The 56,783-nt window shown below is 70.0% G+C and carries 50 protein-coding genes and 2 pseudogenes (2 of these 52 only partly in view); 30 read left to right on the top strand and 22 right to left on the bottom strand.

Annotated elements, in window-relative coordinates:
- Positions 1-476, bottom strand: the 5' portion of a protein-coding gene (locus KOD61_RS12600) for an ECF-type sigma factor (protein WP_215218991.1). It extends 85 nt beyond the left edge of the window; 476 of the gene's 561 nt are visible here — the first part of the coding sequence; the start codon lies at positions 474-476; the stop codon falls past the left edge of the window.
- Between the two features lie 81 nt (positions 477-557).
- Positions 558-1,370 (bottom strand): bifunctional DNA-formamidopyrimidine glycosylase/DNA-(apurinic or apyrimidinic site) lyase, encoded by an 813-nt coding sequence (mutM, locus tag KOD61_RS12595; RefSeq protein WP_215218990.1) that lies wholly within the window; start codon positions 1,368-1,370, stop codon positions 558-560.
- Positions 1,371-1,593: 223 nt separating this feature from the next.
- On the opposite strand from mutM, the gene KOD61_RS12590 reads away from it, so the two are divergent.
- Positions 1,594-2,778: a DesA family fatty acid desaturase gene (locus tag KOD61_RS12590; protein WP_215218989.1), complete on the top strand. Its 1,185-nt coding sequence runs from the start codon at positions 1,594-1,596 to the stop codon at positions 2,776-2,778.
- Positions 2,779-2,864: 86 nt separating this feature from the next.
- On the top strand, positions 2,865-3,167 hold the full coding sequence (locus tag KOD61_RS12585) for an EF-hand domain-containing protein (protein ID WP_215218988.1): 303 nt from the start codon (positions 2,865-2,867) through the stop codon (positions 3,165-3,167).
- A 26-nt stretch (positions 3,168-3,193) separates the two neighbouring features.
- Here the strand turns inward: KOD61_RS12585 and KOD61_RS12580 are convergent, their stop codons facing one another.
- Positions 3,194-3,790: a DUF421 domain-containing protein gene (locus KOD61_RS12580; RefSeq protein ID WP_215218987.1), complete on the bottom strand. Its 597-nt coding sequence runs from the start codon at positions 3,788-3,790 to the stop codon at positions 3,194-3,196.
- Between the two features lie 172 nt (positions 3,791-3,962).
- On the opposite strand from KOD61_RS12580, the gene acs reads away from it, so the two are divergent.
- Entirely contained in the window at positions 3,963-5,915 is a 1,953-nt protein-coding gene (gene acs / locus KOD61_RS12575) for an acetate--CoA ligase (protein WP_215218986.1), read from the top strand.
- A 15-nt stretch (positions 5,916-5,930) separates the two neighbouring features.
- Here acs and KOD61_RS12570 read toward each other — a convergent pair whose 3' ends face one another.
- Entirely contained in the window at positions 5,931-8,849 is a 2,919-nt protein-coding gene (locus KOD61_RS12570) for a winged helix-turn-helix domain-containing protein (protein ID WP_215218985.1), read from the bottom strand.
- Positions 8,850-9,277: 428 nt separating this feature from the next.
- Here KOD61_RS12570 and KOD61_RS12565 point away from each other — a divergent pair.
- A pseudogene (locus tag KOD61_RS12565) lies at positions 9,278-11,038 on the top strand (S8 family peptidase); the annotation flags it as partial.
- Between the two features lie 36 nt (positions 11,039-11,074).
- Positions 11,075-11,419: a proprotein convertase P-domain-containing protein gene (locus KOD61_RS13055; protein ID WP_251370725.1), complete on the top strand. Its 345-nt coding sequence runs from the start codon at positions 11,075-11,077 to the stop codon at positions 11,417-11,419.
- Between the two features lie 150 nt (positions 11,420-11,569).
- Here KOD61_RS13055 and rpmG read toward each other — a convergent pair whose 3' ends face one another.
- The 6 genes from rpmG to KOD61_RS12535 form a co-directional block, all read right to left on the bottom strand.
- Entirely contained in the window at positions 11,570-11,737 is a 168-nt protein-coding gene (gene rpmG, locus KOD61_RS12560; protein WP_203225050.1) for a 50S ribosomal protein L33, read from the bottom strand.
- A gap of 10 nt (positions 11,738-11,747) precedes the next feature.
- A complete protein-coding gene (gene rpmB, locus KOD61_RS12555) occupies positions 11,748-11,984 on the bottom strand; it encodes a 50S ribosomal protein L28 (protein WP_215218983.1) in 237 nt (78 codons plus the stop codon).
- 266 nt (positions 11,985-12,250) lie between these two features.
- A complete protein-coding gene (locus tag KOD61_RS12550; RefSeq protein ID WP_215218982.1) occupies positions 12,251-13,207 on the bottom strand; it encodes a ParB/RepB/Spo0J family partition protein in 957 nt (318 codons plus the stop codon).
- Positions 13,204-14,013: a ParA family protein gene (locus tag KOD61_RS12545; RefSeq protein ID WP_215218981.1), complete on the bottom strand. Its 810-nt coding sequence runs from the start codon at positions 14,011-14,013 to the stop codon at positions 13,204-13,206. The genes KOD61_RS12550 and KOD61_RS12545 overlap by 4 nt, the downstream gene beginning before the upstream one ends.
- 178 nt (positions 14,014-14,191) lie before the next feature.
- Positions 14,192-14,860 carry a 16S rRNA (guanine(527)-N(7))-methyltransferase RsmG gene (gene rsmG / locus KOD61_RS12540; protein WP_215218980.1) on the bottom strand — a complete coding sequence of 223 codons (669 nt, stop codon included), beginning with the start codon at positions 14,858-14,860 and terminating at the stop codon, positions 14,192-14,194.
- Positions 14,861-14,868: 8 nt separating this feature from the next.
- Positions 14,869-15,465: a 4'-phosphopantetheinyl transferase family protein gene (locus tag KOD61_RS12535; RefSeq protein ID WP_215218979.1), complete on the bottom strand. Its 597-nt coding sequence runs from the start codon at positions 15,463-15,465 to the stop codon at positions 14,869-14,871.
- Positions 15,466-15,549: 84 nt separating this feature from the next.
- Between KOD61_RS12535 and KOD61_RS12530 the strand changes: the two genes are divergently transcribed.
- The 9 genes from KOD61_RS12530 to KOD61_RS13100 all read left to right on the top strand — a co-directional run bounded on the left by KOD61_RS12530 (position 15,550) and on the right by KOD61_RS13100 (position 25,442).
- Complete coding sequence (locus KOD61_RS12530) at positions 15,550-16,911, top strand: AMP-binding protein (RefSeq protein WP_215218978.1); 1,362 nt, start codon at positions 15,550-15,552, stop codon at positions 16,909-16,911.
- Between the two features lie 162 nt (positions 16,912-17,073).
- Positions 17,074-17,343, top strand: a complete 270-nt coding sequence (locus tag KOD61_RS12525; RefSeq protein WP_215218977.1) for a GlsB/YeaQ/YmgE family stress response membrane protein — start codon at positions 17,074-17,076, stop codon at positions 17,341-17,343.
- Positions 17,344-17,508: 165 nt separating this feature from the next.
- A complete protein-coding gene (locus KOD61_RS12520; protein ID WP_407074548.1) occupies positions 17,509-19,338 on the top strand; it encodes a DUF885 domain-containing protein in 1,830 nt (609 codons plus the stop codon).
- Positions 19,339-19,414: 76 nt separating this feature from the next.
- On the top strand, positions 19,415-20,071 hold the full coding sequence (locus tag KOD61_RS12515) for a ubiquinone biosynthesis accessory factor UbiJ (RefSeq protein ID WP_215218976.1): 657 nt from the start codon (positions 19,415-19,417) through the stop codon (positions 20,069-20,071).
- Positions 20,068-21,741 carry a ubiquinone biosynthesis regulatory protein kinase UbiB gene (gene ubiB, locus KOD61_RS12510; RefSeq protein WP_215218975.1) on the top strand — a complete coding sequence of 558 codons (1,674 nt, stop codon included), beginning with the start codon at positions 20,068-20,070 and terminating at the stop codon, positions 21,739-21,741. Before KOD61_RS12515 ends, ubiB begins: the two co-directional genes overlap by 4 nt.
- 221 nt (positions 21,742-21,962) lie before the next feature.
- The gene (locus KOD61_RS12505; RefSeq protein WP_251370599.1) at positions 21,963-22,700 is read left to right on the top strand and encodes a pseudouridine synthase; all 738 of its coding nucleotides are present in this window, start codon (positions 21,963-21,965) and stop codon (positions 22,698-22,700) included.
- A gap of 109 nt (positions 22,701-22,809) precedes the next feature.
- A complete protein-coding gene (arfB, locus tag KOD61_RS12500) occupies positions 22,810-23,226 on the top strand; it encodes an alternative ribosome rescue aminoacyl-tRNA hydrolase ArfB (protein WP_215218973.1) in 417 nt (138 codons plus the stop codon).
- Between the two features lie 9 nt (positions 23,227-23,235).
- A complete protein-coding gene (locus KOD61_RS12495) occupies positions 23,236-23,841 on the top strand; it encodes a lysophospholipid acyltransferase family protein (protein ID WP_215218972.1) in 606 nt (201 codons plus the stop codon).
- 170 nt (positions 23,842-24,011) lie between these two features.
- A complete protein-coding gene (locus tag KOD61_RS13100) occupies positions 24,012-25,442 on the top strand; it encodes a glycosyltransferase (protein WP_215218971.1) in 1,431 nt (476 codons plus the stop codon).
- Between the two features lie 4 nt (positions 25,443-25,446).
- On the opposite strand, the gene KOD61_RS12485 is transcribed toward KOD61_RS13100, so the two are convergent.
- Positions 25,447-26,403 carry a LysR family transcriptional regulator gene (locus KOD61_RS12485; RefSeq protein ID WP_215218970.1) on the bottom strand — a complete coding sequence of 319 codons (957 nt, stop codon included), beginning with the start codon at positions 26,401-26,403 and terminating at the stop codon, positions 25,447-25,449.
- 130 nt (positions 26,404-26,533) lie between these two features.
- Here KOD61_RS12485 and aceB point away from each other — a divergent pair, with 130 nt between their 5' ends.
- From aceB to KOD61_RS12465, 4 genes are all read left to right on the top strand, one after another.
- Positions 26,534-28,186 (top strand): malate synthase A, encoded by a 1,653-nt coding sequence (aceB, locus tag KOD61_RS12480; protein WP_215218969.1) that lies wholly within the window; start codon positions 26,534-26,536, stop codon positions 28,184-28,186.
- A gap of 125 nt (positions 28,187-28,311) precedes the next feature.
- A complete protein-coding gene (gene aceA / locus KOD61_RS12475) occupies positions 28,312-29,607 on the top strand; it encodes an isocitrate lyase (protein WP_215218968.1) in 1,296 nt (431 codons plus the stop codon).
- Positions 29,608-29,719: 112 nt separating this feature from the next.
- Positions 29,720-30,769: a GGDEF domain-containing protein gene (locus tag KOD61_RS12470; protein ID WP_215218967.1), complete on the top strand. Its 1,050-nt coding sequence runs from the start codon at positions 29,720-29,722 to the stop codon at positions 30,767-30,769.
- A 16-nt stretch (positions 30,770-30,785) separates the two neighbouring features.
- Entirely contained in the window at positions 30,786-33,413 is a 2,628-nt protein-coding gene (locus KOD61_RS12465; RefSeq protein ID WP_215218966.1) for a putative peptide modification system cyclase, read from the top strand.
- Here KOD61_RS12465 and KOD61_RS12460 read toward each other — a convergent pair.
- A complete protein-coding gene (locus KOD61_RS12460) occupies positions 33,365-33,697 on the bottom strand; it encodes an NHLP-related RiPP peptide (RefSeq protein WP_215218965.1) in 333 nt (110 codons plus the stop codon). The two genes, KOD61_RS12465 and KOD61_RS12460, sit on opposite strands and share 49 nt — an antisense overlap.
- 158 nt (positions 33,698-33,855) lie before the next feature.
- Between KOD61_RS12460 and KOD61_RS12455 the strand changes: the two genes are divergently transcribed.
- Together KOD61_RS12455 and KOD61_RS12450 are read left to right on the top strand one after the other, a co-directional pair.
- Complete coding sequence (locus KOD61_RS12455) at positions 33,856-35,031, top strand: putative peptide maturation dehydrogenase (RefSeq protein WP_215218964.1); 1,176 nt, start codon at positions 33,856-33,858, stop codon at positions 35,029-35,031.
- A gap of 90 nt (positions 35,032-35,121) precedes the next feature.
- Positions 35,122-35,583, top strand: a complete 462-nt coding sequence (locus KOD61_RS12450; protein ID WP_215218963.1) for a hypothetical protein — start codon at positions 35,122-35,124, stop codon at positions 35,581-35,583.
- A gap of 5 nt (positions 35,584-35,588) precedes the next feature.
- On the opposite strand, the gene KOD61_RS12445 is transcribed toward KOD61_RS12450, so the two are convergent.
- Positions 35,589-37,103, bottom strand: a complete 1,515-nt coding sequence (locus tag KOD61_RS12445) for a YifB family Mg chelatase-like AAA ATPase (RefSeq protein WP_215218962.1) — start codon at positions 37,101-37,103, stop codon at positions 35,589-35,591.
- 9 nt (positions 37,104-37,112) lie between these two features.
- Entirely contained in the window at positions 37,113-37,406 is a 294-nt protein-coding gene (gene ubiK, locus KOD61_RS12440; protein WP_215218961.1) for a ubiquinone biosynthesis accessory factor UbiK, read from the bottom strand.
- Positions 37,407-37,605: 199 nt separating this feature from the next.
- Between ubiK and KOD61_RS12435 the strand changes: the two genes are divergently transcribed.
- Positions 37,606-37,944, top strand: coding sequence for a P-II family nitrogen regulator (locus KOD61_RS12435; protein WP_215218960.1), 339 nt, complete (start codon positions 37,606-37,608; stop codon positions 37,942-37,944).
- Between the two features lie 20 nt (positions 37,945-37,964).
- Here the strand turns inward: KOD61_RS12435 and speE are convergent, their stop codons facing one another.
- Complete coding sequence (speE, locus tag KOD61_RS12430) at positions 37,965-38,816, bottom strand: polyamine aminopropyltransferase (RefSeq protein WP_215218959.1); 852 nt, start codon at positions 38,814-38,816, stop codon at positions 37,965-37,967.
- Between the two features lie 175 nt (positions 38,817-38,991).
- Here speE and speA point away from each other — a divergent pair, with 175 nt between their 5' ends.
- Together speA and KOD61_RS12420 are read left to right on the top strand one after the other, a co-directional pair.
- Positions 38,992-40,881: an arginine decarboxylase gene (gene speA / locus KOD61_RS12425; RefSeq protein ID WP_215218958.1), complete on the top strand. Its 1,890-nt coding sequence runs from the start codon at positions 38,992-38,994 to the stop codon at positions 40,879-40,881.
- Positions 40,882-40,997: 116 nt separating this feature from the next.
- Positions 40,998-41,867: an NAD(P)-dependent oxidoreductase gene (locus KOD61_RS12420; RefSeq protein WP_251370597.1), complete on the top strand. Its 870-nt coding sequence runs from the start codon at positions 40,998-41,000 to the stop codon at positions 41,865-41,867.
- A gap of 27 nt (positions 41,868-41,894) precedes the next feature.
- Here KOD61_RS12420 and KOD61_RS12415 read toward each other — a convergent pair whose 3' ends face one another.
- The 3 genes from KOD61_RS12415 to radC all read right to left on the bottom strand — a co-directional run bounded on the left by KOD61_RS12415 (position 41,895) and on the right by radC (position 45,077).
- Positions 41,895-42,647 (bottom strand): SPOR domain-containing protein, encoded by a 753-nt coding sequence (locus KOD61_RS12415; protein ID WP_215218957.1) that lies wholly within the window; start codon positions 42,645-42,647, stop codon positions 41,895-41,897.
- Positions 42,648-44,336, bottom strand: coding sequence for an arginine--tRNA ligase (gene argS / locus KOD61_RS12410; RefSeq protein ID WP_215218956.1), 1,689 nt, complete (start codon positions 44,334-44,336; stop codon positions 42,648-42,650).
- 66 nt (positions 44,337-44,402) lie between these two features.
- Complete coding sequence (gene radC, locus KOD61_RS12405; protein WP_215220409.1) at positions 44,403-45,077, bottom strand: RadC family protein; 675 nt, start codon at positions 45,075-45,077, stop codon at positions 44,403-44,405.
- Between the two features lie 97 nt (positions 45,078-45,174).
- Here radC and coaBC point away from each other — a divergent pair.
- From coaBC to KOD61_RS12390, 3 genes and pseudogenes are all read left to right on the top strand, one after another.
- Positions 45,175-46,385 (top strand): annotated as a pseudogene (gene coaBC, locus KOD61_RS12400) (bifunctional phosphopantothenoylcysteine decarboxylase/phosphopantothenate--cysteine ligase CoaBC).
- Between the two features lie 38 nt (positions 46,386-46,423).
- Entirely contained in the window at positions 46,424-46,882 is a 459-nt protein-coding gene (dut, locus tag KOD61_RS12395) for a dUTP diphosphatase (protein WP_215218955.1), read from the top strand.
- Between the two features lie 56 nt (positions 46,883-46,938).
- On the top strand, positions 46,939-49,299 hold the full coding sequence (locus tag KOD61_RS12390; RefSeq protein WP_407074547.1) for a phosphomannomutase/phosphoglucomutase: 2,361 nt from the start codon (positions 46,939-46,941) through the stop codon (positions 49,297-49,299).
- A 36-nt stretch (positions 49,300-49,335) separates the two neighbouring features.
- Here the strand turns inward: KOD61_RS12390 and KOD61_RS12385 are convergent, their stop codons facing one another.
- Positions 49,336-49,983 (bottom strand): hypothetical protein, encoded by a 648-nt coding sequence (locus KOD61_RS12385; protein WP_215218954.1) that lies wholly within the window; start codon positions 49,981-49,983, stop codon positions 49,336-49,338.
- Positions 49,984-50,062: 79 nt separating this feature from the next.
- On the bottom strand, positions 50,063-50,725 hold the full coding sequence (pyrE, locus tag KOD61_RS12380; protein WP_215218953.1) for an orotate phosphoribosyltransferase: 663 nt from the start codon (positions 50,723-50,725) through the stop codon (positions 50,063-50,065).
- A 129-nt stretch (positions 50,726-50,854) separates the two neighbouring features.
- Between pyrE and KOD61_RS12375 the strand changes: the two genes are divergently transcribed.
- The 3 genes from KOD61_RS12375 to KOD61_RS12365 are packed head-to-tail and all read left to right on the top strand — an operon-like array spanning position 50,855 to position 53,310.
- Positions 50,855-51,655: an exodeoxyribonuclease III gene (locus tag KOD61_RS12375; protein WP_215218952.1), complete on the top strand. Its 801-nt coding sequence runs from the start codon at positions 50,855-50,857 to the stop codon at positions 51,653-51,655.
- Positions 51,652-52,971, top strand: coding sequence for an AmpG family muropeptide MFS transporter (locus tag KOD61_RS12370; RefSeq protein ID WP_215218951.1), 1,320 nt, complete (start codon positions 51,652-51,654; stop codon positions 52,969-52,971). The genes KOD61_RS12375 and KOD61_RS12370 overlap by 4 nt, the downstream gene beginning before the upstream one ends.
- Positions 52,972-52,989: 18 nt before the next feature.
- Positions 52,990-53,310: a hypothetical protein gene (locus tag KOD61_RS12365; protein WP_407074546.1), complete on the top strand. Its 321-nt coding sequence runs from the start codon at positions 52,990-52,992 to the stop codon at positions 53,308-53,310.
- On the opposite strand, the gene KOD61_RS12360 is transcribed toward KOD61_RS12365, so the two are convergent.
- Positions 53,280-54,401: an anhydro-N-acetylmuramic acid kinase gene (locus KOD61_RS12360; RefSeq protein WP_251370723.1), complete on the bottom strand. Its 1,122-nt coding sequence runs from the start codon at positions 54,399-54,401 to the stop codon at positions 53,280-53,282. The two genes, KOD61_RS12365 and KOD61_RS12360, sit on opposite strands and share 31 nt — an antisense overlap.
- Before the next feature lie 113 nt (positions 54,402-54,514).
- A complete protein-coding gene (locus KOD61_RS12355; RefSeq protein WP_215218949.1) occupies positions 54,515-55,939 on the bottom strand; it encodes a peptidoglycan DD-metalloendopeptidase family protein in 1,425 nt (474 codons plus the stop codon).
- Positions 55,940-56,186: 247 nt separating this feature from the next.
- On the opposite strand from KOD61_RS12355, the gene tyrS reads away from it, so the two are divergent.
- Positions 56,187-56,783 carry the beginning of a tyrosine--tRNA ligase gene (tyrS, locus tag KOD61_RS12350; RefSeq protein WP_215218948.1) on the top strand. 618 nt of this gene lie beyond the right edge of the window, so 597 of the gene's 1,215 nt are visible here — the first part of the coding sequence; it begins with the start codon at positions 56,187-56,189; its stop codon lies beyond the right edge, outside the window.

Here is a 56,783-nt window from a genome sequence, read left to right as displayed (position 1 = left end):
GCGATTTCCAGTTCCGACAGGCCGGCGAAATAGCGCAGCTCGACCACCTGCGCCAGCCGCTTGTCGACGTCGGCCAGCCGCGTCAGCGCCGTGTCCAGGCCGAGCATGTCCTCGTCCAGCCGCAGCCCGCCCTCCAGGTCCTCGGGCAGGTCGGTGACGCGGTGCAGGTTGCCGCCGCGCTTCTGCGCAAGGCGCTGGCGCGCGTAGTCGACCACCACCGATCGCATCGCCGAGGCGGCGTAGGCGAAGAAGTGCGCACGGTCGTCGAAGCGCGCCTCGCGCCGGCCGGCGAGCTTGAGGTAGGCCTCGTGCACGAGTGCTGTCGCGTCCAGCGTCTGGCCGCGTTGGCCGGCGAGCTGTCGCCGGGCCATGGTGTGGAGTTCCTGGTACAGCGTGGCCAGCACGCTGTCGAGCGCGCCGCGGTCCCCGTCCCGGGCTGCATCCAGCAGTTGGGTGATCTCGGCCGTGCCGGACATCCTGTGACCCCCGTCGCAATTGTCCGGACTATAGCGCTCCATCCGAGCGCGTGCAGCCACCCGTCGCCCGGAAAGTGGCGGTCATCGCTGGCAGTGGCCGCACCAGACGGTCGCGCGCTGGCCCACCGCCGCCTGCCGAAGGGGGCGGCCGCAGGCCGGGCAGGGCAGACCGCCCCGTCCGTAGACCGAGAGCTCCTGCTCGAAGTAGCCGGGTGCGCCGTCCGGGCTGATGAAGTCGCGCAGGGTGGTCCCGCCACGGGTGATCGAGTGGTCGAGCACGCGCTTCACTTCGTCGGCAAGCCGCGCGTAGCGCTCGCGCGAGATGCGTCCGGCGGGCCGGACCGGCGAGATGCCGGCGGCGAACAACGCTTCGGCCGCGTAGATGTTGCCGACGCCGACCACGGTCGACTGGTCCATCAGGAAGTTCTTCACCGGCGCGCTGCGGCCCCGGCTCAGGCGGAACAGGTGGTCGCCGTCGAACACATCCGACAACGGCTCGGGCCCCAGCGCCGCCAGCAGCGGGTGGACCGTGCCCGGCGGTTGCCAGAGCAGGCAACCGAAGCGGCGCGGGTCGTTGAAGCGCAGCACGCGTCCGCCCTCCAGCCGCAGGTCGACGTGGTCGTGCGCGCGCACCGCGGTGTCGGCCGGGAGCACCCGCAGGCTGCCCGACATGCCCAGGTGCAACAGCGCGCTGCCGGCGGCCGTGTCCAGCAGCAGGTATTTCGCCCGCCTCCGCACGGCATCGATCCGCTGTCCGGGCAAAACGGTGGTGACTTCCGTCGCGATGGGCCAGCGCAGCGTCTCGCGGCGCAGGGTGGCGCCGAGCACGCGGCGCCCTTCCAGGTGCGGCGCCAGGCCGCGGCGGGTGGTCTCGACCTCAGGCAACTCGGGCATGGCGAAAGCTTAGTCGGCGGCGACAGCGTGGTGCATCACGCGCAGCGGGCAGGCGCCGCCCATTCCTGAACCGGCTGGCGGCCACGGCTTGCCCACATCGATGAACACCCCCATCACGGAACGACCACCCCGGACCCGCGCCACCATGGTCCGGTGGCATCATGGCCGGGTACGGGGTCATCCCGCCCCGGCCGTCCACGCCGTATCCGGAGTTCCATCCGCAATGCCCGCTTCCCTGCTCGATTTCCTCGCCGGCGGCCTGTTCCAGGCCGGTTTCGTCACGTTGCTGGTCTACCTGCTCGTCGCCACGCAGCTGACGATCTTCTCGGTGACGCTCTACCTGCACCGCAGCCAGGCGCACCGCGCGGTGGACTTCCACCCGGTGATCGCCCACTTCTTCCGGTTCTGGACGTGGCTGACCACCTCGATGATCACGCGCGAGTGGGCGGCGATCCACCGCAAGCACCACGCCAAGTGCGAGACCGAGGAAGACCCGCACAGTCCGCAGGTCAAGGGCATCAAGACGGTGTTCTGGCGCGGTGTCGAGCTGTACCGCGAAGCCCGCAATGACCGCGAGTCGATCGAGAAGTACGGCAAGGGCTGCCCGGACGACTGGATCGAGCGCCACCTGTACACCCCGCACGCGACCCTGGGCCCGACGCTGCTGCTGTTCATCAGCTTCGCGCTGTTCGGCTTTGCCGGCGTGGCCGTGTGGGCGATCCAGATGCTGTGGATCCCGTTCTGGGCGGCCGGCGTCGTCAACGGCCTGGGCCACTGGTGGGGCTATCGCAATTTCGAGACCACCGACACCGCGACCAACCTGACCCCGTGGGGCGTCTGGATTGGCGGAGAGGAGCTGCACAACAACCACCACGCGTTCCCGAGCTCGGCCAAGTTCGCGCTGCGCAAGTTCGAGTTCGACATCGGCTGGAGCACGATCAAGCTGCTGCAGGCGGTGGGGCTGGCCAAGGTGCTGCGCGTCGCCCCGTCGCTGGACGTGCGCCCCAACATCGCCATGCCCGACAGCGAGACCCTGAAGGCCCTGCTGGCGATCCGCTTCCAGGCGATGACCGACTACTACCGCAAGGTGACCCTGCCGACCCTGCGCGAGGGCGGTTCGAAGCTGCCGCGCCCCCTGCGCAAGGGCCTGGCCGACGGCGGGCGCTGGCTCGACGACGACAAGCGCGCGCGCCTGCAGGCATGGCTGGCCGAGCGGCCGAAGATGGCGACGCTGGCCGAGTACCGCCAGCGCCTGCAGCAGGTGCTCGACGACCGCTCGCACGACGCCCAGACCACGCTCGCCCGGCTGCAGGCCTGGTGCGCCGAGGCCGAGGCCACCGGCATCCAGTCGCTGCAGCAGTTCTCGGCGCGGCTCAAGGGCTACACCCTGGTGCCGGCGCGCGCCTGAGCCGGTACGTGGACCGCATCCGCGAACGCACACGGCCCGCGCCCTCCGGCGCGGGCTTTTTGTTGCCGGCGTGCACGGTGCTGCTGATGGCGCCCCTGTCCTTTGCGTTGGCCCAGGTCGCGGCGCCTTCGGCCTACCTGCAGAAGCTTGATACCGACCGCAGCGGTAACGTCTCGCTCGCCGAGTACCAGCATTGGATGGGCTACGCGTTCGAACGCATGGACCGCGACGGCGACGGTGTGCTCGCACCCCACGAACTGCCCGGCGGGCGTGGCCGTCCAATCACGCGGGCCGATCACCAGGCCACGCTGGCCGCCGCGTTCGCGCGGCAGGATGCGGACCGCAACGGCACCCTCGACGCCGCCGAACTGGCCGCCCCGCCGCGCTGACCCGCCCGGCGGTCGGCGCGCAACGCCTACCGCGTCCCGCCTTCGCGCTGCGGGACAGTGTGGTTGTCCGGGTCCAGCACGTACGCCAGCAGGTCTTCGTCGTCGGGCTCGCAGCTGTCATCCAGGAACACGCTGATGTCGCCGGTGACCTCCAGCACCGCGCAATGCACCTGCGACAGCGAGCGGGCGCCCTTCATGCGCAGCTCGGCATACAGCTCGCGGCGGGTGGTGCGCTCCTTCTTCAGTGCGTCGAAGTCGACCTGCCCGTCGCGCACGAGCACCCGCGGCCGCGACTCCATGTAGTCCCGGACGTGCCGCGAATGCTCGGCGAGCGTTTCCAGCGCAATGGTCACCAGGGTGACGCCGACCAGGATCAGCGCGGCGTAGGCCAGCGGGACCGAGGGATACAGCAACGCGTCGCCGGCGGCCGAGCCCAGCGCGATCAGCAGCATCTGCTGCATCGGGCTGAGGTCGCGCTGGCCACGCTTGCCCATCAAGCGCATGACCAGCATCAGGATCGCGAAGATCACCACGATCTTGAACGCGATCTCGAGCATGTAGAGCTTCGGCGGCAGCCCGAGCAGCAGGCGGTCCCAGTCGAATACGCGGATATCGGTTTCCATGTCCTGCCCCTTGTTGCGATTGCCGTAGTTGAGGCAACCGCCGGGCAAGGGCGGGTGACGGTGGTGCCCGCGCACTGGCTAGGTCGCGTCACGCCCGCGGTCGCGGGATGTAGCAAACTGGCCTTCCGGCCGCCGCCGCGCGGCCGGTGCCTGCCAGCCACCGGAGCGCGCCATGAACCCACCCGCCACCGTCTACCCGGTCAAGCCGGCGTTCGCCGCCGAGACCCGGATCACTCGCGACGAATACCAGCGCCTCTACGCGCAGTCGCTGCAGCAGCCGGATGTGTTCTGGGGCAAGGTGGCCGAGCGGCTGGACTGGATGAAGGCGCCGACCCGGATCAAGGACACCAGCTTCGAACTGAAGGACTTCCGCATCCGCTGGTTCGACGACGGCGAGCTCAACGCCAGCGTCAACTGCCTGGACCGGCACCTGGAAACGCGGGGCGACAAGACCGCGTTGATCTTCGAACCCGATTCCCCCGACGCGCCGGCGCAGCGCATCAGCTACCGCGAACTGCACGAACGCGTCTGCAAGCTCGCCAACGCGTTGCGGGCACTCGGCGTGGGCAAGGGCGACCGGGTCACCATCTACCTGCCGATGATCCCCGAGGCCGCGATCGCGATGCTGGCCTGCGCGCGCATCGGCGCGGTGCACATGGTGGTGTTCGGCGGCTTTGCGGCCAACTCGATTGCCGACCGCGTGTCCGACAGTGGCAGCAAGCTGATCATCACCGCCGACGAGGGCCTGCGCGCCGGCCGGAAGGTCGCGCTCAAGGCCAACGTCGACGCCGCGCTCAAGTTGCCGGGCACCAACAGCGTCGAGACCGTGCTGGTGGTGCGCCACACCCGTGCCGCGGTCGACATGCAGATGCCGCGCGACCGCTGGTACGACGCCGTGGTCGATGACCAGCCGGCGCAATGCGAGCCCGAGCGCATGAACGCCGAGGACCCGCTCTTCATCCTCTACACCTCCGGCAGTACCGGCAAGCCGAAGGGCGTGCTGCACACCACCGGTGGCTACCTGGTCTACGTCAGCTACACCCACGAGGCGGTGTTCGACCTCAGGGAGGACGACGTCTACTGGTGCACCGCCGACGTCGGCTGGGTCACCGGGCACAGCTATATCGTCTACGGGCCACTGGCCAACGGTGCCACCGCGCTGGTGTTCGAGGGCGTGCCGACCTGGCCCGACGCGTCGCGTTTCTGGCAGGTCATCGACAAGCACCGGGTCACGATCTTCTACACCGCCCCGACCGCGATCCGCGCGCTGATGCGCGAAGGCGAAGGCCCGGTGGCGGCAACCTCGCGAAAGTCGCTGCGCCTGCTCGGCACGGTCGGCGAACCGATCAACCCGGAGGCGTGGCGCTGGTATTACGAGGTGGTCGGCAACAGCCGCTGCCCGATCGTCGACACGTGGTGGCAGACCGAGAACGGCGGCATCCTGATCTCGGCCCTGCCGGGCGCGACCGACCTGAAGCCCGGCTCGGCGACGTTGCCGTTTTTCGGCGTGCAGCCGGCCATCGTCGATACCCACGGCAAGCGCATCGAGGCCGAAGGCGAGGGCAACCTCGTGATCCTCGATTCCTGGCCCGGCCAGATGCGCACGGTCTACGGCGACCACCAGCGCTTCATCGACACCTACTTCCGCACCTACCCGGGTACCTACTTCACCGGTGACGGTTGCCGCCGGGATGCCGACGGCTACTACTGGATCACCGGCCGGGTCGACGACGTGATCAATGTCAGCGGCCACCGCATCGGCACCGCCGAGGTCGAAAGCGCGCTGGTGTCGCACGACAAGGTCGCCGAAGCCGCGGTGGTGGGATTCCCGCACGACATCAAGGGCCAGGGCATCTACGCCTACGTGACCCTGATCGCCGGCGAGCAACCCAGTGAGGCGCTGCGCGCCGAGCTGGTCAAGCACGTGCGCGCTGAGATCGGCCCCATCGCGGCCCCCGACCATCTGCAATGGGCGCCGGGCCTGCCGAAGACGCGGTCGGGCAAGATCATGCGTCGGATCCTGCGCAAGATCGCCGAGAACGCGCCCGACCAGCTGGGCGACACCAGCACCCTGGCCGACCCGTCGGTGGTCGACTCGCTGGTGCAGGAGCGCCGCGTGCCCTGAGCCGCCCGGCGGCGGTCACTCCAACGCGAGGGGCTGTCCGTCTGGCAGGGCAGCGGTAAGCCAGTCGACGGCGCCGCCGCGCATGCCTGTCGCGGCCAGCTGTTCGCCACGGGCGGAGCCATCGCACGGGCCGAGCCGGGCGTCGGCCGCGACCAGGCCATGCAGGGCGATCTGGGCAGGCACGTCGCCGAGCCGGTGCGCCTGTTCGTGCAGCGCCACCAGTCGCGCGATGGCCGGCTTCCGCTCGTCGCGCGCCAGCGACAACACCAGCTCCACCAGGCCCAGGCGCAGGTCGGTCATCCACCGGTCGGTCCCCAGCAGGGGGCGCGCCTGCCGGAGGTACGTGGCCGCGCTAAGCCAGTCACCCACCGCCGTGCGACTCTCCGCCAGGCCAAGCAGTGCATGCCCCTGCAGCCACCGGTAGCCGGTGCCCTCCAACGCGAGGGCAGCCTCGCGGTACAGCGCGTTGGCTTGCTCGTGCAAGCCATTGCGATCCAACAGGTAGCCCAGTTCGATGGTGTTGCCCCATCGGTCCGGGGAGGGCGGCAGGGCTTCCACTTCCGTGGCGAGCCGGTCCAGCCGCCGCGCGGCGGCCGGGCGGTCGCCGGACAGCTGGTCGATCGCCGCTCCTAGCCAGTGGGCGCGCAGTTGCACCACGCGGTCGGCGCTGCGACTGCACAGGTCCAGCTCCAACCGCGCCTGGTCCATCGCCCCCTGCTGCATCAGGTAGTCGCCACGGGCACAGGCAAGCCGCGCCCGGGACGCGTCGGGCAGCGCGGGCAACCCCTGCTGCTGCAGCCGCCGCGGTGTCTGCTCGAGTACCTCCAGCGCGCCGGCGAAGTCACCGTGCACCGCCAGCGTGAACGCCTCGAACTGGTCCAGCCACACCGACTGGTCACTGCCCAAACCCTCGTGGCGGACACTGCGGATACGCTTGCGGGCCTGGTCGAAAGCGCCGATCAACAGGTCCTCTCCCAGCAGGTCCATATCCAACGCGCGTAGTTCGACCGGATTGCCGGCGGCGGTCGCCGCGGCGCGCGCCTGCTCCAGTCGCGACCGGTAAGTGGACAGGTTGCCCGCCGCATAATGCTGGAACGCCGACCGGCGCAGCAGCTGGATCTCGACGCTGCGGTACCCGCCGGCGTGGGCGCGCGCAAGCAGGGTTTCGAAGGCACTCTCATCGCCGGGCGCGGCGGCCAGGTCGGCCGAGACCCGGATGTACAAGGCGTCCAGTTCCGCGCCGATCCCCTCGTACAGGCGCACGGCCTCGTCGAAGCGGCTGCGGTCGGCCTGGTCGCCGCGCTGGTGCACGTCCAGCAGTGCCAGGAGGTGCAGCGCCCCGGCCAGTTCGCGCTCCCAGCCGGCGCCGCCGGCACGGGCCAGCGCTTCGGTGCGGCCGGCATGCAGCAATACACCCTCGGCATCGCCCTGGGCGAATGCGATGTCGGCCCGGGTCAGGTGCCAGCGGATCCGCACGCTGGCCGGTTCGGACTGCCAGTCGATCGCATCGAGGGTGGCAAGCGCGGCATCGGGTTGGCCGGCCCGGAACTGGTACCAGGCCTGGTCCAGACGTAACCCGGTGCGTTCCGGGAAGTCCCTGGCCAGTGCATTGAAGGCGTCGGCGGCTTCCATGTAGCGCTGCGGGTCGACCGACAGCATGGCCGCGTCCAGTACCCGCCGCGCGTCGTCGCCGAGCGGTGCGAGCAGGGTGCCCGCTGACTGGATGTGGGTAATGGCCGGGCGGGCCTGGCCGAGCCGCGCAAGGCTGATCGCGAGTTGCAGGTGGGCCAGTCCGAAGCCGGGGGCGCGCTCCAGCACATTGCGCATACCGGCAACGCTGGCGGCAAGGTCGCGGCGGGCGTAGCGGTCGTATGCGTCGGCATAGGCGCGCGCGGCGTCGGCATCGATGGCGAGCGTCGGCCAGGGTTCGTTCGTGCGCGAAGGCAGCAGCTCGGCCATCACCTGCGCCGACAGTGCATCGACCAGGGCCGGCATCTCCGCGGCGGCGCCGCGTCGCTCCAGCTGCCGCGGCCCGTCCGGTCCGTCGATGCGGGCGCGCACGAAATGCTGGTCGGGTTGTCCCGCCGCGGTTCCCGAAGCCAGCAGCACCACGATCGGAGTCAGCGCGCCCGCATCGGCGGCGAGGTGGGATTCGTCCAGCAGCGTCACCTCGGGCGTCGACTCGAGTTTGAACTCCAGCCAGGCGTGCAGCAGCGCACCCGGCCAACGCGTGTCGCGGTCGTGGGTGTCACCGACTTCGACCAGTGCGATCCCGACCGGCGCGCGCCCCGCCGGGCCGTGTCGCCACGGTGTCAGCAGCACGACCGCGACCAGGACGACCAGGATGCCCACTGCACCGGCGACGGCAACGCGCGCCCGGGTCCAGCGTCGGGTCGTCGGCGGCGGCGGCACCCTTGCCCCCACTGCAGGCACCTCGCCGCCGGGCGATGTGAGCGCCCGGGTGGGGCCGTTTCCCGCCGGGGGGCCGGCGTCGGATTCGAGCGGGGCACCGTCCGGCACGCGCGGGACGGACGGTGCATCGCCGCCGGGCCGGGCGTGATCGTCCGGGTCGAGGGCGGGCGCAGCGGCCTCGGCGACCGGCCCCGGCGGCTCGAACACGTACCCGCTGCCGGGCACCGTGCGGATCCAGTCCCGGCGCTCGGGGCCGAGCGCCTTTCGCAACATCCAGATGCTCTGGGACAGGTTGGAGTCTTCCACCACCACCCCCGGCCAGACCCGCCCGAAGAGCGACGCGCGGGTGTGCAACACCCCGGGTTCCGCCAGGAATGCCAGCAGCAGATCGAACACCCGCTGGGGGAGTTCAACCTCCTGTTCAGGTCCATTGATACGTCGATAGCGGAGGTCGACCAGCAGGTCCCCAACCTGCAGGCGGGTCGCATCGACCGGCCATGGCGTGCCGTTCGGTTGTGTCAAAGCGCTCTCCCCCGGCGCCGCGCCTGCGTCCGCCGGACGGCCGGCCTGGATGCCGACGGTCAAAGAAATCAATTAGTTGGCCTGCGTTCCTTGGCCTGCGAGAACTCCGGTCTGGGTCTTGAGAACTAATTGAGACCGAATTTAGCACTCCGTAGAAGCGCTGACGCACGCCGGTCACATACATCTGTATCCGTGCTCCGACGCCGGTCAGGACGACAGGTGGCGTGAGCGCGCGGGATCGCATTCAAAGCGGCATGGAACGCCGGATAGCGAACCCCCGGTCGTGGATGACAGGACGGACTCCGCATCCCCGACCTCCTTTTCCGGACTCTCCGACGGCGACAGGACGATGACGTCGGTGCCACAGGGGGCGAGTCCGGGCCTTGAGACTGATACCCACATACGGCACACGCCAGGGGAGATTCACCATGTCCACAGGTTCCAATCCACACCGCATGCGCATGCATGCCCTCGCCGCGGCGACCGCGGCCGCGTTGTCCACCATGGTCGCCGTTCCGGCCTTCGCCGCCGGCGATGGCCTGGTCAACACCGCTGGACTGCAGTCCGAGGCCAGCAATGATCGCTTCATCATCAAGTACAAGGACGGCAGCGCGCCGACCACCAATGCGGCCGCGCTGAACCGCTCGCTCAATGCCGCAGCCAACGCCACCTTGCACGGCAAGGCCCTGGGCCTGAACCGACTGCGCCGCACCGCGCTGGGTTCGGAGGTGCTGGTCACCGACAAGAAGCTGGGCCGCAGCGATGCCGAGGCGCTGATGCGCCAATTGGCCGCCGACCCCAACGTCGAGTATGTCGAGGTGGACCGCCTGCTCAAGCCGACCGCTTCCGCCAACGACACCTACTACAGCAGCCACCAGTGGCATTACTGGGAGGCTGCCGGCGGCATCAGGGCCGACCAGGCCTGGGACACCAGCAAGGGCAGCGGCGTGGTCGTCGCGGTGCTCGACACCGGTATCACCAACCACAGCGACCTCAACGCCAACGTCCTGCCCGGCTATGACTTCATCAGCGACGCCGGCATGGCGCGCGACGGCAGCGGCCGCGACAGCAGTCCGCTCGACCAGGGCGACTGGTTCGCCGCCGGCGAGTGCGGTGCTTCCTATGCGTCCGACTCCAGCTGGCACGGCAGCCACGTGGCCGGCACCATCGCCGCGGTCACCAACAACAACTCCGGCGTCGCCGGCGTCGCCCCGTCCGCAAAGATCCTGCCGGTCCGCGTGCTCGGCAAGTGCGGCGGCTACACCTCCGACATCGTCGACGGCATCGTCTGGGCGTCCGGTGGCACCGTCAGTGGCGTCCCGGCCAATGCCAACCCGGCCGAGGTCATCAACATGAGCCTGGGCGGTGGCGGCACCTGTTCGGCCAGTTACCAGAACGCGATCAACACCGCGGTCAGCCGTGGCAGCACCGTGGTCGTGGCGGCTGGCAACTCCAACGCCGACACCGCCGGCTTTGTCCCCGCGTCGTGCAACAACGTCATCGCGGTGGCGTCGACCACCCGCACCGGCGCGCGCTCGAGCTTCTCCAACTACGGCTCGAAGATCGACGTGGCGGCCCCGGGCAGCGACATCGCCTCAACCGTCAACAGCGGCGCCACAACGCCCACCAGCGAGGGCTACACGCTGATGTCGGGCACCTCGATGGCGGCGCCGCACGTGGCCGGCGTGGTCGCGCTGATGCAGGCCGCCGCGGGCGGGTCGCTGACCCCGGCCCAGGTCGAGTCGACCCTCAAGAGCACGCTGCGTCCCTTCCCGGTGTCGATCGACCGCAGCATCGGCAACGGCATCGTCAATGCCAAGGCCGCGGTCGACGCGGTGTCCAACGGCGACAACCCGGGTGACGGGGATGACGGTGGCAATGGTGGCGGCACCCTGACCAAGGGCGTGCCGGCGACCGGCCTGTCGGCCAGCACCGGGTCGGACGTGGTCTACACGATGGTGGTGCCGTCCGGCGCGACCAACCTGTCGTTCACGACATCCGGCGGCACCGGCGATGCCGACCTGTTCGTCAAGCGTGGCAGCGCCCCGACCGACAGCAGCTACGACTGCCGTCCGTACCGCAGCGGCAACGCCGAAACCTGCAGCTTCGCCGCACCGGTGGCCGGCACCTACTACGTCCGGGTCAAGGCCTACTCCTCCTTCAGCGGTGTCAGCCTGGTCGGCAACTACACCGCCGGGGGTGGCGACGGTGGTGGTGGTGGCGGTGTGCAGACCTACACCAACAGCACCGACTACCCGATCTACGACACCAGCTACTCCACCAGCTGGGTGACGGTATCGGGCCGCAGCGGCTATGCCCCGGCGACCGCCCGCGTCGACGTGGACATCCGACACACCTATCGTGGTGACCTGAAGGTCGAACTGATCGCGCCGGATGGGAGCGCGTACCTGATCAAGGATGTCAGCGGAAGCGACAGCGCCGACAACGTGATCGGCTACGCCACCCTCGACCTGTCCAGGGAGCTGCTCAACGGCCGCTGGACGCTGAAGGTGACCGACAACTGGCGCGGCGACACCGGCTACATCAACAGCTGGAGCATCAGGTTCTGACGCAGCGCACCAGGTAACACGGGAAACCCGCCGGAAGGCGGGTTTTCTCTTGCGGGCGGATACGGGTCGTGGGGACCGCAATACCTCCGGAGGACACAAAAAAACCCGCCGTGCGGCGGGTTTCCTTGTGACTCGAACAAGCCGGAAGGCTTACTTGATCTTGCCTTCCTTGTACATCACGTGCTTGCGAACGACGGGATCGTACTTCTTCATCTCCATCTTGTTCGGCGTGTTCTTCTTGTTCTTGTCGGTGGTGTAGAAGTGGCCCGTACCGGCCGAAGAAATCATGCGGATCTTGTCGCGCTTGCCTGCCATGATTCAGTCCTCCTCAGATCTTTTCGCCGCGTGCGCGGAGATCGGCGAGGACGGCGTCGATGCCGTTCTTGTCGATGGTGCGCATGGCGTTGGCGGAAACACGCAGCTTGACCCAGCGGTTCTCGCTGGCGACCCAGAAGCGGCGCTCGTGGAGATTGGGCATGAAGCGGCGGCGGGTCTTGTTCATGGCGTGCGAGACGTTGTTGCCGGTCGTCGTTCGCTTGCCGGTTACTTGGCATACACGGGACATGTGCACCTCGAAAGGTAGTTGGGTGCTTCCCTTGGCCAGGGAGGCGGCGGCCCCGCCGGTGCACGGACATCCGTGACGGCGCGCGATGCGGGTGGTGGATCCGCCACGGGGGCGGCTGCTGGAACCGGGTGGCCCGGAATCGCGCTTCCGGGTGCCGCCCTGCCGGCCCGCAAGGGCGGCTGGACACAGCGAGCCGGGCATTATCTTAGGTTTTTGCCGCTGGGGCAACCGTGGCGCGCGTACCTCGCGCGGCGGCCCGGCAGCGCTCAGCCCGCCTCGCGGCGGAGCTTCTCCAGCACGCCTTCCAGCGAGTCCAGGTCGCTGTAGTGGATCACCAGGCGGCCCTTGCCACCGCGGCCGTGCAGGACGTTGACCTTGGTGTTGAGCGACTCCGACAGCTCCCGCTCCAGCGTCACGATGTCGGCCTGGGGCTTGGCCTTGGCCGGCTTGGCGCGCTTGCCCTCCGGCACCCGGCCGAGGGCGAACTGCTGGGCGCGGTGCTCGACCTCGCGCACCGACCAGCCATGCTCGGCCGCGTCGGCGGCGAGCTTGCTGGCCAGCTCCGGCGACAGCGTCAACAGTGCGCGGGCGTGGCCCATCTCCAGCCGCTTGCTCTCGACCAGTGCCCGGATCGCCGGAGGCAGCTCCAGCAACCGCAACAGGTTGGACACCGCCGCGCGCGACCGGCCAACGGCCTCGGCTGCCTGTGCGTGGGTCAGGTCGAACTCGTCGATCAGCCGCTGCAGCGCGGTAGCTTCTTCCAGCGGGTTGAGGTCCTCACGCTGGATGTTCTCGATCAGCGCCATCGCGACCACGGTGCGGTCGTCGACCTCGCGTACGACCACCGGGATCTCGGTGAGCCCGGCGCGCTGGCTGGCGCGCCAGCGGCGCTCGCCGGCGATGATCTCGTACGTGCGCGAACCACGGTTGCCGTCGCGCACCTCGCGCACGACGATCGGCTGGATCACGCCTTGGGCGCGGATCGATTCGGCCAGTTCGTCGAGCTTCTCGTCATCCCAGTGCTTGCGCGGCTGGTACTTGCCGGCCGTGAGTGCGTCGATCGGCAGATGGTGCAGGGTGTCGCTGCCGGTCGCTTCCAGCGCCGGCGCGTCGGCGGCGGCCTTGGGGCCCAGCAGGGCCTCCAGTCCGCGGCCCAGCCCGCGTTTCTTCGCCGCGCCGCCCTTGGCCGGCGGCTTGGCGATGCTGCTTTCGTCTGCACTCATGCGGTGGCCTCCTGCGGCTGCTGCGGCGCGGCTGGCTGCTGGCGCTCGCGCTGGCGGCGCAGGACCTCGCCGGCGAGCCCGAGGTAGGCGATGCCGCCGCGGCTGGCCTTGTCGTAACCGACGATGCTCTGGCCATGGCTGGGTGCCTCGGCCAGGCGGACGTTGCGCGGCACGATGGTGCGGAACACCTTGTCGCCGAAATGGTGGGTGAGTTCGGCCGACACCGCGTTGGCGAGGTTGTTGCGCACGTCGAACATGGTGCGCAGCACGCCCTCGATCTCGAGCGCCGGGTTGAGGTTGTCCTTGAGCGCGTCGATGGTGTCGAGCAGCGCGCTGATGCCCTCCAGCGCGTAGTACTCGCACTGCATCGGCACGATGATCGAGTCGGCCGCGGTCAGCGCGTTGAGCGTCAGCAGCGACAGCGCCGGCGGGCAGTCGATCAGGATGAAATCGTAGTTCCCCGCAATCGGCGCCAGCGCCTGCTTGAGCCGCTGCTCGCGACCATCGGCGCCCATCAGGCGGATCTCGGCGGCGGTCAGGTCGATGTTGCCCGGCAGCAGGTCGAAGTCTTCCGGTGCGCGCACGATCGCGTCGGTCGCGACGGCCTCGCCGAGCAGCACCTCGCAGACCGAGGTCTCCAGCTCGCGCTTGTCGACGCCGCTGCCCATGGTCGCGTTGCCCTGCGGGTCGAGATCGACCAGCAAGACCTTGCGCGGCGTGCGCGCGAGTGCGGCCGCGAGGTTGACCGCGGTGGTGGTCTTGCCGACCCCGCCTTTCTGGTTGGCGACGGCGATGATTCGGGCCATGCGGCTCGTCCCCTGGTCTGTGGGCTTGCGGGTGTACGCAGGACGGCGCGCGGCGCCGGTCGGACACGGGATTATGCCCGCCTCGGCCGGGGCTTGCCCGAACAGGGCCGGCCGACGAACAGGGGGCTCGGCCGGCGTGACCGCCGTCACGACCCGGACGCCCGGCCCGCGGTCGCGATCAGTCGGTGTCGCGGCCGACCACGACCAGGTGGCGCTCAGCCGCCAGCCCGGGCACCTGCAGCGGATGCGAACCCAGTGCAGTCCAGCCGTGCGGTAGCGCGGCGATCTCGTCGGCGGGGTGCACGCCCTTCATCGCGAGCAACCGGCCACCGGGCTTGAGCAGGTGCCCGCCGAGTTCAACGATCAACGGCAGCGTGGCCAGCGCCCGTGCGGTGATCGCATCGAAGCGGCCCGGTTCGTCCAGCGCCTCGATCCGGCTCTCGGCCACGCGCACGTCGGCCAGGCCGAGCTTGCGGACTGCCTCGCGCATGAACCGCGCCTTCTTGCCGTTGCTCTCGACCAGGGTCACGCGCAACCCGGGTCGGGCGATCGCAAGCGGGATGCCGGGCAGGCCGGCGCCGGTGCCCAGGTCGGCCAGGGCACCACCGGCCGCGGCAATGTCGGCCACGTACGGGTGCATCGCCAGCGAATCGAGCAGGTGCTTGTCGACCATCTCGCGCGGGTCGCGCACGGCGGTCAGGTTGTAGGTGCGGTTCCAGCGCACGAGCAGCGCGAGGTAGTCGAGCAATGGCGTGGCGAGCGCCTCATCGAGGCCAAGGCTTCGCAGGCCCGGGACGAGGTGGGCGTGCAGCTGCGTGCGCAGGGCGGGTGGGAGCGCGTCGTTCATCCAGGCGATTATGACGTGGCAGGCGCAGCCATCGGCCGCCGCCACGCCAGCGCGCCGACGTAGCCCGGCGCAGGCTCCAACAAGGTGAGCGCCCATTCGCCCGGCCGGCCCAGCGCAGGGTCGCAGTCCACCAGCCGGATGTGCTCGCCGTCATCCTCCAGGCGCAGGCGATCGAGTCCGAACGACAGCCCGTGACCGTGCGCCTTGAGCACCGCTTCCTTGGCGCACCACAACCGGGTAAAGGCGGTCGGACGCGTCTCCAGCGGAAAGCTCTCGATCCAGTCGGCTTCGGCGGGGTGGAAGAAGCGCCGCGCCAACGCCGTCGCGCGCGGCCGTGGACGCAACCACTCCAGGTCGATGCCGACCTGCACGCCCGTGCCGAGCGCCACGACCAGACCGTCGCCGCTGTGGCTCCAGTTGCAGTCGGTCAGATCGAACGGTGCGCCGAGCCGTGGCCGCCCGCGTCCGTCGCGCAACAGCGGCAGCGTGTCCGCGGTGCCACCCAACTGTTGAGCAAGCCACTCGCGCGCCAGGGGCTCGGCCTTGGTCCCGCGGGGCAGCGGCAGGAAGACCCACAGGGGAGGCGGAGGCGCAGACAGGGACATGAAAGCTCGGTTGGCGCGGGGCCTGCGCGCAAGCGTAAGCTAATCCCCAGGGGGCGGCTTGGCCGCAGGAACACGAAAACAACAATGTCTGCGGTTATCCACACCACGGCCGCGCAGTCGGCCATCGAAACGCGCGCGGCGTTGACCGCGGGCGCCGGCGATCGTGCGATCGCCTTCGACGCCCGCGGCGACATTGCGCTCGAGCGCTTCCACCGGGAGGTCCGCGGCGTCGCTGCCGCGCTGCCGGAAGCGCCTTACGCCATCAACCTGTGCGAGGACCGCTACCGGTTCCTGGTCGCATTCTGCGCGGCCGCGTTGCGCGGGCAGGTCACCCTGCTGCCGTCCTCGCGGGCGGCGGCCGTGGTCGACGAGGTGATGGCCGGGCATCCCGGCAGCTACTGCCTGGGCGACCACCCGCTGGCACCGGTGCCGCCGCACTACACCTGCCTGCCGCCGGTTCTCCCGCAACTGGACGGCGGCCCGCTCGAGGTTGCCGCCGATGCGCTGGTCGCGATCGGCTTCACCTCCGGCAGCACTGGCCAGCCGACCGCCAACCGCAAGCACTGGGCCTCGTTCCAGCGCAGCACCGCGCAGAACCTTGCCGCGCTGGCGGACCTGCTCGACCGGCATGGCAGCACCCACGTGGTGGCCACGGTGCCGCCGCAGCACATGTACGGCATGGAGATGTCGGTGCTGCTGCCGCTGCTCGGCCCGGTCGCGGTGCACGGTGCGCGGCCGTTCTTCCCGGACGACGTCGCCGGCGCACTGGCCGAGGCCATCACCCCACCGCTGCTGGTCACCACGCCCGTGCACCTGCGCGCGCTGGTCGAGTCGGGCGTGGCCCTGCCGCCCCTGGCCGGCATCGTCTCCGCCACCGCGCCGCTGCCGGCCACGCTGGCGCAGGCGGCCGAGGCGCGTTTCGGCTGCGAGGTGCGCGAGGTGTTCGGCTCGACCGAAACCTGCGTATTCGCCCGCCGCCGCACCGCGGTCGAAACCGCCTGGACCCTGTTGCCCGGGGTGCGCCTGGCGCCCCAGCCGGACGGCACCGCGGTGCATGCCCCGCATCTGGACCAGCCGGTAGTGCTGGCCGACCTGGTCGAGCTGCTTCCGGACGGGCGCTTCGAGTTGCGCGGCCGCAACGCCGACCTGCTGGAGATCGCCGGCAAGCGCGCGTCGCTGGCCGACCTCACCCGCAAGTTGCTGGCCGTGCCCGGCGTCGTTGACGGCGTGGTGCTGCAACTCGATGCCTGCGACGGGCCCGGCGTCCGCAGGATCGCTGCACTGGCAGTGGCTCCGGGGCTGGATGCAGCGGGGATCCTGGCGGCGCTGCGGCGCCAGGTGGACCCGGTATTCCTGCCGCGCCGGCTGCGCTGTGTCGACACGCTGCCACGCAACGACACCGGCAAATTGCCTCGAGACGCCCTGCTCGCATTGCTGCAAACCTGAAATCCGCCTGTTCAGGCGCTCGGTCGATCAACGGCGCGGCGCCCGACCGGATGCCCCATTCATCCCTACATCGCCGTCACGCGGGCCTATACAGACTCAAATCCGCCCCCACGCAGGGGTGCGCTCTCACCCTCTGTAACGGACCAAGGAGATACGAACATGATGGGTATCATCATTTGGCTGATCGTTGGCGGCATCATCGGTTGGATTGCAAGCATGATCATGAAGACGGATGGCCAGCAGGGCATCTTCCTGAACATCATCGTGGGCATCATCGGTGCCTTCCTCGGTGGCTGGATCGGCGGCATGCTGGGCCTCGGCGGCGACATCAACGACGGCGACTTCAGCCTGTCGGGCCTGTTGCTCTCGCTGGTCGGCGCGATCGTGCTGCTGGCGATCGTGAACCTGTTCCGCCGCGGTCGCGTTCGCTGAACCACCCCCGCAGCGGTACCGAGAAAGCCCGGCATGTGCCGGGCTTTTTCGTGTCCGGCGTTCGGCCCGTGGCGCCGGGCAAACCGGGCGACCGGGCGGTTCATGCAAGGCCAGGCCGGCGCGTCGATGCGAAGATGCCGGCTGGCCCCGGAATCCGAGTCGCCCGTGAACCTCCGTCACTCCGTCCTGTTCGCCTGCATCACCGCCGCCCATCTCGCCCTTGCCGTGCCGGCCGCCCGCGCCGATGCGCCGGCCGCCACCGCCGCTCAGGCCACCACGCCCAGTGCCGCCGACCAGCGGTTCACCGACATCCATGAGCGCGAGTGGGCCTGGCGCAAGCAGCAGTTCGGCATGGCCGACGAGGACAGCGATGCCCACGATGCCCGCCACACCCTGCCGTCGGTGACGCCCGCGACCCAGGCCGCGCGCCTGGCGATGTGGGAGCGCGTGCTGGCCGAACTGGACACCATCGACCCGGCCGCGCTGTCGCCGGAGAACCGCATCCACCTGGCCGTGTACCGCCCCCAGGTCGAGAACCTTGCCGCCGAGGTGCGCTTCCGCGGCTACGAGATGCCCTTCAACTCCGACTCCTCGTTCTGGTCGAACCTGGGATTCATGGCGCGCGGGGATTTCGACTCGGTGGAGGACTACCGCGCCTACATCGACCGCTTGGCCGACGTGCCGCGCCTGTTCGACGAGCACATCGCCAACATGCGCGCCGGGCTGGCGCGCGGCTTCAGCGTGCCGCGGGCGGTACTGGACGGGCGCGATGTGTCCATCGCCATGGTCGCCGAACTGGAAGACCCCACGCAGTCCGGCCTGTACAAACCGTTCGAGCGCCTGCCCGCCAGCATCCCCGCCGACATGCAGGCCAACCTGCGCGCGGACGCGAAGGCCGCGATCGCCGACCGCGTCGTACCCGCACACCGCACGCTGTTGAAGTTCTTCCGTGAGGAGTACGTCCCCAACGCGCGCACCACCCTGGGCGCCTCGGAAATGCCCGACGGCGAGGCGTACTACCGCCAGCAGATCCGCGAATACACCACCTTGGAACTCACGCCCGACGAGATCCATCGCATTGGCCTGGATGAGGTGGCGCGGATCCAGGCGGAGATGCAGGAGGTGATCGCGCAGACCGGCTTCGACGGTGACTTCGCCGCCTTCCTGCACTTCCTGCGCACCGACCCGCAGTTCTACGCAAAGACCCCGCAGGAGCTGCTCAACCACGCCGCCTGGATCGCAAAGCGCATCGACGCGGTCGTCGGCGACTACATCGGCACCCTGCCGCGGGCGCGTTTCACCATCGTGCCGGTGCCGCCGGAGATCGCGCCGTTCTGGACCGCCGGCCGCGGCGGCAACAACACCTACTGGCTCAACACCTACGACCTGCCCTCGCGCCCGCTGTACAACCTGCCGGCGCTGACCCTGCACGAGGCCTCGCCCGGCCACGCACTGCAGGGCGCCCTGGCCGAGGAGCAGGACGCGCTGCCCGACTTCCGCCGCGAGACCTACATCTCCGCATTCGGCGAAGGCTGGGGCCTGTACGTCGAGAAGCTCGGTGAGGAGATGGGCATCTATGAAACGCCCTACCAGCAGTTCGGCCGGCTGACCTACGAGATGTGGCGCGCGTGCCGGCTGGTCATCGACACCGGCGTACATGCAAAGGGCTGGACCCGCGACCAGGCGCTCGCCTACCTGCGCGACCACACCGCGCTGAGCGAGCACGAAGTGACGACCGAGGTCGACCGCTATATCTCCTGGCCGGGCCAGGCGTTGAGCTACAAACTGGGCGAGCTGGCGATCGTGCGCCTGCGCGGCGAGGCCGAGCGCGCGCTGGGCGACAAGTTCGACATCAAGGCCTTCCACGACATGGTGCTGGCGCTGGGCTCGGTGCCCCTGCCGGTACTGGAAACCCAGGTGAGGGCGTTCATCGCGGAAAGCGTGGCGAAGGCGGAAGCGCCGGCTCCCGAATCACAGGGCGCGGGTGCTGGTTGACCAGAGGGTCGAAGCGTCGCGTCTCGCCGGGCCCTTTCCAAGCAGGCTTTCCCCGCCGCCCCGCTAGAATGCGCCGATGACCGAAGCCAGCCCTCCGCGCCACCCGCTCGCCAGGCTCAAGCCCCTCGCCGGACAGGCGCTGGAGGTCGCGCTCAACCGCACCCTGGCGCTGGACCCCGACACCCGCGAAGCGCTGCGTGCACTCGACGGCCGCCGGGTCGCGTTGCGCCTGGCATCGCCACCGCTGGCCCTGCAGGTCCGCGTGGACGGCGATGCGCTGCGGGTCGGTCCGGTGGAGGATGGCGACGCGCCGGACCTCTCGGTGCGCAGCACGATCGGCGGGCTGCTCTCGCAGTTGCCGTTCCTGCGGAACGATGACGCGCCGCCGGTCGGCCAGTTGCGGATAGAAGGTGACGCCGACCTGGCCCGACGCCTGCAGCGCCTGGCCGAACGGTTCGATCCCGACTGGCAGCAGCCCTTCGCGCGCGTGTTCGGCGACGTGCTGGGCGTGCAGGTTGCCAACGCGATCTCCGCCGGCCTGCGCCAGGCCCGCGTGGTCGCGACCGAACTCGCCGGCACCGCGGCCGAATACGTGACCGAGGAGTCGCGCGACCTCGTGCCGCGGACCGAGCTCGACGCCTTCCACGACAATGTCGACGTGTTGCGCGACGACGTCGACCGCGCCGCCGCGCGCATCGACCGCCTGCGCGCGCGCGTCGGGAGCGCCGGATGAAGTCGTTCGTGCGTGCCTGGCGGATCGGCCGGGTCCTGTTGCGCTACCGGCTCGACGACCTGCTCGACGACACGCCGGTCGAGCGCTGGCTCAAGCTCGCCCGCCCGTTCGTGCCGCGCGCGTCGGCCGTGATCGCGGCGATGCCCCGCGGTGCCCGGCTGCGGCTGGCGCTGCAGGAGCTGGGGCCGATCTTCGTCAAGTTCGGGCAGATCCTCTCGACCCGGCGTGACCTGGTTCCGCCCGACGTCGCCGACGAACTGTCGCTGCTGCAGGATCGCGTCGCCCCGTTCGACGGGCAGGCCGCGCGCGCGATCGTCGAGACCGCGCTCGAGCGGCCGGTGGCCGAGGCATTCGCCAGCTTCGACACCACCCCGCTTGCTTCGGCATCGATCGCACAGGTGCATGCGGCGACGCTGCCCGCGGTTGGAAACCGGGGCCCGCGCGAGGTGGTGGTCAAGGTGCTGCGTCCCGGCATCAAGCGCCAGATCGCGCAGGACATCGCGCTGCTGGGCGCGATCGCCGGCGTGGTCGAGCGCACCCACCCCAATGCCGACAAGATCCGCCCGCGCGAGATCGTGCGCGAGATCGAAGGCACGTTGGCGGCCGAACTCGACCTCCAGCGCGAGGGCGCCAACGCCAGCGTGCTGCGGCGGTTCTGGCAGGACAGCCCCGACCTGTACGTGCCCGAGGTCATCTGGAGCCACACCGGCGACCGCGCCCTGACCCTGGAGCGCGTGCGCGGCATCCCGTCCGACGACATCGCCGCGCTCGACGCCGCCGGGATCGACCGCAAGGTGCTGGCCGCCAAGGGCGTGCGGGTGTTCTACACCCAGGTGTTCCGCGACAACTTCTTCCACGCCGACGCCCACGCCGGCAACATCTGGGTCGACAGCGACCCGGCGCGCAAGGCCAACCCGCGCTTCATCGCGCTCGACTTCGGGATCATGGGCCAGTTGTCAGACGAGGATCAGTACTACCTCGCCGAGAACTTCATGGCGATCTTCAACCGCGACTATCGCCGCATCGCCGAACTGCACGTGCGCGCCGGCTGGATGCCCGGCCACATCCGCATCGACGAACTCGAGGCCGCCGCCCGCGCCGTCTGCGAGCCGTACTTCACCCGCCCGTTGAGCGAGATCTCGCTGGCCGAGGTGCTGATCAAGCTGTTCCGGATGGCGCAGCGCTACGAGCTGACCCTGCAGCCGCAATTGATCCTGTTGCAGAAGACGCTGCTCAACATCGAGGGCGTCGGCCGCCAGCTCGACCCTGGGATCGACATCTGGGCGGTGGCGCGACCCGTGCTGGAGCGGATCCTGGTCGAGCGCTACAGCCCGAAACGGCTGCTGGGCGAGTTCCGCAAGCGCCTGCCCGAGCTGGTCACCCATGCGCCGGAAATGCCGCGGCTGCTGCATGCCTGGCTGACCCAGCAGGTCGAGGGCCGGCACGAGCTGCGGATGCGCTCCAACGACCTGGCCGAGCTCACCCGCACCGTGCGCGAGGCGCAGAAGCGCACCGTCGCCGCGATCCTCGGCACCGGCCTGCTGGTCGCCGCCGCGGTGCTGTACGGGTTGGAGTCGGGTGGCCCGACCTTGTGGTCCGTGCCGGCCGCATCGTGGATCGCCGGTCTCGGCGGGCTGTGGGCCTTGCTCGCCGCCTGGCCTCGGCGGTAGCGGGTGGTTGCCGTCGCACGGGCCCGCGCCCGGGTAGGAGCGGCTTCAGCCGCGATCGTGGAATCGTCCGCCCGGTTCGGCTGCCGATCGCGGCTGAAGCCGCTCCCACGGGTGACTGCCGCCGCGGTGCAATGGTTCGCGCGGAACGGCTGCCGATCGCGACTCACGTCGCTCCTACAGGTGCGAGCAATGCACGACGGTTGTCCGCGCGGGTCCGGCGCATGACCGTCGACGCTGCCGCGCTCGCGCTCGAGGTGCTGCATCGCGACGAGTGGCTCGCGGTCGTCAACAAGCCCGCCGGGCTGATGGTCCATGACAGTGCGCTGGCGCGCGGCGAGAGCGATTTCGTCGCCGACCGGCTGCGGGTGCAGTTCGGCCGACCGATCTTCCTGGTGCACCGCCTCGACCGCGCGACCAGCGGGTGCCTGCTGTGCGCGTTCGACCGTGACACCGCGTCAGCCCTCGGCAAGGTGCTGATGTCGCGCGAGGTCGAGAAGGACTACTGGACGGTCTGCCGGGGATGGCCGGAAGAAGACGTCTTCACCATCGACCACGACCTCGACGGCGGTCCCGGCAAGCCGGTGAAGAAACCGGCGGTGACGCGCTTCCGCGTGCTGGCTCGCGCGCAATGCGACTGGCCGTCGTCGGGCTTCGACACTTCGCGCTATGCCTTGCTGGAGGCCCGCCCGGAAACCGGCCGCTTCCGCCAGATCCGCCGCCACCTCAAGCACGCCTCGCACCACCTGATCGGCGACACCAGCCACGGCGACGGCCGCCACAACCGCGCGTTCCGGATGCTGGGCATCCATCGGATGCTGCTGCACGCGCGAAGGCTGGCGTTCGTGCATCCATGCACGGGCGAGCGTATCGAGGCGAGTGCGCCGGTCGACACGCAGTTCGCCCGGGCGCTCGCGCTGTTCGAGATCCCGGAGGCAGCGCCCCCCGTAGGAGCGACGTAAGTCGCGACCCGCCGGACGCTGGGGCGATGTACAGGTCGCGACTTGCGTCGCTCCTATAGGGGTTGGTGGCGTGCGCTGGCGTCAGACCCGCTGCCCTAGAATCGCCGGCATGATCGAGGTCGGCGCCATCCGCATCCCCGAGTCCGAGTTGGTCGAACGATTCGTGCGTTCGGCCGGGCCGGGCGGGCAGAACGTCAACAAGGTCGCCACCGCGGTCGAGTTGCGTTTCGACATCGCCAGCTCGCCTTCGCTGCCCGAGCCGGTGCGCGAGCGCCTGCTGGCGCGGCGCGACCGCCGGGTCACCGGTGACGGCGTGCTGGTGCTGGCGGCACAGCGCTTCCGCACCCAGGACCGCAACCGCCAGGATGCCCGCGAACGCCTCGCCCACTTCATCGAGGCCGGCCTGCACGCGCCCAAAAAACGCGTCGCGACCAAGCCCACCCGCGGCTCGCGGGAGCGCCGCCTGGCCGGCAAGCGCGAACGCAGTACGATCAAGCAGGGGCGCGCCGGGCGCGACTGGGACTGACACCGAACGATGCATCCACCGACCGACGACATCGTGCCGTCGTTGCCACCGAGCGTCCCGCGCGTGCCGCGCCACCGCCTGTCCCGCTGGATCGGTCGCGCCGTGTTGCGGCTGGGCGGCTGGCGCGTGGTGGGGGAGTTCCCCGACCTGCCGCGCGTGGTGCTGATCGGTGCGCCACACTCGTCCAACTGGGATGGCATCTGGGGGTTCGCGGCCAAACTGGCCTTGGGGCTCGATATACGCATCCTCGGCAAGCACCAGCTGTTCTGGGGGCCGCTGGGGCCGCTGATGCGCGCGCTGGGCATCATCGCGATCAACCGCGGGGCTGCCAGCGGCGTGGTCGGGCAGATGGCCCAGCAGTTCCGGGGCGCCGACCGGTTCTGGCTCGGGATCGCGCCCGAAGGCACCCGTAAGCCGGTGGCGCGCTGGAAGACCGGCTTCTGGAAGATCGCGCACGCCGCCCAGGTGCCGGTCCTGCCGGTGTACTTCCACTATCCCGACCGGGTGATCGGGATCGGACCACCATTTGCGACCAGCCACGACATGGAGGCCGACCTGGTCCGCCTGCGCGAGTGGTACCGCCCGTGGCAGGGCAAGCACCACGGGACCGACTGACCGTTCGCCGGACTGGCACGACTATTGCGTTGACCTTGTGACCGGCTGCCCGTTTCAGGGTGGCCGGCCGCAGGCGGCCGCGGTTGTGGCCGCGGAGCGTCCGGATGCGCCACTCCACGGCCGATGCACGCAGCAACGCCGGTCCGCTTCGAAGCGGGGAGGGCTGAGGCGTGGCCGGCGTGCCGTGGTTCGTCTGCGGCCCGGCGGCGTGGCTGGCCGCGGCCGGGCTGTGGCGCGGCCCGGAGCGGATGGAGCCGACGCCGGCCGAGGACTGGCGACAGGCCCGGGTCGACCTGGTGATCGCCGCCTGCCGCGACCAGCCGACCATCGTCCACTGCCTCGCCGGGCTGTCGACGCAGACCCTGCGCCCGCGCCGGGTGCTGCTGGTGGACGACGGCGGCGCCGAGCGCGACCACGGCATCCAGCTCGCGCGCGAGTTCGCCCGCGCCAACGGGCTGGCGCTGACCGTGGTCCAGCGCACCTGGTCGATCGGTAAGGCCGCCACGCTCAAGCGCCAGGCCCGCGACTTCGGCGGCGACGTGCTGTTCGTCCTCGACGGCAACACGGTACTGGCCTCGCCCGACTACATCGAGCGCTGCGTGCGCGAGCTCTACCAGGGCGTGGGCATCGCCGCCGCCTGCGGCACGGTGGAGCCGCTGTGCCCGTCACAGCGGCGGGCACTCGCGGCGACCCCGGCGTTCCAACGCTGGCTCGACGGCGACGACTACCTCGACCCGCTGCGGCCGCGCGACATCATCGACCGCATCGCCGGGGCGATCGGCTGCGGCTATGCCCGACACATCGAGCGCCTGCGACAGGGCTTCCTCGCACGCGGCCTGGCCAACCTCCACGGCGGCACGCTGGACCCGTTCGGTGGCGCGATCGCGTTCCGCCGGCGCTACCTCAAGGACCTGTTCGACCGCTACGAGCCGGTCCGGGGCGATGACCTGACCGCCGCCGAGGACCAGTTCATCGCGCGGGCGCTGGCGATGGAGGGGTATCGCAGCGTCCGGCTGGACGACATCGTCGCGCGGGTGCAGCCGCCGCCGCTGCACTGCCTGCCGGCGATCGCCTGGCGACGCGCGGTCACGCTGCTGCAGAACGACCACTACTTCGATGCGCTGCTGCGCAGCCCCGCCAACGCGATGCGTCACCGATGGAGGCGCCTGTGGCAACGCGCCGACAAGGACCGTGGCGAGCGGCGGCGGGTGCGCGAGGCCTACCGGCAGCCGTTCGGCGAGCGCCTGACCTGGCGGCAGGGTCGGCCGGTCGGCTGCGGGCTGCTGCTGCTCGCGCTGGAGCGGATCGGCTACCCGGCCGCCCTGGTAGCGATGGCGGTGGTCGGCCGCTGGGACCTGCTGGCGGTCGTGGTGGCGGTCGAGGTCGGCGCGACCACCCTGGTGGCAGCGCTGGTCGAACCGCCGGGCCACCGGGTCGGCGCGGCAGGCCGGGCCCTGCTGGCGGCCCCGTTGCGTTACCTGCTGCTGGCGGTGGGTGCGGTCGCGGTCGGCGGCTTTGGCGTGTTGCTCTGGCCAGCGCGCCGGTTGCCGTGGCACGTCAAGCGGCGGGTCGAAGGCGTGCCCGCGCGATCACACCCATAGCGCATCACCGCTCGGAGTGGCCGGTGGCGTCGTGCCCGGCGCGCGAGAACAGCCCCGGCCGGAACAGGGCATTGAATGCACGTGCCTGCGGGGAGAGGTACTTGCCCTTGCGCACCACCACGCCGTAGCTGCGCTCGGGGAACCACGCCGACAGCGAGCGAGATGCCAGCCGGGCGTGGTCGGCCTCGGTCAGGCAGATCGCGGTGACGATGCTGATTCCAAGCCCCATCGCCACGTACTGCTTGATCACCTCCCAGCCGCCCACCTCGAGCGCGACGGTGTAGGGGACGCGGTGGCGCTGGAACACCAGGTCGACCATCCGGTAGGTGGTCAGCCGCTGCGGCGGCAGGATCAGGCCGTAGGGTGACAGGTCCTGCAGGTCCAACGTCTTGCGGTGCGCAAGCGGGTGGTCGGGCGGGGTGATCAGCATCGGCTCGAACCGTGCCAGCGGCGCGTAGTCCAGGTCGGCCGGAACGTCGAGCATCGAACCGACCGCCAGGTCGACCGCGTCCGAGCGCAGCAACTCCAGCCCGCTGGCGCCGGTGACGTTGTGCAGGTTGAGCCGGACTTCCGGATGGGCCGCGCGGAACGCCTCGACGATGGGTGGCAGCAGGTACAGGATGGTCGAGCTGCCGGCGGCGACGTTGAGCTCGCCCGCGTCCATGCCCCGGATGCGCTCGCGGAACGCGACGTCCAGGCCCTCGAAGCCTTCCACCAGCGGACGTGCCAGTTCGTACAGGGCCTCGCCTTCGCGCGTCATGACCAGCCTGCGGCCGCTGCGCTCGAGCAACCGCGTGCCCATCTCCCGTTCCAGCGCCTGCAACTGCAGGGTCACCGCCGGCTGGCTGAGGAACAGCGCCTCGGCCGCACGCGACACCGAACCCAACCGCACCGTCTGGCAGAACGCCCGCAATGGCTTGAGGCGGTCGCCCTTGTAGGCGAAACGGGGGTTGGTGGCCATCGCCAGGTCCGGTCGGGGCTGGGTTTCAGCGCGAGTATAAGTACGACTGATAGATCGTATTGATAAAACTCGATTGTCGTATACCACACCGCGGCGCATGGTCGGGCTCCACCCCAGATGGAGTCCACGCATGTCGGCAGTGATGACAACCCCAGGCCACGAGGCCGCCGACGACGTGCTGCTGACGGCGTCGGCCGATGGTCAGGCGCAGCTGCTCACGCCGGGGGCGCTGGAGTTTTTGGCCGGGCTGCACCGCCGGTTCGAGCCACTGCGGCAGCGCCGCCTGGCCGAGCGCCTCGAGCGCCAGCGCGGCTTCGACGCCGGCCGGCTGCCCGATTTCCGCGACGACACCCGGGCGATCCGCGACGGCGACTGGAAGGTGGCGCCGCTGCCCGACGCGCTGCGCAACCGCCGGGTCGAGATCACCGGCCCGGTCGATCCCAAGATGGTCATCAACGCGCTCAACTCGGGCGCCAACTGCTTCATGGCCGACTTCGAGGACAGCACCTCCCCGACCTGGGCCAACCTCGTGCTGGGCCAGCGCGTGCTCCGCAAGGCCGTGGCCGGCACCCTGGACTGGATGGCGCCCGATGGTGCCAGGCACTACACGCTGCGTCCGTTCGAGGAGCAGGCGGTACTGCTGGTGCGCCCGCGCGGGTGGCACCTCGAGGAGAAGCACGTGTTGGTGGACGGCCAGCCGATGTCGGCCAGCCTGTTCGACCTTGGCGTGTTCGCGTTCCACAACGCGGCCGCGCTCGCCGCCAAGGACCGCGGCCCGTACTTCTACCTGCCCAAGCTGGAGTGCATGGAGGAGGCGGCGCTCTGGAACGACGTGTTCGACGACGTCGAGCAGGCGCTTGGCCTGCCGGCCGGCCAGATGAAGGCCACCGTGCTGATCGAGACGCTGCCGGCCGCGTTCGAGATGGACGAGATCCTGCATGCCCTGCGCGGCCGCATCGTCGGGCTGAATTGCGGGCGCTGGGACTACATCTTCAGCTACATCAAGACACTGCGCGCCCACCCCGACCGGGTGCTGCCCGAACGCGGCCAGGTCACGATGGACCAGTCGTTCCTGCGGGCGTATTCGGAACTGCTGATCCAGACCTGCCACCGCCGTGGCGCCCACGCGATGGGCGGCATGGCCGCGCAGATCCCGATCAGCGGCGATGCGGCCGCCAACGACGCCGCCCTGGCCAAGGTGCGGGCCGACAAGCTGCGTGAGGTGCGCGCCGGCCACGACGGCACGTGGGTGGCCCACCCGGCGTTGATCCCGCTGGCACGCACGGTGTTCGACGAACGCATGCCGACCTCGCACCAGCAGCACGTCACCCGCGACGACGTCTGCGTCGGCCAGGCCGACCTGCTGCGCGCGCCGATCGGCACCGTCACCCGTGCCGGCTTCGACAACAACGTCGAGGTCTGCGTGCGTTACCTGGCCGCATGGCTCGATGGCAACGGCTGCGTGCCGATCCACTGGCTGATGGAAGACGCCGCCACCGCCGAGATCGCCCGCACCCAGCTGTGGCAGTGGCTGCACCACGAGCGCATCGCCAAGGCGGCCGGCAACCCGCAGGCCGGGCCGCTGCACTTGGACGATGGCGAGCCGATCGACTTCGCACTGCTCGAACGCGCGCTGATTGGCCTGCCAGGCCGGCTGGCAGACCGCATGAAGCTGCCCGGCGCCAGCCGGATCAACGAGGCCATCGGGATGCTCGACCGCCTGTGCGGCGCCGAAGTGCTCGAAGACTTCCTCACCGTGCCCGCCTACCGCCGCCTCGACTGACCCGCCATCGCCCCGGGTAGGAGCGACGTCAGTCGCGACGTGTACATCGCCCGGGTGCCTGCGCTGTCGCGACTTGCGTCGCTCCTGCAGAACCTCTTTTCGCCCGACCACCAAGGACCACCGCCATGACCAGCCAGCCCACCGCCGACCAACTCCGCCACGACTGGAACAGCAACCCGCGCTGGGCCGGCGTCACCCGTCCCTACGCCGCCGAGGAGGTCGTGCGCCTGCGCGGCACCGTCGCGGTGGAGCACAGCCTGGCGCGCCTCGGCGCCGACAAGCTGTGGAACTCGCTGCAGTCCGAGCCCTTCGTCAACGCCCTGGGCGCACTGACCGGCAACCAGGCCATGCAGCAGGTCAAGGCCGGCCTGAAGGCTATCTACCTGTCGGGCTGGCAGGTCGCCGCCGACGCCAACCTCGGCGGCCAGATGTACCCCGACCAGTCGCTGTACCCGGCCGACTCGGTGCCGGCGGTGGTCAAGCGCATCAACAACACGCTGCTGCGCGCCGACCAGATCCAGCACGCCGAGGGGAAGGACGATGTCGACTTCCTGCAGCCGATCGTGGCCGATGCCGAGGCCGGCTTCGGCGGGGTGCTCAACGCGTTCGAGTTGATGAAGGGCATGATCGAGGCCGGCGCGGCCGGGGTGCATTTCGAGGACCAGCTGGCCAGCGCCAAGAAGTGCGGCCACATGGGCGGCAAGGTGCTGGTGCCGACCCGCGAAGCGGTCGAGAAGCTGATCGCCGCGCGCCTGGCGGCCGACGTCTGCGGCGTGCCGACCCTGATCGTCGCCCGCACCGATGCCGAGGCTGCCGACCTGCTGACCTCCGACATCGACGACAACGATCGCGAATTCACCACCGGCGAGCGCACCGTCGAGGGCTTCTTCAAGACCCGCAAGGGCATCGACCAGGCCATCAGCCGCGGCCTGGCCTACGCGCCGTACGCCGACCTGGTCTGGTGCGAGACCGGCAAGCCCGACCTGGCCTTCGCCCGTACGTTCGCCGAGGCGATCCACGCGAAGTTCCCCGGCAAGCTGCTGGCCTACAACTGCTCGCCGAGCTTCAACTGGAAGGCCAACCTCGACGACGCCACCATCGCCAGCTTCCAGAAGGAGCTCGCGGCGATGGGCTACCGCTTCCAGTTCATCACCCTGGCCGGCTTCCACGCGCTCAACCACTCGATGTTCCAGCTCGCCCACGGTTACGCCCGCCGGCAGATGAGCGCGTTCGTCGAGCTCCAGCAGGCCGAATTCGAGGCGGCGGGGCAGGGCTTCACCGCGGTCAAGCACCAGCGCGAGGTCGGTACCGGCTACTTCGACGCGGTGACCCAGGTCATCCAGGGCGGCCAGTCGTCCACCGTCGCGCTCAAGGGCTCGACCGAGGAGGAGCAGTTCGAGGGCCGCCGCGTCGCGGCCTGACCGGGCCGCCGTCCAACCTCGCCGGGCGCGGCTGGCCGCTGCGCCCGGCATTACGCGTTGGGACCCATTAACCTTGCTACCCTCGATGCTTCCGCACGCTGGGGTTGGTGGGATGAAGGGTGACAGCGCGGCAACCCATCCGGTCCGCCAACGTGGAATCCACGATCCGAGAGCGGCCTCGGCCGAAACCCAGATGGCCGAACTCTCCGACGACGAATACGCGCTGTTCGCCTCCGTTGCGCGGTCGCGGCGCGTGCGTGCGGGCGAGGCCCTGTTCCGCCGCGGCGACCTGGGCACCACCATGTACGTGATCGCCAGCGGCGCGGTCGAGCTGGATTTCGGCGAGGACCTGGTCGGCAAGATGCTTGGCCCGCGCGAATTCTTCGGCGAGCTCGGCCTGTTGATCGGTGACCACGCCCGCAGCGCCGACGCCGGCGTTGTCACCGAAGGCGAGTTGCTCGAGTTGCGCCACGAGGAATTCCAGCGGCTGGTGGAGCGCAGCCCCGAGGTGGTCTCGTTCTTCCTGCGCCGGGCGATCATGCGCGTGGTGCTCAACGAGCAGGGGTTGATCCGGCGCCTGCGCCGGCGCAACCAGGACCTGCAGGCCGCGCTCGACAGCCTGCGCTCGACCGCCCACCAGCTCAGCCAGACCGAAGCGCTGATCCGGACCGACGAGCTCACCGGCCTGCACAACCGGCGCGGGCTGATCCAGCACCTGCAGGACCGCCAGCGCAACGGCGCCACCCACGGCCTGGGACTGCTGCTGGTGGACTGCGACCGCTTCAAGCATGTCAACGACGAGCACGGCCACCTGGTCGGCGATCGCGTGCTGCAGGGCGTGGCCAACATCCTGCGCTCGGTGGCCGGCCCGGGCGATCTCGCCTGCCGGCTGGGCGGCGACGAGTTCTGCCTGCTGGTCAAGGCCGAGACCCGCGACGAGGTAATGCGCTATGCCGAGTTCGTGGTCGGTACCGCGCATGGCCTGATGCAGATGCCGCAGGTGCCGCCACTGATCTGCAACCTGAGCCTGGGCGCCTGCCAGGTCGACCCTCGGCGCGAGTGGAACGACTGGTACGCGCGCGCCGACGCGGCGCTGTACCGGGCCAAGCGGCTGGGCGGCAACCGGGTAGAGTGGCAGGACGACGCCCGCGTTCCGGCCTGAGGGGGGGGCTGAGTTCATGAATGCCGTGGAACGAGTTGCACGCGACAATGCGCCCGCCGAGCGCGGCGGCCCGCAGCTGCGCACCCTGTTGCTGACCGACCTGGTCGATTCCACCGCGCTGGTGGAGCGCCTCGGAGACACGGCCGCGGCCGAGCTGTTCCGCGCGCATGACCGGCTGGTGCTTGGCCTGCAGCAGCACTGGCGCGGGCGCCTGATCGACCGGTCCGACGGGATGCTGCTGCTGTTCGAGCGCCCGATCGATGGCCTCGGCTTTGCCCTCGACTACACCCGCGGCCTGCTTGAACTGGGGGGGCCGCACAACGTCGAGCTCAAGGCCCGGGCCGGCCTGCACGTCGGCGAGGTGCTGACCTGGCGCAACAGTGACGACGCCGTGCGCGTCGGCGCCAAGCCGGTCGAGGTCGAGGGACTGGCCAAGCCGATGGCCGGCCGCCTGATGACGACGGCCCTGCCGGGCCAGATACTGATCTCGGCGGTCGCCGAACCGTTGGCCCATCGCGCGGCGCGCGAGCTTGGCGAGCGCGGCCAGCACCTGCTGTGGAAGTCGCACGGCCGTTGGCGGTTCAAGGGCGTGCCCGAAGCGCAGCAGATCTTCGAGGTCGGCGAACCGGGCGTCGCGCCGCTGCGCACGCCACCCAATACCAACAAGGCCTGGCGCGACATCCCACTGTGGCGGCGGCCGGCGGCGCTGGCCACCGAAGTCGCATTGCTGGCCGTCATCGCGGTCGGCGGCTGGTTCATCGCCCGCCCGCAACCGGCGATCGCCTTCAACGAGCGCGACTGGGTGGTGCTGGCCGACCTGCGCAACCTGACCGACCAGCCGCTGCTCGACGACTCGCTGGAGCAGGCGTTCCGGATCAGCCTGGAGCAGTCGCGCCACGTCAACGTGCTCAGCGACCTCAAGACCCGCGACACCTTGGCGCGGATGCAGCGCGCGCCCGACACCGAGCTCGACCGCGCGATCGCCTCCGAAATTGCCATCCGCGACGGCGCCCGCGCGGTGATCCTGCCGACCGTCGCCGAAGTCGGCGGCCGCGTCCGGGTCAGCGCCGAGGTGATCGACCCGAACAGCCAGACCACGGTGTACGCCGAGTACGCCGACGGCAAGGGCGCGGTGTCGGCGCTGGCGTCCATTGACGAAGTAACGGGGGCTCTACGGGAGAAACTGGGCGAAGCGCTGGAGGCGGTGGAGCAGGATTCCGCTCCGTTGCCGGAGGTGACGACGGAGAATCTCGATGCTTTGCGGGCGTATGCGTTGGGCGAGAAGATGTATGCGGAAGCAGAGTGGAACAAGGCGGCACAGTATTTCAAGGAGGCTGTTGAGCTTGACCCGGATTTCGCCCTTGCCTACATGGGCATCCTGCGTATCAATGTCAGCCACGGCCAGATCAGCGAAGCGCGCGAAAACCTCGCCGAGGCACTCGAACGCAAGAACCGTCTGCGCCCGCGCGACCAGATGTACCTGGACGCCTGGGCAGTCGAGTTCGGTGTGGAGGACGGCAATGTACTGCCCCGGTGGCGAATGCTTTCGGAGCTGTATCCGGACTACTACGCGGGTCACGTCAATTACGCGTGGACAGCATTTTTCCAGGGCTATCTCGACGAGGCGTTGACCTCGGCCCGTATCGCGACCGCGAAGCAGAATGCCCATGCCGATCATGCCCACAACCAGGTGGGCCGTATCCTGCTGGCGAGCGGGGACTTCCCCGGTGCACTGGAGAGCTTTCGCAAGATCAACGGAGGTCGAGACGCCAATCGGAACCACGTCGCCACGCTGGCGGCCATGCGACGTTTCACCGAGGCGGAGGTTGCTCTGTCGCGGCTATCGCGTGAGGAGTTGACGAACAGCTTTGAGTTGATCGCCATCAACGTTGACCAGGGGCGCTGGCAGAAAGCGACGAGTGCCGCGAAGGAAGCTTCGAGCCTCGCCGAGCCTCGTGACCCGCTTCTTGCAGATCTGTTTATGGTCATAGATCTCGCAATTCGGACTTTGCAGTACGGGCGAGATGTTCCGGCCACCGAGTATTTGCGAACCGTTGATGCCGCACTCGACGGTGTGGATTCGAGGACCCCCTATCTTGGCGATCGGGTCTATATCGCCATGGCCGCCGCGTATCTTGGGCAGCGGGCGGGACATCATGCGCCGGCGCACCGCGCGCTGCCCAAGTTGATTCCTCTCGTCGAGGCGTCAGGAGATCCCCGGGCACGGCAGATGCTGGAAATTGTGCGAGCAGGTCAATTGCGTCTCGAAGGGCGCGCGGATACTGCGGTATCGAACTTGCAAACGCTTGTAGATGGACATGAGCTTTTTCAAGTCCACGTAGCTTTGCGGGACGCGCTCGTGGAGGCCGGTGAGTACCAAGCGGCGCTGCTGGAGAACGACTGGCTTGCCGAGCATCGTGGTCTCGCCTACGGGGAAATGGCTGGCGGCTTCGTGCTTCAGGCAGTCAACGTCGCAGACACAACTCTTGCCGGATTGAACAGCGCGGAAACGCTGAAACGTATATCCGACAATAAAAACGCCTCACTCAAGAGCGAGGCGTTTATCGAAAACTGGCCCGCTGCTACGCTGCCGGATCACTTACGTCGCAGGTTCAGGGCAACCTTGCCAGCTTCAAAGCAGTGAGGAACAGTAAAGACGCCCTGAGTCACCAAATGTGTCTTCAATTCCTCGCGGACTGTGGCGAACTCGCGCTTTGGCGCGATCGTTTTCACAGACGCACAGACCGTAGATGTTGATGGATCGTGGCCCAGTCTGGAGACTGCGGCCTGCGGGTCTTTCTTGAACAGCCGGCGAAACTCGTTGTCGGTGCTGAGCAGATCGAGCAGCTTGTCGGCGACTTTCGGATCGAGCGGTGCGGACTTCTTGCCGGCGGTCGTCTTCGACCCGGCGGTCTTCTTGATGGCCATTCCCCGTTTTCCCCTGGCGAGAGCCCGTTGCAGGCCCCCTCGGATGCGAATCTATCCTTGCCGGCGTGGCGGAACAACCGCGCGCCTGCCGCAACCCGGGGTACGCTGATCCCGAATCACGGTGGCCCGCCGGGTCGGGCCCCAAGGGGATTGTTCGAATGCGTATCCGTCGCTGCGCGGTGTTGTTGCTGGAGCCGCGCGAAGAAGTGGGTTTCGATCTGGAGCACTTGCTGGCCGGGGGCAACGGCCTGAGTCGCGAATGCCGCTGGCTGGCCTTGGCGCCGCACCTGGGCGCCGAGATCGAAGTCGATGCCGCCGAGCGTGAGTTGCTCGGTGCGGTGAGCCCGAGTGAATGGATCGATGCGCGCGAACTCGGACCAGACACCGCCACGGCGCTCAAGCGGCTGCTCAAGGAGGGGCTGCTGATCGGCAGCGGCAAGCGCCACGCCGCGCACCGCGAGCGCGACGAGCGGCTGCGCACGACCTACTGGCATCCACTCGCCGGCGTCCTGCACGCCTTCACCCGCTGGAACGGCGCCGACGCCGTCGCCAACATGCGCGACAGCGGCACCGAGACCGCGCTGCAGATGCGCGACGTGCTCGGCGCGCCGCCGGTGGAGGCCGCCGACCGCAGCGGCGCCGCGCAACGCCTGCCATTGCCGCGCAGCGTGCCAACCGCGTTCGATGAGCTGATGGCGCGCCGCACGACCTGCCGCAACTTCGATACCGCGCGGCTGTTGCCTCACGCGTTGTTCGCGCAGCTACTGGACCGCGTGTTCGCGGCCAAGGCGCAGGTACGGGTCAGCGACGACACCGTGTTCCTGAAGAAGACGAGTCCGTCCGGCGGTGGCCTGCATCCGGTCGAGGCCTACCTGGCCGTGCAGCACGTCGAGGGCGTCGCGCCCGGGCTGTACCACTACCACGCCGCCGAGCACGCGCTGGAACCGATGCCGTCGCCGGACGGGCCGCTGCGCGAGTTCGTCATGCAGGCCGTCGCCCAGCAACACTGGTTCGCCGACGCCCACGTGCTGGTGCTGCTGTCGCCGCGCTTCGACCGCACCAACTGGAAGTACCGCCACCACGCCAAGGCCTACCGCGTGGTCGCGCTGGAGGCCGGGCACCTGTCGCAGACCCTGTACCTGTCCGCCACCGAGGCGGGGCTGGGCGCCTTCATCACCGGCGCGATCAACGAGGTCGAGGTGGAACGGGCGTTCGGCCTGGACCACATCAGCCAAGGCGCGCTGGCGATGTGCGGCTTCGGCTGGCGTGGCGAGGTGATGGAGACAACCGAGCTCGATCCAGCGAACGAGGTGTGGATAGCTGCAGACGGCTGAATGCGGGAGCGCGGCAGCGCCTGCCTGATGGCAGTGGTGCGGGCCGTAGGCTTGCGTTAGGTTCGGCCTCTCGATACGGGGGAACCTTACATGCGCAAGTCATTCATTCTCGCCGCGGTGCTGGCCCTGGCCGTTGCCATGCCCGCCAGCGCCCAGGGGCCATCGCCGTCGCTGGAGGAGATTCGCAAGCAGCAAACCGACCTGCGCGAAGCGGCCCGCGCTGGCAGCGGCGTCTTCGAGGAACTGCCCGGCGCGGACCGGACACGCCTGGTGGAGCACCAGGATGCGGTGCTCACGATGATCGAAGGCAAGCAGGACGTCGAGGACCTGGACGAACCGGTCCGGATGGATGTGTTCAACCGGCTCGAGGAAATCCGCGCCCTCGTCGAGAAGGCCGAGGACAGCCGGGTGGTGTGCGAGTACAAGAAGAAGGTGGGCACCCACATGAAGGCGCGCGTCTGCCAGACGGTCGCCGAGCGCAGGCGCGAGCGCGAGCAGGCGGTTGACATCATGAACCAGCGTGCCATCTGCGGGAACTGCAAGGGGATCTAGCGCCCTCAGGCTATCGCCGGCGCGGGGGTGCGATCCAGACGGCGGTAGCCGATCGCCTCGCTCAGGTGCGACGTGCGGATCTGCGGGCTGTCGGCCAGGTCGGCGACCGTCCGCGCCACCCGCAGGATGCGGTGCATCGACCGCGCCGACAGCTGCAGTTGCTCGACAGCGCGTTCGAGCAACGCGTGGTCACCGTTCGACAACCGGCAGGTGGCGTTGGTTTCGGCCTGGCTCAGCCGGGCATTGGGCTTGCCGGCACGGGTGTCCTGCAGCCTGCGGGCATGGAGCACGCGGCGGCGCACGTCCTCGCTCGGCTCGCCGTCGGGTGCATCGGGCCGCAGCTCGGACGGCGGCAGGCGCGGCACCTCCACGTGCAGGTCGATCCGGTCCATCAACGGGCCGGATACACGGCCGCGGTAGCGCCTCACGGCATCGGGACTGCAGGTGCAGCGCCCACTGGGATCGCCGGCCCAGCCGCAGGGGCAGGGGTTCATGGCCGCGACCAGCTGGAAGCGGGCCGGGAACTCCGCGCTGCGGGCGGCCCGAGAGACGGTCACGACGCCGGACTCCAGCGGCTCACGCAACACCTCCAGTGCACGGCGCTCCCACTCGGGCAGCTCGTCGAGGAAGAGCACACCGTGGTGGGCCAGTGAGATCTCGCCGGGGCGCGGGTCGGCGCCGCCACCCACCAGGGCCACCGCGCTGGCGGTGTGGTGGGGCGCGCGGAACGGCCGCGCCAGCCAACTGGCCGGATCCAGGCCACGCCCGCTGATCGAGGCGATGGCGGCCGATTCCAGCGCCTCCTCCTCGCTGGCATCCGGCAGCAGGCCAGGCAGGCGCGAGGCCAGCAGGCTCTTGCCGCACCCCGGTGGACCGATCAGCAGCAGGTGGTGGCCTCCGGCGGCGGCGACCTCCAGCGCGCGGCGCGCATGCGCCTGGCCGCGGACGTCGCGCAGGTCGGCGCCGGGCGTCCGCGTGCGGGCCGGGGCGACCGCTGCGGGTAGCGTCTTGCTGCCGGTCAGCATCGCGCAGACCTCCAGCAGGGTCCGCGCGGTGTAGGCCTCGACCTGGCTGGCCAGCGCCGCCTCGGCTCCGTTGCCGGCCGGCACGATCAGCTTGCGCCCGGCGTCGGCGGCCGCCAGTGCTGCCGGCAGCACGCCGTCGACGACGCGCAGCTCACCGGTCAGCCCGAGCTCGCCGAGGAACTCGTACTCGCCCAGCGCCTGCAACGGGATCTGTCCACTCGCGGCGAGGATGCCGAGCGCGATCGGCAGGTCGAAGCGGCCACCGCCCTTGGGCAGGTCCGCCGGTGCAAGGTTGACGGTGATGCGGCGCTGCGGGAACTCGAACTGCGCGCACTGCATCGCCGCGCGCACGCGGTCCTTGGCTTCGCGGACGGCGGCCTCGGGCAGGCCGACGATCGACATCGTCGGCAGTCCGCCGCCGAGGTGCACCTCGACCCTCACTTCGGGCGCACGCACGCCCGTCCGTGCACGACTGTGCACGAGTGCCAGGTTCACGGGAGCGCCTCAGTGGCGCGGTAGCGGCGAGTCGGTGCCCGGTGCCGCGGCGGCACGGCCCTCGACCTGTGCCTCCAGCTCGGCGACCGCCTGTTGCAGCTGCTCGAGCTTCTCGCGGGTACGCAGCAACACGGCGCGCTGGACCTCGAATTCCTCCCGCGTGACCAGGTCGAGCCGGGCCAGCCCGGTCTGCAGCACGGACTTGAAGTTCTGCTGCAACTCCTCGCGGCTCTCGCGCAGGCCGGGCGGCACCAGGCCGCTGAGGCGCCGCGCGAGTTCGTCGATGTGGTTGAGGTCGATCATGGGATGGCTCCTCGGGCAGTCCCGCCAGCATCGCCCGGCCACCGGGCCGGATACCGTCGGCGGCGGCCGCGGCGCACTGTCGGAAAAATCCGACACGCGAGGCCGGGCACTTTACCCGAAAGCCGCCTCCGGTCGCGTGACGCCGTGGCGGCGCGGGCGGGCTCGGCTATCCTGCCGCCATCGAACCGGAGGCAGTGCGATGAAGATGGTCATGGCGGTGATCAAGCCGTTCAAGCTGGATGACGTCCGCGAGGCGCTGGCCGAGGCCGGCGTGGCCGGCATCACCGCCACCGAGGTCAAGGGCTTCGGTCGCCAGAAGGGCCACACCGAGCTCTACCGCGGGGCCGAGTACGTGGTCGACTTCCTGCCCAAGATCAAGCTCGAGGTCGCGGTCACCGACGAGCAGGTCGACGCCGTGGTCGAGGCCATCATGAAGGCGGCCGGCACCGGCAAGATCGGCGACGGCAAGATCTTCGTGTCCGACCTGGACCGGGTGGTGCGCATCCGCACCGGAGAGCTGGACGCGGACGCGCTGTAGGCCGGCGAGCGCCGCGGCGGTTACTCGCCCAGCGCCGCGGCGACGAACGGCGGCAGCGTCGCCGCGCCCTTGTGGATGTCGGCGCTGTAGTACTTCGTCTCGAACGCGCGGTCGCGCGCATCGCCTTCGCGGAAGTTGAACCCGCCGGACTTCCTGGCCAGCGTGCACGACCACCAGCCGGTCGGGTAGCACGGCTGCGGGAAGGGCAGGGTCTGGAACGCGGTGAAACCGGCCTTGCCCATCTCGCCGCGCATCTCCTTGATGAGCTCGAGCAGCACCAGCGGCGATTCGGACTGCTGGACCAGGATGCCGTCGTCCTTCAGCGCGCGGAAGCAGCTCTCGTAGAAGGCCTTGTTGAACAACCCCTCGGCCGGGCCGACCGGATCGGTCGAGTCGACGATGACGATGTCCAGGCTACCGGGCGCGCAGTTGGCCATGTAGGCGATGCCGTCGTCGAACAGCAGCTCGGCGCGCGGGTCATTGTTGGACTCGCACAGCTCCGGGAACCACTTCTCGGCCATCCGCGTGACCTGCTCGTCGATGTCGCATTGCACCGCGCGTTCGACGCCGGGGTGCTTGAGCACCTCGCGCAGCGTGCCGCAGTCGCCGCCGCCAATGATCACCACGTGCTTCGGCGCGGCATGGGTAAACAGCGCCGGGTGCGACATCATCTCGTGGTAGAGGAAGTTGTCGCGCGTGGTCAGCATCATCGCGCCGTCGATGAGCATCAGGTTGCCCCAGTCGGTGCTCTCGTAGATCTCGATCTTCTGGAACGGCGACTGCACCTCGTCGAGCTTGCGCGTGATCCGGTAGCCGATGGCCGAGCCGGACGGGTCGAAGTTCTCGTAATGCCAGGTCGTCTCAGCGTTCATTGCAGTCGTCCAGTGTCGGCCGCCACGGCCGGGCCGGCGTTGGCCGGGGCAGTGGCGCGGGTGAGGGGCGGGAATTGTAGCGAACGCCGGCCAACGCGCCGTGAGCCGCGCCGTGACGGTCCCGGTGCGCGTGGAACGATAGAATGCGCGTCCCCCACTGCCCGGTAGTGCGCCGATGTCCGACTGGTCGATTGATCAGGCCCGCAAGACCTACTCGATCCCCTACTGGGGCGAGGGGTATTTCGACGTCGACACGACGGGGCAGGTCGTGGTGCGGCCGCTGGGCGCTGCCGGCCCGGCGATCGCGCTGCCGGAAGTGGTCGACGAGGCCCGCGCGCGTGGTGCCCGGTTGCCGATGCTGGTGCGTTTTCCCGACATCCTCGGCAACCGCCTGGGCAAGCTGCAGGCGGCCTTCGCCGAGGCGATGGCGGAGACCGGCTATCCCGGTGGCTACACCGCGGTCTATCCGATCAAGGTCAACCAGCACCAGGCCGTCGCCGGGACGCTGGCCTCGCACGCCGGCGAGGGCTTCGGCCTGGAGGCCGGCAGCAAGCCCGAACTGATGGCGGTGCTGGCATTGAGCCGGCCCGGCGGCGTGATCGTGTGCAACGGCTACAAGGACCGCGAGTACATCCGGCTGGGGCTGATCGGCCGCAAGCTCGGCCTGCAGACCTTCATCGTCGTCGAGAAGCCGTCCGAGCTCTCGCTGGTGATGGAAGAAGCCGAAGCGCTCGGGGTCAGGCCCGGGCTGGGCGTGCGCATGCGGCTGGCGTCGCTGGGCGCCGGCAAATGGCAGAACAGCGGTGGCGACAAGGCCAAGTTCGGGCTGTCGCCCCGGCAGGTGCTGGACCTGTGGAAGCGCCTGCGCGATGCCGGCATGGCCGACTGCCTGGAGCTGCTGCATTTCCACATGGGCAGCCAGATCTCCAACGTGCGCGACATCGCCAGCGGCATGCGCGAGGCGGTGCGCTACTTCGTCGAGCTGTCGAAACTCGGCGCGAAAGTGCGCTTCATGGATGTCGGCGGCGGGCTCGGTGTCGACTACGAGGGCACGCGCTCGCGCAGCTACTACTCGATCAACTACGGGGTGAAGCAGTACGCCTCGACGATCGTGCAGGCGCTGGCCGAGGCGTGCGCGACCCACCAGCTGCCGCCGCCGCGGATCATCACCGAGTGCGGGCGCGCGATGACCGCGCACCACGCCGTGCTGGTGGCGAACGTGTCGGAAGTCGAGCGCGCGCCGGAAGGGCGCCTGCCGGACGTGCACGACGACGAGCCGGCGGTGATCCGCCATCTTCGCGACATCCACGCCGGGCTCGACCAGCGCCCGGCGGTCGAGCTGTTCCACGAGGCCGTGCACTTCCACAACGAAGGCCTGGCCGCGTACGCGCTCGGCCAGATCGACCTGGTCCACCGCGCCCGCATCGACGACCTGTTCTACCTGATCGCCCATGGCGTACGCGACCGCCTCAGCGCGGGTGAAAAGAGCCACCAGTCGGTGCTCGACGAGCTCAAGCAGCGGCTGGTCGACAAGTACTTCGTCAACTTCAGCGTGTTCGAGTCGATGCCGGACGTGTGGGCGATCCAGCAGGTGTTCCCGATCGTGCCGATCGAGCGGCTCGACGAGGCGCCCGGGCGGCGCGGCGTGATCGCCGACCTCACCTGCGATTCCGATGGCCGGATCGACACCTACGTCGAGGCCGAAGGCCTCAACACGTCGATGCCGGTGCACGCGTTGCGGCCGGGCGAGAGCTACCGCCTCGGCTTCTTCATGGTCGGTGCCTACCAGGAGATCCTGGGCGACATCCACAACCTGTTCGGCGATACCGACGCGGTCGAGGTCAGGGTCGACGGGCAGGGCTACCGGTTGGCCCAGCAGCGCCGCGGCGACACCGCCGACGTGATGCTGGACTATGTCGGTTATGACGTCGGCACGCTGCGCGACGCCTACCACCGCAAGGTCGCGGCGGCCGGCCTGCCCGACGCCGAGGCCGCCCGACTGAACGCGGCGCTGGAAGCCGGGCTGACCGGATACACCTATCTCGACGACGCGCCGCTGGACTGAGGCGCGTCGCACGCCCCGTCCGGAACGCCCGCCGTTCCGGGCGGGTTTGTACGTTTGCAACCGATGTCGGCCCGTGCCGGCACGCATGTCGCCACAGGCGACCCGGAGGAGAAGCCGTGAAAGTCGGATTGATTGGCCTTGGCGCGATGGGCGCACCGATGGCGCGCCACCTGCATGGACGGGGCCTGCTGACCGTGGTCGGCAACCGCACCCAAGCCAAGGCCGATGCGCTGGCGAGCGAGCTCAAGGTCCGCTCGGCCCGGTCGGCGGACAACTTCGCCGATTGCGACGTCGTCGCGCTGTGCGTGTCAATCGACGCGGACGTGCTGGAGAACGTGGCCGCACTCGCCCAGGTGCTCAAGGCCGGGGCGGTGGTGGTGGACCACTCGACCGTGTCGGTGCAGACCGCCCGTCGCGCCGCGGCGATGCTGGCCACCCACGACATCGGCTTCATCGACGCGCCGGTGTCCGGTGGCGTCGAGGGCGCGCGCAACGGGCGGTTGTCGGTGATGGCCGGCGGCGATGCCGGGCAGCTGGAGCAGGTCGGGCCGGTGCTGGACGCCTACGCCGCCCGCGTCAGCCACATGGGGCCGACCGGCAGCGGACAGGCCACCAAGGCGGTCAACCAGGTGCTGGTGGCCGGCATCAACGAAGCGGTGTGCGAGGGGCTCGCGCTGGGCGAGGCGCTCGGCCTGGACGCCGACACCCTGCTGCCGACGCTGATGGCCGGCGCGGCCGGCAACTGGTTCCTGGACAAGCGCGGCGCGACGATGCTGCGCGACGAGTTCACCCCGGGGTTCAAGAGCGCGCACATGCTCAAGGACCTGCGCATCGTGCAGGCGGTCGCACGCGAGGCCGGCGTGCGTACGCCGGTACTGGAGCAGGCGCTGGCCGACTACGCCGAACTGGCCGACCGCGGCCGCGGCGACGCCGACACCTCGGCGCTGATCACCCTCAAGCGCCGTCCCGCCCCGCCGGCGGGCTGAGCCGACCCAGACGGCCCGCGTGCGGGCCTACTTGACCTCGATCGCCATCGCCGGCAGGCCGCCGCGCTCGAGCGCGCGCTTGGCGTCGGCGAGGTCGCTGGCGGTGCCGTACGGCCCCATCCGCACGCGATAGATGGTCTTGCCGTCGATCTGTGCCGACTCCACCCGGGCACCCAGGCCGAGCAGGGCGATGCGTGCCTTCAGCTCCTCGGCCTGCCCGGACGCCTGGAACGCACCCGCCTGCAGCAGGTAGCGGCGCCCGTCGCCGGCACCGGCGGCCGTGGCCGTGCCGGAGACCGGCCGCGCAGGCGTAGCCGGCGTGGCGGGTGCTGACGGTTGCGCGGGTGGGTCGAGCACCACCGGTGCCGGCAGCGCGCGGTCGGCGGCGTCGGCCGCGGCCTGCTCGGCCGCGCGCTCACGCGCCGCAAGCCGCTCGGATTCCGCACGCTCCGTGGCCGCCAGTTCGGCGTCGCTGATCGGCACTTCCTTGCCCGGCAGCAGGGTGTAGAAGTCGTAGTCCGGCCCCTCGTCCGCAGGCGCGGGCTGCGCGTCGTCGGTCGCATCGGCCAGGCCATCGTCGGCACTGGAGGCCGGCGCCGGGCGCGCGTCGGGGTTGGGCTGCGGCCGGAAGAAGCCGTCGCCGTCGGACTTCAGCACCCGCGGTGCGAGCAGCACCACCACAATCGTCAGGACGATGCCGAGCACCATCCACGCCCAGCCGGGCAGGCCGCCGTTGCCGGCGTTGCGTCGAGCCTGGGATTTACCGCGTCGTGCTGCCACTTACATCACCTCGGGGGCGCTCACGCCCAGCAGATCAAGACCGTTCGCCAGCACCTGGCGGGTCGCCATCGCCAGCACCAGCCGCGCGTGCCGGGTGGCATCGTCGTCGACCAGGAACTGGTGGTCGTTGTAGTACGTCTGGAACGTCTGTGCCAGTTCGAGCAGGTATGCCGCCAGCTGGTGCGGCTCGAGGTCGCGGCCGGCCACCTCGACCACGTCCGGGTAGCGCAGGATCGCGGTGACCAGCTCGTGCGCGGCGGCATCGTCCAGGTCCAGCGGTTGCGCGAGGCCGGCGTCGCGGTCGTAGCCCAGGCCGCGCTCGGCCAGCTGGCGCATCAGCCCGCACATGCGCGCATGGCTGACCTGCACGTAGTAGACCGGGTTGTCGAGCGACTGGCTGCGGGCCAGGTCGATGTCGAAGGTGAGCTGCGAGTCGGGCTTGCGGGCGATCAGGAACCAGCGGGTGGCGTCGCGGCCGGCCTCGTCGATCAGGTCGCGCAGGGTCAGGTAGCTGCCGGCGCGCTTGGACAGCTTCACTTCCTCGCCGCCGCGCATCACCGTCACCATCTGGTGCAGCACGTACTCCGGCCAGCCCTGCGGGATGCCGGCGTCGAGCGCCTGCAGCCCGGCCTTCACCCGTGCCAGCGAGCCGTGGTGGTCGGCGCCCAGCTCGGTGATGGCGCGCTCGTAGCCGCGCTGCCACTTGCTCAGGTGGTAGGCCACGTCCGGCACGAAGTAGGTGTAGCTGCCGTCGGACTTGCGCATCACGCGGTCCTTGTCGTCACCAAAGTCGGTGCTGCGCAGCCACAGCGCGCCGCCCTCCTCGTAGGTGTGGCCGTGGGCGACGAGTTCGCGCACCGTCTCCTCGACCTTGCCATCGGTGTACAGCGAGGACTCCAGGAAGTAGACGTCGAAGCCGACCCCGAAGGCCTCCAGGTCGGCGTTCTGCTCGCGCCGCAGCCAGGCGACGGCAAAGCGCCGGATCGCGTCGATGTCGTCCGGGTCGCCGGCGGCGGTGACGTGCTGGCCGTCGACCTCGACGCTGGCGCCGTCCAGGTAGGCGCGGGCGACGTCCTTGATGTAGTCGCCGCGGTAGCCGTCCTCGGGCCAGCCGGCATCCTCCGGCGTGCGGCCGTGCGCGCGCGCCTGCACCGAGATCGCCAGGTTGTTTATCTGCGCGCCGGCGTCGTTGTAGTAGTACTCGCGGGCGACGTCCCAGCCGTTGGCGGCGAGCACGCGGCCGATACAGTCGCCGATGACCGCGGCGCGGCCGTGGCCGACGTGCAGCGGCCCGGTCGGGTTGGCCGACACGTACTCGACGCCGGCGCGGCGACCGCGCCCGGAGGCGTTGCGCCCGTAGGCCTCGGCCTGGGTGAACACATCGCCCAGCTGGCGGCGCCAAGCCGACTCGGCCACGTGGAAGTTGATGAAGCCCGGTCCGGCGATCTCGACCCGGGCGATGTCGTCGTTGGCCGGCAGCGCGTCGACGATCGCCTGGGCCACCGCACGCGGATTGGACCGCGCCGGCTTGGCGAGCAGCATCGCGGCGTTGGTCGAGAAGTCGCCCTGTGCACGGGTCTTCGGCCGCTCGATGACGAAGTCGGGCAGTTCGAGGTCGGTCGGGACGGTGCCGTTCGCGCGCAGCGCGTCGACGGCCTGCGCGACCAGCGCGCGGATGGAGGCTTTCACGGGAATCCTGGGTGGTTCAGCGGAACCGGGCATTTTACCCCGCCACGGCGCGGGCTGCCGGGCGGTTCAGACCCACCCGCGCGCCGCCAGCGACACCGGTGGGCCGTCGGCGATCACGAAATGGTCCAGCAACCTCAGGTCGACCAGCGCCAGCGCCTGCTTGAGCCGTGCGGTCACCGCGCGGTCGGCGGCGCTGGGTTCGCGGTTTCCGCTTGGATGGTTGTGGCCGACGATCAGCGCGGCCGCGTTGTGCGCAAACGCCCGCCGCACCACCTCGCGCGGATGCACTTCGGTGCCGTCCAGGGTCCCGCGGAACAGCTCCTCGAACGCTATCGCGCGGTGTCGGTTGTCCAGGAACAGCACTGCGAACACCTCGTGCGGCAGCCCGCGCAGCCGCTGCGCGAAATAGCGGCCGGCCGCCTGCGGGTCGCTGAGTGCGGCGCCGCGCTCGAGGTCGGCCGACAGGTGGCGCTGGCCGAGCTCGAGTGCCGCCGCCAGCGAGCACGAGCGCGCGGGCCCCAACCCGGGCAGCTTGGCCAGCGCGGCCGGTGGCAGGTCGAGCAGCCGCCGCAACGGGCCGTGCGCCTGCAGCAGCTCGCGTGCGGTACCAACGGCGTCGCGACCGCGCAGTCCGGAACCGAGGAAGATCGCCAGCAGCTCGGCATCCGACAATGCACCCGCGCCGCGCGCAAGCAGCTTCTCACGGGGGCGCTCGTCGGCCGGCCAGTCACGGATATGCATGGCCGTCAGGGTCGCCAATGCGGCCGCCGCCGGCCATCGGGCCGCTACACGGCTTCGGGTAAGCTGGGCGCCGCTTCGGCGGTAGGAATTTGCCCGCGTGGACCTGTTGCAAGACCAGAAGATCCTGCTGTGCGTGTGTGGCGGCGTCGCCGCCTACAAGGCCGCCGCGCTGGTGCGCCGGCTGGCCGATGCGGGCGCGGTGGTGCAGGTGGCGATGACCGCCAACGCCGAGCGGTTCGTCACCGCCACCACCTTCCAGGCGCTGTCGGGCCGCCCGGTACGGACCTCGCTGTGGGATGCCGCGGCCGAAGCGGCGATGGGCCATATCGAGCTGGCCCGCTGGCCGGACCGCATCGTCATCGCGCCGGCCAGCGCCAACACCATCGCGCGCCTGGCCCACGGGCTGGCCGACGACCTGGTCAGCACCCTGTGCCTGGCCACCGACGCACCGCTCGCGCTCGCCCCGGCGATGAACCGGCTGATGTGGGCCCACCCGGCAACCCAGGCCAATGTCGAGACCCTGCGCGCGCGCGGCGCGCTGCTGCTCGGGCCCGACTCGGGTGGACAGGCATGCGGCGAGGTCGGCGAGGGCCGGATGATGGAACCCGAGGCGATCGTCGCCGCGCTGGCGCGGGCATCGGCTTGAACACCGACGGGCTTGCCGGGCGCCGGGTCGTGGTCAGCGCAGGCCCGACCTTCGAGGACCTCGACCCGGTCCGGTTCCTCGGCAACCGCAGCAGCGGCAAGATGGGGTTCGCGATCGCGGCCGCGGCCGCCGCCCGCGGCGCCCGCACGACGCTGGTCGCCGGCCCGGTCGCGCTGGGGACGCCGGAGGGGGTCGAGCGCGTCGACGTGCGCTCGGCGGCGCAGATGCATTCCGCGGTAATGGCCGCACTGCCGGCGGACATCTTCATCGGCGCCGCCGCGGTCGCCGACTTCACCCCGGCGACCGTCGCCGCGGAAAAGATCAAGAAGCGTCCTGGCGAGGACGGCCTGGTGCTGCAACTGGTGCGCACCGCCGACATCCTTGCCGACGTGGCGGGCAGCGAGGCGCGCCCGGCGCTGGTCGTCGGTTTCGCCGCCGAGACCGGTGACGTCGAAGCCAATGCGCGCGCCAAGCTGGAGGGCAAGCGCCTGGACCTGGTCTGCGCCAACCGCGTCGGCGTGGAGGGCAGCGGGTTCGAGAGTGACGACAATGCCCTGCTCGTGCTCGGCCACGGCCTGCGGGTCGAGCTCGGGCCGGCAAGCAAGACCGATCTCGCCGTCGCGTTGCTCGACATCGTCGCCCAGCGCCTGCCCGCGCGCTGACCGCCCGCCGCCCGCCCGCCCATCCAGCCGGAAACCGCATGCACCACACGCTCGAAATCAGGATCCTCGACCCCCGCTTCGGCACCGAATGGCCGTTGCCCGAGTACGCCACCGCTGCAAGCGCCGGCCTGGACCTGCGCGCCGCGCTCGACGACGCCCTGGTGCTCGAGCCCGGTGACACCGCGCTCGTGCCGTCAGGCCTGGCGATGCACCTGGGCGACCCGGGCCTTTGCGCGGTGGTGCTGCCGCGGTCCGGGCTCGGCCACAAGCACGGCATCGTGCTCGGCAACGGCACCGGCTTGATCGACGCCGACTACCAGGGGCCGTTGATGATCAGCGTGTGGAATCGCGGCAAGGAGGCTTTTACGATGCAGCCGGGGGATCGCATCGCCCAGCTCGTCGTGCTGCCGATCGTGCGGGCGCGGCTGCAGGTGGTGGAGACATTCGAGGAGAGCGCACGCGGGGCTGGCGGATTCGGCCATACCGGCGTGCGTTGAAGACATGACGGCGGGCGCATACGCGCCACGCCACGCGGCAAGCAGGGGATGTGGAAATGATCGACATGAAGATGGAACGGCCTCAGCTCTCGATGGCCAGCATTGCACCGCTGCTGCCGTTGCTCGCCGTGGTCTGCGCGCTGCTCGCACTGTGGTTCAGCTGGAGCGGCTGGCAGCAGTACCAGGACGGCACGCGCCGCGACGCGATCCAGCAGTCGCGCGATGGCGCGCTCAAGGCGATCGGCGATTCGCTCACTGCGGAGCGGCAGCGCTTCGACCAGCAACTGGCCAACCCGGTCCTGCGCGCGGCCATTGCCGGGGGTGATTTCGCCCGTGCCGGTGCATTGCTGTCCGACGGCTGGCCAGGCGCCAGCGACGGCACGGTGCTCGCGCCCACGCTCGACAGCGCCTACGCCGCGCTCCCGGAGGGCGGGTTCGGCCGCCTGGGCGTGCTGGAGGCCGCCGTGGCCAGCGACGCAACGGTGGCGCGCGTGGTCGACACCGCAAGCGGCCCGCGGCTGGCGCTCGCCGCGCCGGTGAGAGAGGCCGACAGCGTGGTCGCGGTCGCGCTGGTGATGCTCGACCTCAAGCGCGTCACCGGCCCGCTGACCACCGCGGCGGTGCCCGCCGACACCTACCTGGCGGTCCGCCAGGGCGGCTACAGCGTGGTCGAGCGCGGCGATGCCAGCCTGTCCGGCGGTGCCGAGGTACTGGCCAAGCCGGTCCCCGACAGCGACCTGCGCGTGGCCGCCGCCGTCCCCGGCGTGGCCGGTGCGCCGTTCGGGCTGGACGCGGTCGGTTGCCTCGTCGTCGCCGCGGTGCTCGCATTGCTGGCGCTGCTCGCGGTGGTCGCGTGGCGGGCGCCGCACCTGCTGGTGCGCCGCTCGGCCGATGACGGCGCCGACACCGACGAGGGCATACCGTTCCCGACGCCGGCCGCTGCCGGCGACGCCTCCGCCGACCCCGACCAGGTGCCCATGACCGACGCTGCCGCCCCCGTTGTTGCCACGCCTACCGACACCGCCTCGACGCCGGGCGTCCAGATCGAACCCGGCATCTTCCGCGCCTATGACATCCGCGGCGTGGTCGGACGCGATCTCTCGCCGCAGGTGGCTGAGCTGATCGGCCAGGCGATCGGCTCGCTGATGCAGGACAAGGGGCTGCAGGACATCGTGGTGGGCCGGGATGGTCGCCTGTCGGGCCCGGAGATGGCCGGCGGCCTGGTCACCGGCCTGCGCAAGGCCGGCCGCAACGTCATCGACATCGGCCTCGCGCCGACGCCGCTGGTGTATTTCGGCGCCTACCAGCTGCAGGCCGGCTCGTGCGTGTCGGTCACCGGCAGCCACAACCCGCCGGACTACAACGGCTTCAAGATCGTGGTCGGCGGCGAGACGCTGTCGGGCGACGCGATCACCGACCTGTACGCCCGCATTGCCGACGGCCGCCTGCACAATGCGCCCGCGCCGGGCCGGCTGGAGACCCGCGAGATCGATGACGACTACGTCCAGCGGGTCGCCTCCGACATCCAGATCGACCGCCCGCTGAAGGTGGTGGTCGACGCCGGCAACGGCGTCGCCGGCGAACTCGGTCCGAAGGTGCTGGAGGCCATCGGCGCCGAGGTCGTGCCGCTGTACTGCGACATCGACGGCACCTTCCCCAACCACCACCCCGACCCGAGCGAGCCGCACAACCTGGCCGACCTGGTGAAGATGGTCGACCGGCTCGACGCCGACCTGGGCATCGCCTTCGACGGCGACGGCGACCGCCTCGGCGTGGTCACACGCGACGGCCACAACATCTTCCCCGACCGTCTGCTGATGCTGTTCGCCGCCGACGTGCTGGAGCGCAACCCGGGCGCGCAGATCATCTTCGACGTGAAGTGCACCGGCCGCCTGCCGGGCTACATCCTGCGCCACGGCGGCAGCCCGCTGATGTGGAAGACCGGCCACTCGCTGATCAAGGCCAAGATGCGCGAGACCGGCGCCGAGCTGGCCGGCGAGATGAGTGGCCACTTCTTCTTCGGCGAGCGCTGGTACGGCTTCGACGACGGCATCTATTCCGCCGCGCGCCTGCTGGAGATCCTTGCCGCCCAGCCCGGGCGTCCGAGCGACGTGCTCGACGCGCTGCCCGACGGCATCGCCACCGCCGAGATCAAGGTCGATGCGCCGGACGGCAACCCGCACGCGTTCGTCGAACGGTTCGTCGCCGCCGCGCAGTTCCAGGACGCGCGACTGTCGACGATCGACGGCCTGCGGGTCGACTGGCCGGACGGCTGGGGACTGGTTCGCGCGTCCAACACCACGCCGGTGCTGGTGATGCGGTTCGACGCCGACAACAACGAGGCAATGGCGCGGATCAAGGCGACGTTCCGCGAGCAGCTGCTCGCGCTCCGCCCCGACCTCGACCTGCCGTTCTGATGTGCGCCGGCCGACCGGTTCCCGGTCGGCCCGGCGTTAGCCCTGGTCGCCGGGACCGGGCTTCTTGAGTTCGCGGTAGCGCTCGACCGCCGTCGCCAAGCCCTCGTCGGCGGCGATGCGGGCATGCCGCTGCTCCAGCAGCAGCGCCTGCTGGCGGCGCAGGGCCTGGTGCTGGCGCTGGATGTTGGCCACCAGCGGCTTGGCGACCGGCTTGCCGGCCAGTTCGGTTTCGCCGGCGCGTTGCAGCAACGTGACCAGGCTGCTGCGCAGCCCGTCGATGCTGAGCAGCGAGGTCTTGACCGCGGTTTCCAGCAGGCCGATGCGGTGCGCGTAGGCCTTGCGCAGGTCCGCCTCGCTGGCATACGACTCGACCATCGCCAGCTCCCGCCGTTCGCGGGCGTCGGCGTCCGCGGCGGCCACGCGCGCCTGCTCGGCCTGTGCGTCCAGCTCGGCGCGCTCGGCGTCGGTGGGCGCCCGGTCCAGGTGCCGGGTAGCCATCCCGCTGGAGCTGAATTCGGTGCGGGCGTTGTCGACCGCGGTGGCCGGCAGGGCGTCGCCACACACCTTGCGACCGCCCTCGTCCCAGCAGTAGATCTTCTTCTCGGCCGCCGGCTTGGTCTGGGCGAGCGCGGGCAGCGCCAGGACGGCAAGCGTGGCGAGCAGGGCGGGGGCAAGTCGGTTCATGTCGGCGGGACCGGGTGGCATTCCTGCATACACTCACGCAAGAGTCGGGCCAGCCGCGTGCAGGCGGCGTGTCCCCGGTTCAGGCGTCCGCGTCGCTGCCGTAGGCGTCGCGGTAGGCCAGCAACTGCCCGCGATAGGCCGCCAGGGCGGGGTTGTCGCCGGCCAACGCCAGCAGGTCGGCCAGCGATGCCACCGCGACGACCGGCAGCCCGTGTTCGGTTGCGACAGTTTGTGCCGCCGAACGTCGGCTCCGCGCCGGGTCCACGGCTTCCTGCCGGTCCAGCGCGATCACGATGCCGACGACGGTACCGCCGGCGGCGCCGATGATCGACAGGGCCTCGCGGATCGCGGTGCCCGCGGTGATCACGTCGTCCACCACCAGCACCCGGCGCCCGGCCAGCGGCGCGCCGATCAGCTGGCCACCCTCGCCGTGGGCCTTGGCCTCCTTGCGGTTGAACGCCACCGGCAGGTCCCGGCCGCGGCGCGCGTACTCGCAGGCCAATGCGGTCGCCAGCGGGATGCCCTTGTAGGCCGGCCCGAACAGCAGGTCGAACTCCAGCCCGGCCGCGTCGATCGCATCGGCGTAACAGGCCGCCAGGCCCGCGAGGGCAGCGCCGGAGTCGAAGCGGCCGGCGTTGAAGAAGTACGGGCTGGTGCGCCCGGACTTGAGCGTGAATTCGCCAAAACGCAGCGCGTCAGCGTCCAGAGCCAGCTTCAGGAATCGGGTGCGGGTGTCGTTCACGTCGTTCGACCGGGGCGGGAGGGTGCCGATGATACCGGCGGCGGTTCGGGTGGCCCGCCGCGGCGGGTCGGCAGGCGGTCGGCTGGGCTATCCTGCGACGTCACGTCCCGACCCCCCGACCGGACCTGCATGCGCATCATCAGCTTCAACGCCAATGGCCTGCGATCGGCCGCCCGCAAGGGCTTCTTCGACTGGTTCCCGAAGCAAGACGCCGACATCCTGTGCGTGCAGGAGACCAAGGCGCAGGAACACCAGCTGGCCGGCCCCGAGTTCCTGGTCGACGGCTACCGCGCATGGTTCCGCGACGCGACCACCAAGAAGGGCTACAGCGGCGTGGCCATCTACAGCCGCCACGAGCCCGACGAGGTCCGCACCGCACTGGGGCGGGAGTCCTTCGACGAGGAAGGCCGCTACATCGAGGCGCGGTTCGGCAACCTGAGCGTGGTGTCGTTCTACATCCCGTCGGGATCGTCGGGGGAGCTGCGGCAGGGCTTCAAGTTCGAGGTCATGGACTGGCTCGCGCCGCACCTGGACGAGTGGCTCGCCAGTGGCCGCGACTACGTGCTGTGTGGGGACTGGAACATCGTCCGCAGTGCGCTCGACATCAGGAACTGGAAGTCCAACCAGAAGAATTCCGGCTGCCTGCCGCCCGAGCGCGACTGGCTCAACCGGCTGTGCGGGGAGGGCGCCGACGGCAACCGCGCCTGTTGGGTCGACGCCTACCGCGCGCTGGAGCCGGAAGGGCAGGACTACACCTGGTGGAGCAACCGGGGCGCAGCGTATGCCAACAACGTCGGCTGGCGGATCGACTACCAGCTGGTGACGCCGCGGCTGGGTGAGCGCCTGCGGGGCTGGTCGGTGCTGCGCGAGCCGCGGTTCTCAGACCATGCGCCGTTCACCGTCGACTACGACCTGGAGCTGGGGCGTTGAGCGCCGATGCGGTGACCTACAAGGGCTGGCGGGGCATCCGCCGGGCATTCGGCACACCTTCGGCGATCACCATGCTGATGCTGGGCTTCGGCTCGGGCCTGCCGTTCCTGCTGATCGCCTCGATGACATTGTCGACGCGCCTGCGCGACGTCGGGCTGGACCTGGGCAGCATCGGCCTGATCAGCCTGGCGAGCTTCTTCTACCTGCTGAAGTTCCTGTGGGCGCCGCTGATCGACCGCTACGCGTTCCCGCTGACCGCATTCCTCGGCCGCCGGCGCTCGTGGCTGCTGGTGTCGCAGGTGGTGGTGGCGCTGGCGTTGGCGGCGCTCGCGCTGACCCGCCCGGGCGAGGACGTCACCGCGCTGGTGTTGTGGGTGCTGGTGGCCTCGTTCGCCGGCGCCACCCAAGACTCCGCGGTCGACGCCTACCGCATCGAGATTGCCCCCGCCGACGCCCAGGCCGCGCTGGCCGCCACTTACACGCTGGGCTACCGGTTCGGCCTCATCCTGTCGGGCGCCGGCGCGCTCTACCTGGCCGAGTTCCGCGGCTGGGAGGTCGCCTACCTGGCGATGGCCGCATTGATGGTCCTGCCGATCGCCACCACGCTGCTGGCGCGCGAACCGGTCGCACCCGAATCGACGGTGCTGCGCCGGATCGACTTCGTCGGGGCGTTCTGGCAGCCATTCGCCAGCTTCTTCAGCACCAATGGGCTGCTGCTCGGGCTGGCGTTGCTGGTGTTCGTGGGGCTGTTCAAGTTCCCCGACCAGGTGATCGGGGTGATGGCCGGGCCGTTCTACCTGGACTCGGGCTACAGCAAGGCCGACATCGCCACGGTGTCCAAGCTCTACGGCATCTGGATGGGCATCGCCGGTGCGTTCCTTGGCGGCGTTGCGGTGGCGGCCTATGGCGTGCGCGCGATGCTGTTCGTGGCGGCGATCGGGGTGGCGCTGTCCAACGTCGCGTTCGTGCTGATGGCGCAGTTCCCTTCCGAGATCTGGGCGTTCTATGCCGCGATCAGCGCCGACAACCTGTTCCAGGGCTTCGCCGGGGTGGTGCTGATCGCCTTCATGTCGGCGCTGACCGACCGCAACTTCACCGCCACCCAGTACGCCCTGCTGGTGTCGCTGGCCAACCTGCCGGGCAAGTTCGTCGGTGGCGTGTCGGGCTACATCGTCGAGGCGACCTCCTACGTCACCTTCTTCGTGCTCAGCGCGCTGACCGTTGTGCCCACCCTGCTGCTGCTGGCATGGTTGTGGCGACGTGGAAACCTGTTCCAGCCCGGGCACCAGGCCCCACCAGAGTCAGCCGCGACGTAAGCGCGGCGGGACGTTGCCATGACCGATACAGTGTTGATCGACATCGACCCATTGCTGCTCGAGCGCGTGCGCCGGGTGGCCACGGCGCATGGCTGGGGCCAGCAGCAGGCACTCGTGCACCTGCTCGAGCACGGCCTGTTCGCCTGTGAGGCGGAGCTGGCCGCGCGCTTCAGCGACAACGATGCCCAGGCCCTGCAGGAAGCCATCGCCGCGCTCGAGCAGATCCAGGACGATCCGGGGTTCTCGTTGATCGGGCGGACTTCCGCCGACGCGCCATCGGACGCGCCGGGCGAACCGTCGCCCGCGCCTCAGTCGAGCGGCGAAAGGTTGCCGGGGTAGATCGCCCCCAGCACGCGCGGCCCGCGCGCCCCGGTGACACCCGGCAGGTTGCCCGGTCGCCCGGCCAGGGTCTGTCGCGCCAGCCACGCGAACCCCATCGCCTCGACGAAGTCGGGGTCCAACCCGCAGGCGGCGGTCGATTCCACCACCACGCCCGGCAGGCGTTCGCCGATGGCCTGCAGCAGGGCGGCGTTGTGCACTCCCCCGCCACACACCAGCACGCGACGCGTACCCGGCTGCCGGGCCAGCAGCGCGTCGGCCACGGTGGCGGCGGTGAGTTGCATCAGCGTGGCCTGGACATCGGCCGGTGCTTCGGTGCCACCCAGCCGCGCGGTCAGCCAGTCGATGTGGAACTGCTCGCGGCCGGTGCTCTTGGGCGGCGCCAGCGCGAACCACGGTTCGTCCAGCAGGCGGGCGAGCAGGGCCGGGTCGACCGTGCCACTTGCCGCAAAGCGGCCGTCCTTGTCGTAGGGCTGCCCGAGCACGCGCTCGCACCAGGCGTCCATCAATGCATTGGCCGGCCCGGTGTCGAAGCCCGCCACGCCGGCGCCGGTCCCGTCGCACGGCAGCAGGGTCAGGTTGGCGATCCCGCCCAGGTTGAGTACTGCGCGCGCTTCGTCCGCGGAGGCCAGCATCGCGGCGTGCAGGGCGGGCAGCAGCGGGGCCCCCTGGCCGCCCGCGGCGACGTCGCGACGGCGGAAGTCGGCGACGGTGGTGATGCCGCAGCGCTCGGCGATGACGTTTGCGTCGCCCAGCTGCAGGGTGAAGGGATGGTGGCCGTCGTACGCGGCGCCGGCCGGCCGGTGGCGCAGCGTCTGACCGTGCGACCCGATGGCGGCGATGTCCGCCGGGGCGGCGCCGGCCTCCTCGAGCAACTGCAGGGTGGCCGCCGCGAACGCCTCGCCAATCCGCACGTCGAGGTCGCCGAATTCGTCGAGTGACTGCAGCGCCGCCCCTTGGCCGAGCTCCACCAGCCGCGCTCGCAATTGTGGATCCCACGGGTAGGTCCGGCCGAGCTCCAGCCGGGCCGTGCCATCGGCGTCGAACCGGGTCAGTGCCGCGTCGATGCCGTCGGCACTGGTGCCGGAGATCAGGCCCACGAACGCCCCGGAACCCGCTCCAGGGGTCGCGCCGCTGTTCCGGAACGACGCGGGCCCGACCGGGTTCGCCCCGGCCGGGCCCGCGGTCGCACGTGCCATGGGTCTCAGGCCTTCTTGTCGGCCTTGGCCGGGGCCGGCTCGCTGGCCGGCTCCACCTTGGCGTACATGATGTCCTCGACCTGCTGGATGCGGGCCAGCGCCGGGCCGGTCTGGGCGCGGAAGGCGGCGAGCGCGGCGCCCTTGAGCGGTTCCGGCGGCGGCATCGTCACGGTCAGCGGATTGCGGTGCACGCCACCGATGCGGAATTCGTAGTGAAGATGCGGGCCGGTGGCCAGGCCCGAGCTGCCGACGTAGCCGATCACGGTGCCCTGTTTGATGCTCTGGCCGGGCTTGTACTTGCCGAAGCGCGACATGTGCGCATACAGGGTGGTGTAGCCCTTGCCGTGGTCCAGCACGACGGTGCGGCCGTAACCACCCTTCCAACCGACGAAGGACACCCGCGCGTCGCCGGCGGCGTGGATCGGGGTGCCGGTGCCGGCGCCGTAGTCCACGCCCTGGTGCGCGCGCGTGCGGCCCAGCACCGGATGCTTGCGCGCCTTGCTGAAGCCCGAGGTGATCCGCGCATACGGGATCGGCATGCGGATGAACGCTTTCTTCAACGGCCGGCCGTCGGCGGTGTAGTAACCGACCTTGCCCTCATGCTCGAAGCGGAAGCCCGAATAGGTCTTGCCACCGGTGGTGAAGGTCGCCGCGGCAATGTTGCCGGTGCCGATGCGCTCGCCCTCGCGCCAGATCTGCTCGTAGACGACGCTGAAGCGGTCGCCCTTCTGGGCGTCGGTGAAGTCGATGTCGTACTGGAAGATCTCGCCGGTCATCGTCGCGATCGCGCCCGGCGAAAGCCCGGCCTTGCGTGCGGCGGCGTACAGCGAGCTGCTGATCTCGCCCGAGGCGACCACCGTGCGGGTCTCGCTCGGACGCTTGATGACGTTCTCGACGATCGCGTCGGGCTTGATCGTCAGCTCGACGCGGTGGTCGTTATCGCGGTCGAACCGGAACGCGCGCAGCGGACCGTCCAACGGGAGGTCGAACGCCAGCTCCGTACCGGGCCGCAGGCGGGTCAGCGCCTGGCGCGCGCCGGGCTGCTCGAGGATCCGGTACATGGTGGTGGCCGGCACGCCCATCTGCTGGAACAGCGCGCCGAGCGTCTGGCCCGGCTGTACCCGCACCACCTGCCAGCTGTCGCCTGGCGTGGCTTCCGATTGCGACACCGGCAGCGGCGGCAGCGTGAGCGCCATCGACTGGCGGGTTCCCTGCAGCCCCTGCACCGGGGTCACGTCGAAGCCCGGGACGATCGACGCGACCAGCATGCCGAGCGTGGCGAACAGGCTCGCCTGGACCCACTGGCGGCGTGACCAGCGGCCGTTGAATCCATTGGAGAGGTGGCGTGCCAGCACCGGTCGGTGCAGGGCGGCTTCGCGCAGGTTCTTCAGGCGTTGACGCCGTTCTGTACCGGTTTGCGGTGCTGTCATCGATGTCTCCCGCGCGCAGGACTGTGAAGGCGGCGTAGCGGCGTTACGATAGGGACGCGAGGAGTATGCGTCAAACCCTTGAGCTGAATGGGTTTTTCAACTCCGTCAATGTTTGGTGCCAGTCATCCGATGTTTATGATCGTGGTCACGCCGTGATCATGACCCACACCCCGAGTACGCCCCCTTGGCCGACCCCGTTTCCGACCCGCTTTCCGTTTCGACCCACCCGGCTGGCCCGGCCGAACCCGTGAGTCCCGCCGTCCAGGACGCGCTGGACCGGATCGGCCGCGGCGCCGACGAGATCCTCAAGCCAGAAGAGCTGGCCGCGCGCCTGCAGTCCGGCCGGCCGTTGCGGATCAAGGCCGGCTTCGACCCGACGGCGCCCGACCTGCACCTGGGCCACACCGTGCTGCTCAACAAGCTGCGCCAGTTCCAGGACCTCGGTCACCAGGTGATCTTCCTGATCGGCGACTTCACCGGGATGATCGGTGATCCGACCGGCAAGAACGCCACGCGCAAGCCGCTGACCCGCGAGGACGTGCTCGCCAACGCCAAGACCTATGCCGACCAGGTGTTCAAGGTGCTCGACCGCGATCGCACCGAGGTCCGCTTCAATTCCGAATGGTTCTCCGCGATGGGGGCGGCCGACATGGTCCGGCTCGCGGCCCAGCACACCGTCGCGCGGATGCTGGAGCGCGATGACTTCGCCAAGCGCTACGCCGCCCGGCAGCCGATCGCGATCCACGAGTTCCTGTATCCGCTGGTCCAGGGCTACGACTCGGTCGCGCTCGAAGCCGACGTCGAGCTGGGCGGCACCGACCAGAAGTTCAACCTGCTGATGGGC

Source organism: Lysobacter luteus (assembly GCF_907164845.1).
Classification (GTDB): Bacteria; Pseudomonadota; Gammaproteobacteria; order Xanthomonadales; family Xanthomonadaceae; genus Novilysobacter; species Novilysobacter luteus.
Note: the sequence above shows the minus strand (reverse complement) of the source record. Positions and strands in the feature narration are given on the sequence as shown.

Excerpts from the sequence above, each read along its gene's own strand:
- KOD61_RS12530 (WP_215218978.1), top strand. The coding sequence starts at position 15,550 with ATGTCTGCGGTTATCCACACCACGGCCGCGCAGTCGGCCATCGAAACG.
- KOD61_RS12585 (WP_215218988.1), top strand. The coding sequence starts at position 2,865 with ATGGCGCCCCTGTCCTTTGCGTTGGCCCAGGTCGCGGCGCCTTCGGCC.
- KOD61_RS12375 (WP_215218952.1), top strand. The coding sequence starts at position 50,855 with ATGCGCATCATCAGCTTCAACGCCAATGGCCTGCGATCGGCCGCCCGC.
- ubiB (WP_215218975.1), top strand. The coding sequence starts at position 20,068 with ATGAAGTCGTTCGTGCGTGCCTGGCGGATCGGCCGGGTCCTGTTGCGC.
- KOD61_RS12455 (WP_215218964.1), top strand. The coding sequence starts at position 33,856 with ATGCGTATCCGTCGCTGCGCGGTGTTGTTGCTGGAGCCGCGCGAAGAA.
- KOD61_RS12470 (WP_215218967.1), top strand. The coding sequence starts at position 29,720 with ATGAAGGGTGACAGCGCGGCAACCCATCCGGTCCGCCAACGTGGAATC.
- KOD61_RS12485 (WP_215218970.1), bottom strand. The coding sequence starts at position 26,403 with ATGGCCACCAACCCCCGTTTCGCCTACAAGGGCGACCGCCTCAAGCCA.
- KOD61_RS12365 (WP_407074546.1), top strand. The coding sequence starts at position 52,990 with ATGACCGATACAGTGTTGATCGACATCGACCCATTGCTGCTCGAGCGC.
- arfB (WP_215218973.1), top strand. The coding sequence starts at position 22,810 with ATGATCGAGGTCGGCGCCATCCGCATCCCCGAGTCCGAGTTGGTCGAA.
- acs (WP_215218986.1), top strand. The coding sequence starts at position 3,963 with ATGAACCCACCCGCCACCGTCTACCCGGTCAAGCCGGCGTTCGCCGCC.
- KOD61_RS12550 (WP_215218982.1), bottom strand. The coding sequence starts at position 13,207 with ATGAGTGCAGACGAAAGCAGCATCGCCAAGCCGCCGGCCAAGGGCGGC.
- speE (WP_215218959.1), bottom strand. The coding sequence starts at position 38,816 with ATGAACGCTGAGACGACCTGGCATTACGAGAACTTCGACCCGTCCGGC.
- radC (WP_215220409.1), bottom strand. The coding sequence starts at position 45,077 with ATGCATATCCGTGACTGGCCGGCCGACGAGCGCCCCCGTGAGAAGCTG.
- rpmB (WP_215218983.1), bottom strand. The coding sequence starts at position 11,984 with ATGTCCCGTGTATGCCAAGTAACCGGCAAGCGAACGACGACCGGCAAC.
- aceB (WP_215218969.1), top strand. The coding sequence starts at position 26,534 with ATGTCGGCAGTGATGACAACCCCAGGCCACGAGGCCGCCGACGACGTG.
- KOD61_RS12390 (WP_407074547.1), top strand. The coding sequence starts at position 46,939 with ATGATCGACATGAAGATGGAACGGCCTCAGCTCTCGATGGCCAGCATT.
- KOD61_RS12590 (WP_215218989.1), top strand. The coding sequence starts at position 1,594 with ATGCCCGCTTCCCTGCTCGATTTCCTCGCCGGCGGCCTGTTCCAGGCC.
- KOD61_RS12385 (WP_215218954.1), bottom strand. The coding sequence starts at position 49,983 with ATGAACCGACTTGCCCCCGCCCTGCTCGCCACGCTTGCCGTCCTGGCG.
- KOD61_RS12515 (WP_215218976.1), top strand. The coding sequence starts at position 19,415 with ATGACCGAAGCCAGCCCTCCGCGCCACCCGCTCGCCAGGCTCAAGCCC.
- KOD61_RS12355 (WP_215218949.1), bottom strand. The coding sequence starts at position 55,939 with ATGACAGCACCGCAAACCGGTACAGAACGGCGTCAACGCCTGAAGAAC.
- KOD61_RS12535 (WP_215218979.1), bottom strand. The coding sequence starts at position 15,465 with ATGTCCCTGTCTGCGCCTCCGCCTCCCCTGTGGGTCTTCCTGCCGCTG.
- mutM (WP_215218990.1), bottom strand. The coding sequence starts at position 1,370 with ATGCCCGAGTTGCCTGAGGTCGAGACCACCCGCCGCGGCCTGGCGCCG.
- KOD61_RS12525 (WP_215218977.1), top strand. The coding sequence starts at position 17,074 with ATGGGTATCATCATTTGGCTGATCGTTGGCGGCATCATCGGTTGGATT.
- KOD61_RS12450 (WP_215218963.1), top strand. The coding sequence starts at position 35,122 with ATGCGCAAGTCATTCATTCTCGCCGCGGTGCTGGCCCTGGCCGTTGCC.
- KOD61_RS12495 (WP_215218972.1), top strand. The coding sequence starts at position 23,236 with ATGCATCCACCGACCGACGACATCGTGCCGTCGTTGCCACCGAGCGTC.
- rsmG (WP_215218980.1), bottom strand. The coding sequence starts at position 14,860 with ATGAACGACGCGCTCCCACCCGCCCTGCGCACGCAGCTGCACGCCCAC.
- KOD61_RS12435 (WP_215218960.1), top strand. The coding sequence starts at position 37,606 with ATGAAGATGGTCATGGCGGTGATCAAGCCGTTCAAGCTGGATGACGTC.
- KOD61_RS12465 (WP_215218966.1), top strand. The coding sequence starts at position 30,786 with ATGAATGCCGTGGAACGAGTTGCACGCGACAATGCGCCCGCCGAGCGC.
- KOD61_RS12545 (WP_215218981.1), bottom strand. The coding sequence starts at position 14,013 with ATGGCCCGAATCATCGCCGTCGCCAACCAGAAAGGCGGGGTCGGCAAG.
- ubiK (WP_215218961.1), bottom strand. The coding sequence starts at position 37,406 with ATGATCGACCTCAACCACATCGACGAACTCGCGCGGCGCCTCAGCGGC.
- dut (WP_215218955.1), top strand. The coding sequence starts at position 46,424 with ATGCACCACACGCTCGAAATCAGGATCCTCGACCCCCGCTTCGGCACC.
- aceA (WP_215218968.1), top strand. The coding sequence starts at position 28,312 with ATGACCAGCCAGCCCACCGCCGACCAACTCCGCCACGACTGGAACAGC.
- KOD61_RS12580 (WP_215218987.1), bottom strand. The coding sequence starts at position 3,790 with ATGGAAACCGATATCCGCGTATTCGACTGGGACCGCCTGCTGCTCGGG.
- speA (WP_215218958.1), top strand. The coding sequence starts at position 38,992 with ATGTCCGACTGGTCGATTGATCAGGCCCGCAAGACCTACTCGATCCCC.
- KOD61_RS12460 (WP_215218965.1), bottom strand. The coding sequence starts at position 33,697 with ATGGCCATCAAGAAGACCGCCGGGTCGAAGACGACCGCCGGCAAGAAG.
- KOD61_RS12505 (WP_251370599.1), top strand. The coding sequence starts at position 21,963 with ATGACCGTCGACGCTGCCGCGCTCGCGCTCGAGGTGCTGCATCGCGAC.